The organism is Candidatus Nitrosotalea bavarica, assembly GCF_900167955.1.
In the GTDB taxonomy this organism is placed as follows: Archaea; Thermoproteota; Nitrososphaeria; order Nitrososphaerales; family Nitrosopumilaceae; genus Nitrosotalea; species Nitrosotalea bavarica.
Window position 1 is genome coordinate 1 of the sequence record NZ_FUYK01000012.1, and the last position, 50,078, is coordinate 50,078.

The window sequence follows — 50,078 nt, forward strand, 5'->3', positions numbered from 1 at the left end:
AATAATTTGAATAATTTGAATAATTTGAATAATTTGAATAATTTGAATAATTTGAATAATTTGCATTGTTGTTTCAGAAAATAGATTATCAGTATTACGACAATTTTCTTATTACATTTGTGGTAGGCATGATAGTCTGGGAATTTGAGATATTTTATAAGCCAACGAAGGGATTTGGACCCTCGACCTTCTGATTACAAGTCAGATGCTCTAGCCAGGCTGAGCTACGTTGGCATGTGGTTATGGGTTTTAGAAGGTGGTTTAAAATGTTGTCACACTTGACAACGATCAAAAAACGGGTTTCCTAAATTAAGACCACACGAAATTTATATCCTAATCCAAGAATCACCGCGTTGGCCGACACAGAAAAAAAATGTGATATCTGTGGTAAGGCGTTTGAAAATTCTGATAAATTAAATAAACACAATCTAGAGTCTCACAAGAACGAGCCGGCAAAGGTTAGGAGAGTAGCATCCCAGTCTTCTCGATACAAGGCAACTGGAATTGCAGCTGCAATTGCAATAGCGCTTGTAGTAGGCGTATATTTTTCTGAGAATCAGTCATCTCCTAGAAATCCAATACAAGGGGTGGAATGTGAACCAGTGGAGGCTTTGGTATTTCATATACATGCTCATCTCGATGTTATGGTAGATGGCAAATCTGTCACAGTTCCAGCAGGAATTGGGATAAAACCAAACGTATGTTTCTATTGGTTACATACTCATGACACATCGGGTGTTATACACATAGAGTCTCCACGTGAAATTATATTTACTCTGGCACAATTCATTGAGGTCTGGGACAATACTCCTGGTATATCTCCAAGTTTTGAAGAAGCTACAAATGGTGACACGAATCTCAAGGTCTTTGTAAATGGAACTGAGGTCAAAGACGGGTTTGATAAAATCCAGCTAGCTGCACATGATGAGATTGTCATAATATCTGGTAACATACCGCCATCAATTCCATCATATTATGAATTTGGCGGATTATAGATGGTAGACAGAAATGGCAAAACTAAATCTCTCAAAATTAAAATCTGACAAAGCCCTTGTCAAAAGCAAAAAAAGATATTTTGTAGGCAATGCGTGGTTAAATGACATTTCTGTTAAACTCCAAATCAAAGGAGAAAAAGTCTACCTTGCAAATTTTAACAACGGGGCAAGAACCAAAGTGCATTATCATCAAGGTGGACAGATTCTTGTGGTGACAAAAGGCAAAGGAATGCTTGTAATTTACAAAAAGACAAGTATCAAAAAAGAGACTGCAAAAATACAGAAACTATCCCAGACAAATCTACAAGAGGGCGATGTTGTTTTTATTCCAAAAAATATTCTTCATTGGCATGGCGCTCTAAAAGGCAAAAACTTTGCCCATGTGGCACTCAACATATTTACAGATAATGCAAAAGAGGCCCAGACAATCTGGTATGAATCTGACTTTGTATCTTATGCTAAAAAAATCAAATGATGTTTTAATCATTAAACCCTGATGCAATTAGTATAGTCCAAGGGAATATCAACTTGCCATTTTTCTCATATGTTGAGGCATTATTCTTTGCATCTTGTTTTATTTTATTCATGATTTTTGTACCATGGCTTTCTAACTTGGCTCTGATTGAATTTGCAGTAGAATGCATATAGTCTTTCCAATATTCTTCAAAGGTTCCTGGCTTGTAGACAAATTCATGTCTTGCAACTGTGACATTTACAAAGCCTGCCTTTGCCAACTCTGACTCTAAATCTTTGGGGTTGCCAAACCTGTGCACTGTAGGTGTTCCCCCAGGTCTGATATCTGGAATATGTTCTAGGATGGGCTTCATTATTGTACTAAAATATGGTACGTCTTCTGCTAGCCCGTGCACTGCAACTACTACCATGCCTTTGTGGTTTAGAATTTTTTTAATTGATTTTAAGACTTTATGCGAGTCTGGAAAAAACATTACTCCATACTGGCATGTGACTTTATCAAACTTGAAATTAAATCCAATATTTTCTGCATCCATTTCTAGAAAATTTGTGTTAGGAAAAGTAATTGTCCCCTTTGCTATTTTCAGTGCGGTTCTAGACAGATCAATTCCAACCAAGAGGCCTTTTGGACCTAGCAATTGTGAAATCTCTTTTGAAACAACACCTGTTCCACATGCAACATCTAGTACCTTGTCATCAGGTACGATATCTGCTATTTTTACAAGTTCTGTAGTAGACTTGAATGGTCCTACTTTTTGGTCTGCCCAGTTGTAATGATAGTCTGGAGCTACTGTATTCCAGTTTGCCTTGGTAGTAATTTTATATTGGATTGGATCAAAAATTGGTTTCATCTTCGCAGACTTCTCAAAGCTTAAATTGATTATAGATAAACGCATTTTATGCCTTCCTTTAAAGTCAATATAATAATTGAAAACAAGCCTGAAATTGTAGACCCGGAGGGTGATACTATCTTTAACGACTTGATTCTAAAGGACAAAAAAACAGCGATCAAAAAGGTCCGTTCTGCCAAGATGCTCCGATTTATCATTGATGCAAAAAGCAAGGAATCTGCAGAAAAATCTGTCTTGGATGCATGCAATGAATTTAGAATTTACAATCCCCTTGTAAGCAAGGTCTCAGTTGAGACTCTAAAAGTCTAACCGGTTTTTACTACTTTTCTGTTAAGAGCAGTGACATCATCTACTGCCCCATCTATTAGCAGCTTACTCCGCAAGTATTTTGCAAGGTCAGTCTCTGTTATGATTCCTACTAGCTTGTCGTTTTCTAATACTAGTAATCTGCGGACATTCTTGTTTAGCATCTTTTGAACGGCGTCCTCGATTGGAGTCATTGGTTCTACCCACCTATAGTTGGCTGACATGATCTCTGATAGTGGAACTTCGGCACTTTTTCTGTCTGTTGTTGAGACTTTGCGGGCAAGGTCTCTTTCAGTTACAAGTCCAATTGGCTTGTCGTCCTTTACTACGACAAGGGAGCTAATTCCCTTTTCTGCAAAAAGCAATGCAACGTCTTTTGCAGTCTTGTCATGTTCTATAGTTATTACAGAGCGAATCATTATATCGCGAACTAGACCCATAGCTAGTAGCTCCAAATATTGGCATAAAAACGATTCTACTTTTCTAAAATAAAACCTAGTCAAAGTATTTTTTCCAAGCTTTATATTTTTTTAATTTTATTCTACAATTTGACACAAAACTAGAAAATTAAATAAATCAAATTCTATACAAGTTTCTCTTGCGGCGTTCAAGGTCGATGAGTAGTTTTGTCAGTACAAGTCCTGTGATAAATCCTCCAACATGGGCTGCAAATGCTATGGTAATTGATGTGACAGAACCGATGAATACGTAGAGCACTTGGATTGCAAGCCAATAGTACCCTCTGATATCTCCCATCGCTGCCGAGATTCCAAGAACGCCAGAGATTGCCCCTGATGCCCCAATCAGTACAGAGTCTCCGTTTCCAAGTATGTATGACGCAATGATTCCATGAAATAGTGCTCCGCCAAGTCCTGCCATTATGTAAATTGCGATAAACTTTCGTTTGCCGATTGATCTCTCTCCATATCCTCCCATGTATGCCAGTGCAAACAGATTGAATGCAATATGGGCAATACTTGCGTGGATGAACATTGATGTAAACATTCTCAAAATACCATCCAGAAGATAGCCATCCTTGAACAGGCCATTTGGAACAAACCCGTAATTGGAAATTATTGCATTCTGGGTGTTACTTAGAATTCCATATGCAAAAATTACAGTGTTTATAACAACTAGGGTTGTGGTAACAGGAGGCGGAGTTCCTAACTTTAACATCTGTTCTTGGGAATTATTGCTGTAATAAAACGATAAGGACACAAATACGGCAAATATATGATCGCTATACCAAATATGCGATCAACATGTCTGTATAGTATGGTGTAATCATAAATTAGTTTTAAAAAATTATTGCCGATTCAATTTAATATCTCCAAAAAATAATGTAAGATGTGAAGGTTGCAGTAATCGTCTTCCCAGGTAGTAATTGCGATCGAGACATGCACCATGTTCTAACTGATGTTTTTCATCTTGACTCACAACTTGTGTGGCATACTGATGAATTGCCAAAGAATATTGATGCTATTGTGTTGCCAGGTGGATTCTCATATGGCGACAGACTCAGAGCAGGTGTAATTGCAGCTCATAGCCCTGTCATAAAAGATATTAAAAAGATGGCAGAGAAAGGCATGCCTGTTCTTGGGGTGTGTAACGGTTTTCAGATACTAGTAGAATCAGGTCTTTTGCCAGGTGCTCTGCTCAAAAACACGTCGCTGAATTTTATGTGCAAGTGGACTGAGATAATTGTAAAAAACAACACGACTCCATTTACAAACAAACTCAAACTAAATCAGAGAATCCCCATTGCTATAGCAAATGGGGAAGGGAGATACTATGCAGATGATGCTACGCTAAAATCTTTAAAGAAAAATAATCAAATTGTCTTTACTTATGTCGAAGAAGTTAACGGTGCATCTCTTGGCATAGCTGGAATATGCAACAAGGCAGGAAATGTTGTTGGAATGATGCCCCATCCTGAAAGGTCTGCTGAGCAAATTATAAATCCAAAAAATGCAAAACCGGCATCATTAATCTTTGAATCACTTCTAAACACCTTGGGCGTAATAGCATGAGTCTGACTCCGCAAGAGTCCAAATATCTTGAAAAAAAGATAGGCCGAAAGCCAAATCCTTTGGAGTTTCAGATTGTAGCAGCTGAATGGTCAGAACACTGTTCCTACAAGTCTTCAAAAAAATATCTCAAGATTTTACCAAAGGAAGGAAAACGTGTGATATCTGGTCCAGGATATGATTCGGGTGTTCTTGATGTAGGAGATGGATATGTTGTCACTGTACACATTGAAAGTCATAATCATCCATCTGCAGTGGAACCATATGGGGGAGCTGCAACGGGTGTTGGTGGAGTAATTCGCGATATATTGTCTGCAGGAACTAGACCTATTGCAATTTTAGATGGACTGCGATTTGGAAATATAGAAAAAGATCATCATGCAAGATGGCTATTCAAAAATGCCATAAGGGGGATTGCAGACTATGGTAACTGTCTTGGCATTCCAACAGTGGGTGGCGAAATTGAGTTTGACAAGTGTTTTACAAATTATGCGTTAGTAGATGTGGCCGCAATTGGGTTTGGCAAAAAAGAAAATCTCATACGAAATAGGGCTCAAAAGGGAGACTATGTTGTTCTAATTGGAGGCTCTACTGGAAGAGATGGGATTGGTGGCTCACAGTTTGCCTCTGACAATCTAGATGCAGATAATCGCTCAGCTGTACAGATACCAGATCCGTTTATTGAAAAACTAGTAATTGAAGTGATTCTGGAGGCAAGGAATCAAAAATGCATCAAGGCAATGAAAGACCTCGGAGGTGGAGGGTTGTCATGTGCAATATCGGAGACTGCAGATGCACTTGGTATAGGAATTGAACTTGACTTGTCACTTGTTCACAAGAGGGAGCAAAACATGTCGCCATCTGAACTGATGGTATCTGAATCCCAGGAAAGAATGCTTGTTATTACTGATCTTGCAAAACTTACAACGCTTAAAAAAATATGTGAAAAATTCAGAGTTCCATATTCTGTTATTGGTAGAGTTCATGAAGATAAAATGATGGAGGTAAAACTAGACAAAAATACGATTGCAAAACTTCCAAGTCAAATTGTTGCAAATGCCCCTCTTCTTGATAGGCCATCATCTAAACCCAAATATCTGAGTGCACTTGAACAAGTCAAAAAACCTACAATGCCTACTGATATCTCAAAAACGTTTTTGAAGATGCTTTCAAATCCTAACATTGCAAGCAAACACTGGGTCTATTCTCAATATGACCATGAGGTAGGTATCAGAACGGTTGTAAAACCTGGGGGCGATGGTGCCTCTCTCAGACTAGACAACGGTAAGTTCCTATCTGTAAAAATTGATGGAAATTCAAAGCATTGCTACATAAACCCACGGGAGGGCGTGATTGGATGCTTTGATGAGGCCTGTAGAAATGTAATTTGCACTGGAGCAAAACCAATTGGAATGGTTGATCATCTCCAGTTTGGAAATCCAGAAGATCCAGAAATATTTTGGACGTTCAAGGAATCGGTTCAAGCTATAACTGACTATGCAAAATATTTTGAAATTCCATGTGTTGGAGGCAAAGTTAGTCTTTACAATGAGACTGATGAGGGACCAATCAAGCCAACTCCGCTTATTGGAGTCCTTGGTCTAAATGAAGGAAAACCTCTGATTCCAAAGAAAATCGAAAATGGTGATCTGTTGATAATTGTAGGTATAACAAAAGATGAACTTGGTGGTTCTGAATACTATGAATACATCCATGGAGTGATTGGAGGAAAGTGTCCAATTGTTGATATGAAGTCGTCCAAAAAAATTCAGGACGCTGTCTTGGAACTCATACATCAAGATGTTATAAAAATTGCACATGATTGTTCCAAGGGAGGACTCGGTGTAGGAATATCAAAGCTATGCATCTCAAATGAAATCGGATGTATGATATTTGTTGAAAAAATTCCATCAGATAAATTGCGATTAGACGAACTATTATTTTCTGAAACACACTCTAGGTTTTTACTTGTAATATCTCAACAAGACGAAAAGAAAGTAATGTCACTTCTTGAAAAAAAAGGCATAACACATGCAAGTATTGGTGATTTTTCTGGTAAAAACATGACATTCAAAGAAAAATCAAAAATTGTTGCTTGTATAAGGATTGATAAAGCACAAGAAAAATGGTTAAACTCGTTGGAGGCGCTTGTAACACATGGTTAAAGAAAACTGCGGCGTAGTTGGAATTTTTAGCTTGGACGGTGCAAACGTAATTCCCATGATAATTGATTCCCTGAGGGCACTTCAGCATAGAGGTCAAGAAGCATGGGGGGTTGCAGTACCAAAGAAACAGCCATACAAACAACTGGGGCTGGTATCTTCCGCCATAACTGAATTTGATAAACTTACACGTGATTACATATCTCCTGCAGCAATAGGGCATGTCCGATATTCTACCATGGGTAAAAGTAATCTCGAAAACGCACAGCCTCTCAAAGTCAAGGATCTGTGTATAGCTCATAATGGTACAATATCAAATGTAGAGGAGCTGACTGGAATGGTTGGCGGTTGTACATTTACTCCTCAAAATGTAAGTGACACTCTGATTGCTGCCCAGAGGCTTGTTGCATTGATGGCAGATAATGGAAAACTTGGAAATGCATTATCTATTTTGAAAAATGAAATGGTTGGCTCGTTTTGCTTTACATTTGTATCTGACGATAATGCGATTTATGCAGCGCGTGATCCAAAAGGTTTTCGACCAATGGTACTTGGTTATAGAAAAGACAATAACACTTACATTGTTGCTTCCGAGTCTGCCGCACTCTCAGCTGTAGGTGCTCAGCTAGTACGCGATGTAAAACCTGGAGAACTAATCAAGATTAGTAATGCTGGAATAGAATCCGAAATGTTTTCAGAAGTAAAACAGCCAGCTCACTGCTCGTTTGAATTTACTTATTTTGCACACCCCTCAAGTGTGATGGAGGGCTCTAACATTTACTTGGCAAGAAAAAGAATTGGACAATTTCTTGCCCGCAAGTTTGCAATAAAGGATGCAGACATTGTAATTCCGGTTCCAGATTCTGCAAGACCTGCTGCTTTGGGATATGCTCAAGAACTGGGTGTACCATTTGAAGAAGGGCTACTCAAGGATAGATATAGTAGAAAAGGCCCACTGCGCAGCTTCATAGAACCACATCAAGCAGATAGAGTAGAGATAAATCGCTGGATAATTCCAATCACTCAAGTAATTTCTGGAAAACATGTCGTTGTAGTAGATGATAGTCTTGTTAGAGGTACTAGTTCCAAGGCAATCATCAAGGCACTAAGAAGATCTGGCGCAAAAAAGATAAGCATGGTAATAACATTTCCACAAATTCAATTCCCATGTTATGCCGGAATAGACTTTCCATCACAAGATGAACTTGTTACATACATGGGAGATGGTAAGAAATACACAGAAGATGAGATTACAGAAAAAGTAAGACAGATCATTGGGGCTGACTTTCTTGGATATAATGATGCAAAGAACTTGGCAGCTGCTGTTGGAATGGAGCATGACTCGATGTGCTTTACATGTTCAAGCGGTGATTATTCTTCACTGGGAATAAAGCCTATGTTTAAAACTCGGGCAGAAATCAAAGGGGAATGATATGGAACTGTCATTTGTCTTGGTAAAAAGCAAAATGGGACATGAGATGGATGTCATGAACGATATTCTCAAAATTGATGGTGTAAAGGAAGCGACTGGGACATTTGGTCAGTATGATATATTTGTAAAAGTTCAGGCTCCGACAAGAGCAGAACTTGATAAAATAGTTACAAAAAAAATCCGTCTAGTGTCAAACGTTCTCTCAACTACTACTCTACCTGCACTTGCTGGCAAGCCCACAAAATGAATAATTTTCCTATCCTGACTCTAAACGGTATATCAGTTTAAATCCAAGTCTGCTCAATGACCGCCTGTTTGAAGTTTTTACGCTCAGGCAAGGTAAAAGACATTTACGAGCTTCCGGATGGAAATATCTTATTTCATTTCTCCGATAGGGTATCTGCATTTGATGTTAAATTTTTAACTCCAATTCCTAAAAAAGGCGAGGTGCTATGCAGGTTTGCCGAATTCTGGTTCAAAAAACTACCAATCAAAAACCACTATGTCAGAACCGAGGGCAAGGACAAGATTGTCGTAAAAAAAATGCAAATGATTCCAATTGAATGCGTGGTACGGGGATACTTCTATGGAAGTCTTGTACAAAGATGGAAAGATGGCAAGGTCAAGTTGCCAGATGGTTCAGTTCCACAACTTGCAGCAAAACTCCAGATGCCAATCTTTGATCCTACAACAAAATCTGAAACCCATGATATACCAATATCAAAACAAGATGCAATTGACAAAAGTCTTGTAACCCAAACTGAATTTGAATGGCTTGAAAAGACATCTCTTGAGATTTATCAACAAATGTTCCAGACTGCAGATGCTGCAGGATTTGTACTTGCTGACTTGAAATTAGAGTTTGGAAAGATAGGAAATGATATAGTGCTTGGTGACTCTATTGGACCTGATGAGTATCGCCTCTGGCCAAAAGAGTCTTACCAGGTTGGAAAGATTCAGGAAAGCTTTGACAAGCAACTGTTGCGTGACTGGCTTGCGGCAAACGGATATCAAAAAAAGTTTGAAGATGATAGAAACGAAGGAAAAGAACCTGTTGCACCACAACTGTCAGATACTTTGTGCAACGAATTGTCGTCAAGATACATCATTGCATATGAAAAGATAACTGGAATCAAGTTTTAACTCGAATTTCAAATTCAAACCCTTCTGTATTTTTTCTCACTACTGACCATTTGACCCATCAGGTCGACAGGTTTTTCTAAATTTTTTATTTTTTTAAAATTTTTAGTATTTTTTGTACCGATACAATAACACTAGTAGTGGTATGATATTGATACAACCGTTGTTAATTTGATACTAGTATTATGATATACATCAGTATGTGTTATTGTATGTTACATTGTGACTAGAAGCATTCAGACGGATTGATCAAATATAGAGCATAAAAAAAAATTACGTATTGGACAAAAAAATATGATCTCTTGATCTTTTAGGATTACTACAAAAGATGAGTCAGAATATGTCAACACTACTACAAAAAGAACTGAAAATAAACAAGATACTTACAACTAATGCAGACCAAGCAAAAGCCCTTGATGATACTGCACGAATTAAAATTCTCCAAATTCTATATCATAAGCAACTTCCAACAGAACGGATTGTAGAAGAGTTAAACAAAATGGGATACAAAAAAGCAACCACTACAATAAGGCATCACATCGATGTTTTAAAAAATGCAGGATTAGTTGAAATTGTAAAAATGGAAGAAGTCCGAGGGGCTGTTTTGAAATATTATGGAACATCAGTTAGACTGATGGGCAACAAACTTCCAGCCAACTTTGAAACTGAATTCTCAAAGATGATTGCAGAAACATCTGTAAAATTAGAGAAAGTAATGAAGAACATCTCTGAAAATGTAGGTTCTAAAATAAAGAAAAAAAATCCAAAAAATGTTTCTCTAGAATCAAATTACGAAGAACATGTTGTGATGGAAATAGTAAACCGCGCAATGACTAAAGTGTTTGAAAGCAACTCTTCACCACATATTCCGAAATAAATTTTTTATTTTATTTCTATTCTGAAAATTCCTACAGTCTCCGGATTTTGTAAAGCATCTACTATTTGTCGTGGAATTGAATCTGATGCAGTATCACATCCAATTGACAAAGTTCTTGGACATGTGAAATTGCTTTTTCTAATTACAATGTCATGAGGGTTTGTCAAAGCAAGCTTCGCACTGCCTCTGCCTTTTACTTTGAATGAATGGTTTCCAACTAGTATTGTACATGTGATCTCTGATTGAGGTTTTTGCAACAATGTTTTCATTTCATCTGGAATTCCAAGACATCCACATGATGCATTTACACCTACTATGCAATCTCCATTTACTGTAAGATCTGATTCAGTTGTTATCTCAATTGATTTTGGATGAAGTGATCTTACATTTTTGTGACCGCGAAATGAGATCTCAAAACGCATGTTCTCAAGTTGTATAAACTTAAATTAAACCTTCAAAGGAAGAATTTTGAAATGCTTCCAGCAGCTGCAGGTTATGATAGAGCAATTACTGTCTTTTCGCCTGATGGCAGACTTTACCAAGTTGAATATGCAATAGAGACAGTACGAAGAGGTACTCTTGCAATAGGTGTCAAGAGCAAGGATGGAATCATACTTGCAGTAGAAGAAAAACCACGAAAATTACAAAATTCTGATATTACTCAAAAAATATTCCAAGTAGATGATCACATTGGAGTTGCAGCAGCAGGCTACATCCCAGATGCAAGATCACAAGTAGACAATGCTAGATTCTTTTCACAAAGTAACAGAATGATATACGATGAACCAATAGAGGTAGAAGCAGTTGCAAAACACTTGGCAGATCAAGCCCAGCAATATACTCAATATGCAGGTGTAAGACCATTTGGTGTCGCACTCATAATTGCAGGAATTGACAAGAGTGGAAGCACCATATATCTTACTGATCCAAGTGGTACATACATCTCATACGATGCAGTTGCAATTGGTGCCGGTGCAGATCAAGTTACTGAATTTCTAGAAAAAAATTACAAGCATGACATGTCAGTTGAGGAAGCAGCAGCCATGGCAATTGAATCAATCTATCTTGTAAGTGAAGAAAAAGAAGGTGTAAAACACATCAAGATGGCTCAAATTCCTACCGCTACTAAACTGCTGACAAGAACATCTGAGAAAGACATTGAACACTTTGCTTCCAAAGCAAAAGAAAATATCGCCAAGAGACCAAAGTAGCACCTAATATTTTATAACGCAACAATCTAGAGCATACATTGAAAATTTCAATAGCAATCCCTGATTCGTCATTATCTGAAGAGCCAACTCCTCTTGACAAGGCAATGAAGATATCTCAGATTGCAAGGGCTTGTTCGATATTTCATGTAAATGAAATTTACATCTACAAAGAATCTAGCGGCTCTGACAGGGATAGATCATTGCTTCGAACTATTCTTCGTTATCTTGAAACACCACAATATCTTCGCAGAATGCTTTATCCTATGAGTAGCGACTTGCAATTTGCTGGCAGTCTTAGTCCGCTCAAGATTCCATCACATGTGCAAACAACTGATCCAAAAAAAGTCAAAGCACGAGATATCAGAGATGGCGTTGTTGTATATTCTAGAGGAGGTAAATTTGTCAACGTTGGTTTTGAAGAATTAATTCCTTATTATGGCAAAGATGAAGAAGGAAAGAGAGTCATAGTTCAATTCAAGGAAGGATATCCAAAATTTTCAATAAAACAGATTGGAAAAGAAGAGATCTCACAGTATTGGGGATATGATGTTAAAGAGATATCTAATCTTACTAATTTTCTTAGCACTTGGGGCTCACCTGTGATACTTACATCAAGAAAAGGCAAAACTATACATAAAACTCAAAAATATTTTGATGAAATCTCACACGAAAATGTCTTGATTGTTTTTGGCTCTCCAAAAAAAGGGGTCCATGAAATCGTGGGAAAAAATATTGGTAATATTCCAAGATCGCAAGTATTGAATTTCTTTCCAGATCAAGCAACAGAGACTGTTAGACTAGAAGAGGCCATTCTTGGAACTCTTGCTGTGTTGAATACTCTGACTCGTAACTAGTTTTAATATGGATCTGGATTGGTAAGAAAATATTGGAGAAAAAAAAATTTTTACTTTTTGGAATTATTGCAGGTGTTGCAGGAATTATAATTGGAAGTATTGTCATGATTTCAAGTATAATGCACTTTTGGCACTAAGATCTCAATTTAAAAATCGAATTTTACTCTTTTTTACTTATAGACTTATAATGGGGTTTTCGACAATTGCAATTTATCTATGGGTCATAGGAAGCATAGTCAACCTAGGAGGGGAAGCCTTGCATATTTGCCAAGGGGTAGAGCGAAGAGCATGGAAGCCAGAATTAGAACCTGGCCAGATGTGAAAGCAGATCAGCCAAAACTTCTGGGCTATGCCGGTTTCAAAGCAGCATGTATGCGTATTGCAAGTATTGATGATCGTGAAAAGACTCCTAATTTTGGAAAACAACTTGTCGGACTTGGCACTGTAGTTGTTACACCGCCAATGTCCATAATTGGAATAAGAGGTTATTCAAGAGACAGATATGGTGTTGATTCAACTTTTGATGTTTACGCAAAAGATTTACCAAAAGAACTTTCAAGACTTTTCAAAACAAAACCAGATGAAAAAGGAATTGAGAGAGCAGAAAAATCACTTAGTCATATTGATGAACTCTTTGCAATTGCAGCTATTCTTCCACGTAAAGCAGGACTTGAACAAAAGAAGCCATACGTTTTTGAAGTTTCAGTTAAAGGCGGCGACATTCCAAAACAATTTGCATTCATAAAAGATCTTCTGGGAAAAGAAGTCAAAATTGATCAAGTGTTCCAAAAGGGAGTGGAAGTTGACGTTGCAGCTATTACAAAAGGAAAAGGTATCGAAGGTCCAATTACAAGATGGGGTGTCAAGAAGAAACAACACAAATCACGAAAGAGTGTAAGAGCTCTTGGTACGCTAGGTCCAATTAGTCCTTCAACTATCATGTACACAGTTCCAAGAGCTGGTCAACGAGGTTTCCATCAGAGAACTCAGTATAACAACAGAATCATGATAATCAGTAACACTGCAAATGAAGAATTAAAAATAAACCCAGCTGGCGGTTACAAACACTTTGGAGTAGTCCAAGGTGATTATGTTGTAATACGTGGCTCAATTCCAGGAACTTATCGAAGGCTTGTAAAACTTCGTGCTCCTGTTAGACCAAAGTTGACAAAGGTTACACCACCAAAAATATTAGAGGTCATGATTAACAAATGAAAGTTCCAGTATTTTCAACAACAGGTTCAAGCGATGGCGACATTGAATTGCCACTAGTATTTTCAACTCCAATTAGAAATGAACTAATCCACAAAGCATACCTACATTTGGAATCTCATGCATTTCAAAGACAAGGCAGATATCCAAACGCTGGAATGGACGTGGTTGCAGAATCAAACAGTCCTCCTACAGGTCATCACCAAGCAAGAGTTGCAAGAATGGCAGGTGGTGGAGGTGGAAGACAAGGCCAAGCCGGTGGTGTTGCAATGACACGTAAAGGAAGACAAGCTCATCCTCCAACTTCAGAAAAAATAGTACACAAAATGCTAAACAAGAAGGAAAATAGACTTGCACTATGTACTGCATTGGCCGCAACAACTTCATCTACTCTCGTAAAGCTTAGAGGTCACAAGGTGGATAAAATAAATTCATTTCCAATAGTTGTATCTGATCAAATTGAATCAGTATTCAAATCAAAAGAATTAGCAAAGATTTTTGATGCCTTACATCTGTCGCAAGATATTGATAGGCTAAAAGAGAGAAAAGCTCGCACAGGAAAACCTCGTCTTAGGGGTAGACAAGCAAAGATAGGAAAAAGTGTATTACTTGTAGTAAAAGATTCTAAGAACCTTACTAAAGCTGCAGGCTCTATTTTGGGAGTAGATGTAGTAAACGTAAAAAATATCAGCGTACTTGACTTGGCTCCTGGTGCAAGACCAATCCGATTAACCGTATTCACAAAGGGTGCTATTGAAGAAATTTCCAAAATAAAATCTCCTCATCTTGAAATCATGGTGACTACAAAATGAATATTGAAGAAGCAAATCACATCATTTTGAAACCATACATTACAGAAAAGACATTTGCACTAGTTGAAAATCAAAGCAGAATCTGTTTCTTGGTAAAAGAAGAAGCAACCAAACCAAAAATTGTAGAGGCGATAACTCTTCTTTACAAAGAGGATCCAGTTGGAGTAAATATCTGCAGAACCATATATGGTAAGAAAGCATTTGTAAAATTCCAGACAGTTGAAAAGGCAAGAGACTTGGCCACAAAGATAGGAATGCTATAATATGGTTAGTCTTGAATCAACTAAAGTAATGGTGAGAATAAATGGTTAAAGAGTACAAGTATAGAGGTCTACAGATCGAAGAATTAAAGGCCATGTCATTAGAGAATCTCTTTAAACTTTTGCCATCTAGAGCCAGAAGATCACTTACAAGAGGGATTACAGATGGTAAGCGCAAACTTCTCGAAGAAGTCAAAGCTGCAAATGCTGGAAAGACTAACACACAAATCAAAACCCATCTTAGAGATGTTATAGTTTTGCCATATTTTACAGGTATTACAATTCATGTTTATTCAGGAAAAGAATTCAAACCAGTAGTAATCAGACCAGAGATGGTTGGACATTACCTTGGAGAATTTGTATTAACCAACAAGAGAGTTGTTCATGGAGCACCTGGTGTGGGAGCATCAAGATCTAGCTTGTATGTACCATTAAAGTGATATCTATGCATTTTGACTACGCTTTCCAAAATTATGATAAGACAAGACACGTGCGTTCTGCATTAAGAGAAAAAACTATTTCTCACAAACATGCAAGAGAAATTGCACATCACATAAAAGGCATGTCTATAGAATCTGCAAGAGGTTTTCTCCAGTCTGTTACAAGATTGGAACGTGCGGTGCCGTTTAAGAGATACAATAACGAAGTTGGTCACAAATCAGATACTGGTGTGATGTCTGGAAGATACCCAGAAAAATCAGCAAATGAATTTCTCAAACTACTTGATAATTTAGAATCAAACGCAGAATACCGTGGTATGGATCTTGATAGATTGAAAATAGTTAATGCAACTGTCCACAAAGGCAGAAAACTTAAAAGATCTACTCCACGTGCAATGGGACGTTCATCACCTAAAGTAGACATTCTTACTCATGTTGAGCTGGTAGCTCAGGAATTGTAGAAATGTCCTCAGTCAAAAATGTAATCAATGATAGTTACAAATTAATGCTCTTGAAAGATTATCTAAGAGAGGCAATCAAAGAAGCAGGTTTTTCAGAAGTTGATATTCAAAAAACTCCAACTGGAACCAGAGTTGGATTACACGTTACAAGGCCTGGAATTGTAATTGGAAGAAAAGGAAGTGGAATAAGAGATCTTACTGCAGTTTTAGAAAAAGACTTTGGTCTTAAAAATCCGCAGATATCTGTAATTGAAATTGTAAAACCAGAACTTGAACCTAGTGTGATGTGTAATAGAATGTCCCAGCACCTTGCAAGAGGTACCGCATTTAGACGAGCTGTGATGTGGACAATGCAGACTATAATGGAAGCAGGTGCAATGGGTGTACAAATAACAACTTCGGGTAAATTAAGAGGTGATCGTTCTAGCTTTGAAAAACATAGCAAAGGCATACTTCCACGTGCTGGTCATGCAGCTGAGGTAATAGTTTCAGAAGATATTGCACATGTTCAGACAAAAATGGGTCTTATTGGAGTTAGAATCAGAATTGCAAGAAAAGAAAGATTCATTCCAGAATTTGAATTAAAGGCAATCAAGAAAGAAGCAAAACCAATAGTTGAGGAAGTGCCATTAGAGATTGAAATTGTAGAGGAGGCACAAATTGATCCAACAAAGCCACGTACAGAAAGTGAGGTAATCGAGTTGGAAGAAAAATTGATTGAAAAAGTGGAAACCTTTGAAGAGGTAGAAGAGGAGCTCAAGTAATGGCCAGAATAAAGATGAAGACTGTTCGAGAATTTAACGAGACTGATCTTAAGGATAGACTAGGTCAACTACGTTCCGAGTTGACTAAATTAAAAATTGAGGCATCCAAGGGAACATTACGAAAAGATAGTGGAAAAGTAAAACCACTTCGAAGAGATATCGCAAGAGTATTAACTAGATTAAATGAGATGAAAACCAAATGATTACAGCTGAAAATATTACACGTCATGAATTAATTGGACTTGAAACCTCTATTGTGGAATCTAGCAATTCGCAAGTGATAGGATTGCATGGAAAAATACTTGATGAAACTAAATCTATGTTTACTCTTGAAACTTCAACTGGCATAAAACACATGTCAAAAGTAGATTCAATGTGGAAATTTAATCTAAATGGCGTAACTTCTATTGTAGATGGAAAATCAATCGCAAAAAGATCATTTGAAAGAATGGGAGTAAAAGCATGACAAAAAATATAGGCATACAAGTCAAAGCACCCAAATCAGAATGCAATGATGATCTATGTCCATTTCATGGAGTCCTAAGTGTTAGGGGTAAACTGGTTCAAGGAAAAGTAGTTAGTGCTAAAGCTCCCAAGACTGTTGTAGTACAGCAAGAATTTCCAAGATTTGATATCAAGTTAAAGCGATATGCTAGAAGTCAAAGCAAGTTACACGCACACAGACCTCAATGTATTGATGTAAAAGAAGGTGACATTGTTCTTACAGCTGAATGCAGACCAATTTCAAAAAGTGTATCTTTTGTTGTAGTTGAGGTAGTATCATAATGGGCGCAACAAAAAGTCGTGCAGTATCCGCAAAAGGAGTTCAAGAATTCAGACCATATGTTACTAGAGCACTTCCATTAGGAGCTCAAGTAGTCTGTGCTGATAATACTGGTGCAAAGATTTTAGAAATTGTAATGGTTCAAAAAACAAAGACCAGAGTTGCTCGTTATCCTGCAGCAGCTGTTGGTGACTTTTGTAACGTTGTAGTTAAGAAAGGTCCTGGTGAACTTAGAGGACAAATATTTGGTGCGGTTATTGTCAGACAAAAATACGCAGTAAGAAGATTGAACGGAACACGAGTGACATTTGAAGATAATGCGGCAGTACTTGTAACCCCAGAGGGTGAAATCAAAGGTACTGAAATCAAGGGACCAGTAGCAGTCGAGGCAGCTGAAAAGTATCCGAGAATTGCAAACTTGGCATCTATGGTGGTATAATATGAAGCCGACAACAATCCGAAAAAGAATGCTTTACACTGCATCAAAACATTTACTTAGCAAACAACTTGGCTCACACCTTGCCAAAGATCTTAAAGAAAAATATCATTGTACAAGCATACGCGTTACCGAAGGCGATAGTGTTAAAGTATTACGTGGTGAATTCAAAGGAATTGAAGGTAAAGTTACTCGAGTTTCTACAGAGAAAAGAGGAATTGCTATAGAGGGAATAAAACGTGAAAAACTCAAAGGTGGAAATGTCGACATTTACATTCACCCATCAAATGTAGTTATTACTTCATTAAATCTTGAAGACAAATGGAGACAAAATAGACTTGCTGGACAAAAAACAAAGACTCCAAAGCCCGTAATTACACCTGAACCAAAAGTTGTAAAACCAAAAGAGGCAAAACCACAAGAGGTAAAACCAAAAGAACAAAAAGAGGCTACTAAAGAAAAGACAAAGGATACTAAAATGACTGATAAAAAGGATAAATCACAAACCGAAAAACCAAAGGGGAATAAGTAATGGTTAGCATCTCTGGAAGTAAAAAACTAAAAAGACAAATGGCTCCACTTTTCTGGGGCATTACAAGAAAAGACAAACGATTTGTCGTTACAGTCAAACCTGGTGGTCATAAAAAAGACGTATCAATTCCAACTGCGGTATTTCTCCGTGATACCCTAAAACTTGCTACCTCATTAAGAGAAGCAAAATCTGTCATATATAGTGGAAAAGTCAAGATAGATGGCGTTGTAAGAAAATCACTTCATCACGGAATTGGTTTGATGGATGTTGTTGAGTTGGATGGAGTCTCTGACATTTACAGACTTGTTCCAAAAGATTTGACTGTCTTGAAGCCAATCAAGATTAACTCATCTGATAAAACAAAGAAATTGCTCAAAGTCATTTCAAAGGTAACTATAAGGGGTAAAAAAACTCAATTAGGATTTCATGATGGCCGAACTCTAATTTCTGACGCAAAGGTAAACGTGGGAGATACATGTGTAGTTGAAACGCCAAAAACCAAGATTCTCGATATTATACCGCTCCAAAAAGGAGTCCAAGTAATGATTACAAGTGGAGTAAATGCAGGACGTACAGGCAAACTTACAGATGTAAAACTTGGAACATTTGTCTTACCAAAAAGAGCTGATGTTGATCTTGGTGACAGACAGATTGAAATTCAATCTGATTTGGTAATGGCGATAGGTACAGATAAACCTGTGATACAAATTCAGTGATAGATATGGCACAACAAACAGAACCTCCAATGAAGAAAATTTCAATTGCTAAAGTAGTTTTGAATATGGGTGTAGGAAAATCTGGTGACCCAATTGAAAAAGCAAAGGTTGCTCTACAGCATATTTCTGGACAAAAACCATCTACAAGATCTGCTAAAGCCACATATCGTGATTGGGGAGTACGAAAAGGTGAACCAATTGGAGTTGCAGTAACAATACGTGATGAACCCGCAATTGTACTTATCAAGAGATTATTTGCAGCAAAGGGTAATCAAATACAAGGCTCATCATTTGATAATTTTGGTAATCTTTCATTTGGTATTAAGGAACACATCGACATTCCAGGAGTAAAATATGATCCACAAGTCGGAATCTTGGGTATGGATATTTCAATTTCACTTACAAGACCAGGTTTTAATATTAGATTTAGAAGCAAACACAAAGCAAGTGTTGGACGTACACATATCATCACTGCAGAAGATGCAAAGGCATTTCTAACCCGTGAGTTTGGAATTCAGGTAGTATAACATGAAGAATCGTGATTACAAAGTAACCGGCAGAACAGTCCATACATTTGGAAAAGGTTCCAGATGGTGTAAGAGATGCGGTGATTACAATGCTGTAATTCAAAAATACGATCTAGATCTTTGCAGACGATGCTTTAGAGAAGTCGCAAACTCTTTAGGGTTTAGGAAATTTAAGTGATAGAAAATGCCAGCAACTAATATTCTAGCAAACATGTTTGTGACCTTGTATAATACAGAGGCAAGAAGAAAAGGAGAATGCCTAGTTTTACCTACATCCAAACTTGCAACTGATGTACTAAAGACACTTCAACATCATAACTATATTGGAGAATTTGAACACGTAGATGATAGAAAAGGTGGCAAGTTTAAGATACAATTGTTGGCAAAAATTACGAAATGCGGTGCAATTACACCAAGATTCAAAGTAAAGAAGGGTGACTATGCAAAGTGGGAACAACAATATCTACCATCGTACTCACGTGGTATGTTGATTGTAACTACTAATCAGGGAGTAATGTCTCATCATGATGCAGCAAAGAGTGGCTTGGGAGGGCTATTGATAGGATTTGTCTACTAAACAAGTTGAGGAGATACACGAAGTAACTATTCCAGTTCCAGATGCAGTAAAAGTATCTTTAAGTCACAAAATATTGCATGTACAGGGACCACTGGGAAAAACAAGAAAAACCTTCAAAAAAATACCAGTTGACTTGACGGTTGACGGGAAAAATATTGTCCTAAAATCACTAGGTGACAGAAAACGAGATTATGCTATATTCAAAACTGCAGAATCTATTGTAAATACGCTGATCAAAGGAGTTCAGACTGGATATACTTTTAAAATGAAAATTGTATATGCACACTTTCCAATTACAGTAAAAGTAAAAGATGGTCATATTCACGTAGAAAACTTTCAAGGTGAACGTGCGGCCCGAGTATCAAGAATATTTGGTGATAGTAAAGTAGTTCCAAAAGGTGATGATGTTATAATCACTGGTCCAGTCCTGACAGATGTCTCTCAGACTGCTGGAGCATTACAACAAAACACCAAAGTCAAAAATAAAGATCATCGCGTCTTTCTTGACGGACTTTATCTTTTCGAGAAACTCGACAAGATCGAAAAATAGATTTCAGCAAAGAATAAATCCGCTTATCCTACGAACAACTCTATTGCCGCCCTAGCTCAGCGTGGTAGAGCAGCTGGCTGTTAACCAGCGGGTCACCAGTTCAAGTCTGGTGGGCGGCGCTTAATATTTCTAAATTCGAGTTTTAAAATATTACTTTTTGATTACTATAGTTCTTGGACTGGAAATTTATGGTTTCATTATAGTATATTTCTAAATTCGAGTTGTGAAATATTGTATTGCGATCACATTTTGGTTTATTCTATTAGACTGTATAGATCTAATACAGATCATATCATGATGGTATATGCAGGAGGTCCACATTGGCCAGAACAAGACGCGCGAATAGATATTGCGTGGATTGTGGGGGTAGGTTAGTTTACTATCCTCGCCTTTCAAACCCAAAAGCTCCCAATGAATATAGGGTTCTGGTTTATGCATGTCCCGACTGCACTAAAGATTTTGATAAGCCAAAGATGTTCTCCATTAAACGAAATGTCGTAGATGAGCCAATTGAAACTGTGGAGATAGAAATTGTACAAGCAAGAGAAAAAATTCCAGAAATGGTAAAAACCACTACCGTCTGAAAAAATGTCAAAATCATCTGATATTTATCATATAAATCTCGAGCGTTTTTTGCCAACTTTTGGTCTAATACCCTCGGGTTTTAGGGTGTGAACTGCCTAGTTTTTGGAATTCTTCATGCCTATCTTCAATGTTGATATTTTGTAACATTTCAAAACTTGAAAATTTGCAACAAAAATCTAGGGTTTAGCTTTTCTTCCTACCAACAAAAGAAAATGAAACTCTTACTGGGTAATGGGGGTGTTTTGATCATTGGCTTGCATATGTACGCACAAGTGTTACACCCCCCCTAAAATTAGACGTTTTTGAAAAAATCACAATATGCCTAACTGGTGGAAAATAACAGGGGGTTGAACCCTTGAGCGTAAATTTCAAACTTTCAATATTTTTAGAAATTGTAGTTTTTTCCAATTTTTTGATTTGAAAAATTGGTATGATCTTGCAAGTTTAGTGTAAAATAGGGGGGTAGAAATAGACCATTTTAGTATAAAGAATTGAAGTCTATGGTTCTGTGTTACAAATGCTTTGAAGAAAAGCATCATGATTGTATGGGCAAACAAGGACTGTTTGTTTGCGACTGTGAACTTTGTAAGAAAGATTCCAAAGTCATCAATAATGTCATGCCAGACTCTATGAAATATGTAGAGAAGAATTAGGTACGCCTATAATTTTTCTAGTTTTAGAAAGTCTGAAAGTAATTTTATCGTGAGAGAATCACAAAAACCCTCACGATTACAGGCTTGGTCAGTTTGTGGGTAGCCTTCTCTAATTACTCACTACAATATCTTAAGTTTCAAGTGGATTTTTATGAATACTTTGGTAGATTCTTTTCAAACCTTCCGATCTTTTAGATCTCAACTAAACATTCACGGTATGATCATGTCTATAGCCACAGGCCTGACACAGAAATATTTGATGCAAATCTCCTTTGACGTCTTTTTTTATTTCGGAAACTAGTTTGTCCATGGCAAGTCCCTTTCTTGGACAGTCATCATTGGGGCATGGCATATCATAATCTAATATGTGCTCCAAACAAAAGTATCCTCGCTTTGAGGAATAATTTCCTTCTTTACCGCACTTTTCTTTGTCGCAATTTCTTTTCTTGTACACAGAATCTTTTGGAATTCTGTTTGCAGGTATGTCCAATTCATCCATGTCATGTGTTGGTAATTCTAGTATTTTTTAATTATTTACTTTCTTGATTGTCTGCTGATAAATTTTACGCTGAATGAAGCAATGTTTTTACTCTCGCTAATTAGGAATAATGTTTCAAAACTCGAATATGGAAATATGCGGAATAACCTATTGTCAGTCATTATTACATGCAAGTGGATATCAAGTTCAATTTTGTCTGATGTGTGATGAGATTTGTACTGGTAATTGCTGGTATGTTGCTTACAATCCTGTCAGTTCCGATGCATTACTATCTACCACCTGTCTTATCTACTGTAATTCACTCGTTTGTTGGTTCAATGTCTCTTGGAAATGTTAATTCTGTATCAATGCTACGGCAGATGGGGTATCCATCCATGCACCAAGTGCTCTCTGTTCTTCAATACTTGATTATAGGGACGGGGGTTGCAGGAGTGGGTCTTGTGATGTTTGGATTGATAGCAAAAAAAGCACCCAAAACAATATCCGTAAAACTGGTTACTGATGAATCTCTTAAAGAATTACACATTGGAGGTCAATCACTTGGTTCAAAAACAATGAAGAGTGTGCCCAATACTGAGCCTTCAAAAGTTATGTTCGAAACTGTAAATGATGTTCTTGGCAAATTGGAAACTGAACTAAAAGATATGAAAACGGGTTACGAAGATCATAGGCAGAAGATAGAAACTGAGAAAAAGAAATTGGAGCAAAGACAAAGAGAAAAATTGGCTAAAATTATCGCCACTGGGGAAGTTTTGATTAAGGAAATTGCACCAGATAACTTTGAAGAAAGAATAAAACATTATGTTGAATTAAAAAATGCAGAGACGGGGCAACCAGTAGATCTTTCGTTACTTGCTGAAAAATTTGCCAAGATGAAACAAAAAATGGATTCTGCGGATAAGAATTATACTCCAAGTGAGTTTGAGAGTATGAAGAGATTTTTAGACGAGTAAAATAACGACATTTAGAAACTTTATGTTTTATGTGTACATGATTAATTCTGATTTTGAGATTTACGAAGATTTTCTGCCAGCGCTAGTTTTGCATCCATTATGCCTTTTAGCGCACTATCTATTCTGGCCAAGTGTTCGTTTACTCCCTCTGCATCGTTTCTTATATTTCTCAATTTGATTGCCTCTACTTCAAGCGAAATATCTGAAAGATACTCTGTAAATATCTCTGAGAATGAGGGTAATTTTCCACCAAGTGTGAGACGGTGATCCATTAATTATATACCTAATCCGTAGTATAAAAAAACAGTCTGCCAAAAATGGAAATACAGATCACATATCAATCGAGTGGGAAAATTTAGTTTGAACCTGGAAGCGATGCTGGTTTACCTCTACACTAATTAGATAGTATGTTTCAAAATTCGAATATGGAAATATGTGAAATCACTGTACGCGTATCAAAAAAACCCACCGATGCTCAAATTCAAAAAATCCAGGAATGTTTTGCGGAAATTCCTGTGGAAGAGATCCTGATGGGACTAAATTTTGCCAAAAACAGATGGACTGCTAAAGATGCAGGAGTTCTCAAAGTGGGAAGAAAGAGTATAATCAATAAGGAAATTCATTCTGTAACATCAGAGCAAGCTCAGTGGAGGTTAAAAAACTGGAAGATGATGATTGCAAATTACAGAAAACTAGGATATAGCTATCCAACAATATCTAGAATAAAGAAGCATTTTATAGAATTGAGTAAAAAGCGCTCTAAATAGGCTCTGGCGCTTTAGTAGTTGTAGAACCAAGTGATGGGGGAAGTTCCGGAAGGGTCTGTCTCACATGTCCTTCTAAGATTGATTGAGCTTCTTCCAATATTTGGTTTGTCTCGGAATTTGTCGTATCCACAGTAAAGTTGTTCTCTCCGCTTACTGAGGCGCCTGACATTATCTCTCCTAGTATGTTTGACAAGTCCGCCATGGATGAATCGGCTGCTGGCATTAATCCATTTAGGCCTGTTCCAAGTCCCTTTATTATTGACATACAAGGACTTAGTGTCACTACAACATCTCCAAGTTCTGATATTGTGTTTAGTCTTAGTTGAATTTGTTCCATGGCTAATTTTGCATTTGTTACCATGTTGTTCATTTTTCTAATCTCGTGTAATTCTGTAGCATAGGCGTTAGAATATGCCTTATTATGTGATCTTACGGCATCTACAACTTTTTTGAAAATAAAATCATCTTTTTCCTTTAATTTTCTTGAAATGGAATCTAATTTTATGACTTGTAACTGTAATTTTTTCTGAGCCTCATCAATTTTTGGCTTTAATGGTGCATCTGGTTTTACCTTGTCTATTACCCTCTGTGACAGGCTTTCTTTCTGTACGTTCCATTTGTTTGTAAAGTTCATTTTAGACTGCTCCATGATTGAAAATGTTATTTTAAACAACCATGTTCTTAGTTGATGTGTAACCACGGTGACATGGATCTATGGTTACATGAAAGTCTTACAATAATGATTTGATATGTTTCTAAATTCGAATTTAGAAATATTATATCTTGATCATCCAAAGGTAAATGTGTATATTTGAAATCCTGGGTGAGCAATGATTGTAACTGTATGAGAGCCTTGCTGTTTTGACGATATTATGTTATATAGTCTATGATCAGAGATGCTAGCCGTTCCATTTTTGAGATCCTGACCTGCGTCATCACTTGTAACAACATTACCATCTAGTAGTACCTGTATGTTATCTCCAGTTCCAGATGCAACAATGTGGACATCTTTTGCAGAATATGGAAGGACTATCTTTCCATTATCTGATACTAGTTTCATACTATCATTGAGATTTTGCCATTGTCCATCCAAGTAGAAATGATCATTTTGTAAACCAGATGGGATAGTATAACTTACTATTTTTTCTGGTTGAAGTCCTTCTGAATTTCCAAGAAAGTTTCTATCTTGCATAAAGTCATAACCAAAATAAAGTTCTGGAGTCTGTATGGCAGAAAATTGATGTTCTTGCAAATTGACAAGAGTTTGATCTGCTGTCATGTTTAATCCTAGTCTGGTTGCTCTTTGGTCAAGTAATTGTTGAATGACTTTTTCTGTGGTATCATACTCTCCTTCACCAAAATGCGTGTGTCGTATATGCCCTAAATCGTCTGTTATGTATTCTGCAGGCCAGTATCTATTTGAAAATGCATCCCATGTCATATGATCACTGTCTAATACTATTGGATATGTCAAGCCATATTTTTGAGCGGCCATTTTTACATTGTTAGGATCTTTTTCAAACTCAAATTCTGGCGAATGTACTCCAATTATTAATAATCCTTTGTCAGCATATTTGTCATTCCATGCTTTAAGATATGGAAGTGTTCTGATACAATTTATGCAACTATAAGTCCAAAAATCATACAAGACCACCTTGTCTTTCATTTCTGATTTTAATTCTTGTGGTGTTGTGTTGATGTAGTCTGCAATTCCCACCAAGTCGGGTGCTACTGGAAAATTATTTTCGTCAGGATATGAAATTAACTTGCCAGTTGTATTGTTTGTCGGTCCTTGTTTTTCTAAAAGTATTTGATTACTTGCACTCTGAGCAGTTTTATCAAGTGATGTAAAGAAAGCACTAATTCCACCAATTGCGGCGATTATGATTATCGCACCAATTACTGCGGTTTTAATCTCTTTTCTCAAGATGTTCCTCCTAATAGTATGTTATTTAGCAGCGGAAAACTTGCAATGGCAGCTAGTTGATTTGTATATACTAAAACTCCCAAGATGATGATAAGCGAACCCATGATTATTGAATAATATTTCAAATGTTTGCTCATTGATTTGATAATTCCTGTAAATCTTGAAAAGAATACTCCCATCAAAATAAATGGAATTCCAAGACCAAGTGAATAGCTAAGTAGTAGAATAAATGCATGACTTGGAGTGGTAGCAGCAAGTGTCAGAATACTTCCAAGGATTGGTCCTATGCATGGAGTCCAACCTGTTGCAAATGCTAGACCAAATACAAATGAAAGTGGATAGCTTGACTTTGTCCTGTTTGGTAAAATCTTTTTCTCAAAATTAAGTTTTGAAATCTTGGATGATAATAACATGAATGCACCAAATGCAATTATTATTATTCCTCCAACATGATTAAATCCTGCAAGTAGTGATGTGGCAGATGCCGCAAGTACGCTATTTAGAATTACTCCGAGAACCGAAAAAACAATAGTAAATCCTGCAACAAAAAATAATGTATTTAGTATGATGTTTATTCTGCTTGTAACAACATTGATTGTTCCATTATTTCTCTGAATCTCTGTAAGTGTAGTGCCTGAAATATATGCCAGAAATGCAGGAATCATTGGTAGTATACACGGTGCAAGAAATGACCCAAGTCCTGCTATGGCTGCAATTCCTACAGTTAGTTCTACCATGCCTAATTTGTGCTGTTTTTTTATTAATACCTTGTTCCAAATCTATTCCAAATTGGAACTGCCTGGACCTTTCTCTCAAAATTGGACAGGTGACAAACATTTGAGTCTCTAGGGAAAAAAGTTAGATTTTACCGGTTAACACTGAACACAAAAAGTACTGAGAGTTGAAAGAAATTCAAATAGTGTCAATCTCAGTTGCAATTCTAGTCTTTGTTGTGGGTTTTTCCAGCATTCAGGAATCATATTCTACACTTACTTACAACATGCTTGTCAATGTACATCCAGAAACTAATCCTATAACTCAAGGAGACTTTCCAGTCCTTTTGGGAAATGTTACAGACCAGGCCTATAGACCAGTTACTAATGCTAACGTTTTCATTCTATTTGGCTCTGAGGCAGTAACTACAACTACTGATAATCTTGGTAACTTTAGATATCAATCTGCAATACCATCAACTCCTGGAACTTATGAGATTGATGTTACTGTCACAAAGCAAGGCTATATCAAACAACTTGCTAGTTCAACATACACTGTAAATCCTTATTCTACTACAACCACAATCGGAAATGTTACTACATCTGTATCAAAAACAGTAACCGGATTACCGGTAACTTCTGGAAACTATACTGTTTATCTTGGAAAAGTTGCTCAATGGAATCTTGAGACTACCTGTATGGTAGACTTTTCTAACAAGTACATGCGATTCTTAAAAACATGCGACTTGTATAATCTAGAACCTCAAGATTATCAACAAGATCAACCAGTCATACCAGTGGTCACAGTTATACAATACAATAATGAATACAGACTATTCCCTGATAACATTTACACAGAATCATTCTATATGGATAATGGGACGCTCAATAGCTTTGTTAAATCTACATGGCAGAGCTATGTTGCACCAAATTAACACTAGGTAATACCAAATTTTTTACCTGCTTTTTCAAAAACATTTAATGATTCTAATATTATTTTCTCCGAAAGCCAGTCTGTAACAGATATTCTTATTCTGGCAGAACCAAGATTTACTGTAGGATAGCGTATTGGCTGGGCAAATATCTTGTTACTCTTCAAATATTTTGCAAATTCAAGCGTCTTCTTCTCATCTCCTATCATGATTGGCATGATCTGACTTTGGGATTCGATTGTATATCCAATTGATTTTAATCCTTTACTGAATTGTTCTATTTTTTTCCATAAACTGAGTCTTTTTTTTTCCCTGTTTGTCAAGAATCTCTTTAATGCAAAATCTGCTAAAAATCCTGGCAATGCCGATGTGTAAATAAAAGGTCTTGAGGTGTTCACTGCGAGTTCAATAATTTCCTTGCTAGCAGTCATGTATCCACCAAATGCCCCCAGGGCCTTACTTAGACTACTGATGTAGATGTCTATGTTTTTTTCAACTCTGAAATGATCTGCAGAGCCTTTTCCGTCACGACCTGCTACAAAATCTCCATGAGCGTCATCAAGTATGAGAAACGCATTATTTTCTTGACATACTTTTGAAATTTCCTTTAATCTTGCAAAATCTCCATTCATTGAAAATATTCCTTCTGTTATGACAAACTTGCGGTGTGCCTTTTGCCGTATTTTCTTTTCCAAGTCTGAGATATCATTATGTTTGTAAACTAGTTTTTTTGCATAAGATAATCTGCATGCATCTATGATACTTGCGTGGTTTAATTCATCACTTAATATCAAATCATTTTTTTGTGTTAAAATAGAGATTGCCCCAAGATTTGCCATATATCCTGTAGGGAAAACAAGTGCTGCATTTTTTGATTTATGTCTTGCAAGGTTATTTTCAAGTTCTTTAAATGAAAAATCATTTCCAGCAATTAATCTAGAACTTGATTGTATCTGTGATACTTTGTATGTAGAAGAAATTCCAAGATAATCATTTGATGATAGATTGAACAGTTTTTTTCCATTAATTGTTATGTAGGGACCTGAGATTTTATTATACACAAGTGTTCGATACAGGTTTGCCTTCTTGATTTGATCTAATTTTTCTAAAATGAATTTATCTCTAGGCTTCAAGGCCTATTTTTGATATCATTTGAAAATCCTCTGAAGGGGAATTGCCACCTATTGTCAGGTATCCTCCTGTGATGATTCCGTTTGCCCCTCCTAGAAGCACCTTTTCTTGGTCGTTTGCAAGGTATACTTCTCTGCCTCCAGCAATCTTGAGTATGGTCCTTGGCATCAAAAATCTGAATACTGCTATTGTTCGTAGTATTTCTGATATTGAGAGCTTTGTCTGAATCTCAAGCGGTGTTCCTTTTTGTGGTACTAGAATATTGATTGGACACTCTTCTGGATTAAGCCCTGCAAGATCAAGACCTAGTTCTAATCGTTGCATTCTTGTTTCCCCCATTCCTATTATTCCGCCACAACACAATTCCAGTCCTGCATTTTTAACAATTAGATTTGTCTGCATCCTGTCATCATAACTATGAGTCGTACATATTTTTGAAAAGAAGCTTCTTGATGATTCAAGATTATGATTATAACGTTTTACTCCTAGTTTTTTTAATTCTATTGCCATGTCTTGATTGATAAAACCAAGAGAACAATTGACTTCAATTCCCACTTCATCGTTGATCTTTTTTATAATTGTGGAAATTTGCTCAAAGTCTTTTTCTGTAGGCCCACGCCATGCGCACACAAGACAAAAGCTCTTGACACCATCTTCTTTTGCAAGCAATGCATTTTGTACTATTGTCTCTGGTGGCAATAGTTTGTATGTGTCTATTTCAGTTTTGTAAAATGCGGATTGGGAACAAAACGAGCAGTCTTCTTGACATTTTCCTTTTTTAGCATTTATCAAAGATTCTACATCTACAACATCACCACATAATTTTCGTGTAATTTCATTTGCTGCATCAGATAAAATCTGAAGTGAATCATCTGACACACTAATTAATTTTTGAGCCTCTTCTTCTGAAATTCTATGTCCTGCTAGCACCTTGTCACGACAAGATATTATTAAATCAGTTTCGCTAGTCAATGTCTATCCTCTTGTAAATCCATTAATTAAGATTATTTTAATTGTAAACCTAGAATTTGACTATGGTTTACCATGGCTTTGTGGGTTAGATTCTAGTGGGGCAAATGTGCGGTCTGGTCTTTAGATGTCTTTCACCGCATTTTTCACATGTGATGTATTCTGAGAGGGGGTTTGAACACTTGTGCATCTCATCTGGCTGTAAAACCTTGTTACATGTAGGGCAAACTCGAATCTGTGGCATATTTTAGTCATAATCTGTACTTCAAAGATGATTATAGCACTTTATCTGGGAACTAGTCTACTCAGATCTGGGCTGAAACATTCTTGATTGTCTTTATGGTTCCATCTAGTAGAAAATCCAATTCTTTTTCAGAGATTGCAAGTGGGGGAATTACCATCACGATATTTCCAAGTGTTCTTTGATAAATTCCATGTTTTTTAGCCTCTATGAAAATTTTCTGGGGTAAGCGTTTCTGTAGTGATACAGAACTCTTTGTTTTCTTGTTAGATACAAGTTCTATTCCCATTAGCAATCCCTTATGTCTTACATCCCCCACTAGATCCAAATTGGAAATCTCTTCAATGCGTGACTGGATTTGTATTGCACGCTTCTTGATTTTTGATATTAAATTATATTTTTTGTATAACGCAATATTTGTAAGCGCAGTGGCACATGCTATTGGATTTCCAGTAAAAGTATGTCCATGGAAAAAATGTTTCATGTCTTTATAATCTCCGAGAAATGAATCGTAGATCTTTTTACTTGCTAACGTGGCAGCAAGAGGAAGATATCCGCCAGATAACATTTTTCCAAATGATGCTATATCTGGAATGCTTTCTTGAGTTTGATATTCTATCATTGATCCCAGTCTTCCAAAACCCGTTGCAATCTCATCTAGTATGAACAAAACATTATATTTTTTGCACATCTTGCTAATTTTTTTCTGAAAACCTTTTGGATAAATCGCCACTCCTCCTGCTATCTGGGCTCCGCTTTCCATGACAAATGCCGCAATGTTGTCATTTTTAGCAAGTGTTTTATCTATTTTATCAAGACAGAATTCTTGATAATCATCAAAAGAATATCCTTTGGGAATTCTATATCTGTTAGGTGATGGAGTTCTTAAAACTTGGAACAACATGGGTTTGAATTTTGAAAAGAACAGTGGTACATACCCTAATGACATGGCGCCTACAGTATCGCCATGATACCCATTCTCAAGTGAGACAAATTTTGTCTTTTTCTTCTCACCTGTGTTTTGCCAGTATTGTAATGCCATCTTGGCAGAGATTTCCATTGCCGTGGAGCCGTCATCTGAATAGAATACTCTGTGCATCCCCCGGGCAAGTTTTACCAATTTTTCTGCAAGTTCTTCTGCTCTGTTGTTTGTTAAATTAAATAATGAAGAATGTTGTAACTTTCTTGTCTGTTTTATCATCGAATCTGTTAATTCTTTGTTAGAGTGCCCCCATACATTGCACCACATGCTTGCCACTCCGTCCATCATGGCGTTTCCATGTGTATCGTAGAGCCACATTCCTTTACCTTTTGAAATTACATCAAATTTTGGCCAGTCTTTCATCTGTGTGTATGGATGCCAGACAAAACTACCCATGGAGTTTTTCAACTGTTCTGATTAATAACGATATAAGCAAAATCACCGTCTCTTGATTATCTATTTTTTTGATTTATTTTTTACATCAGGATGAACAATAGCAATTGCTAAACATTAGTTTGCCCTACTTATAATGGATGAAAAAGACTAAACGTAAACCTGAAAATCTGATGAAAAAAGAATACTTGGAATCATATGACGAATTAAAAAAATCAGTTATAGCGCATCAGGAACGAGAACAAAAGAAATTAAAATCTACATCTGAAAAATAGTCTCTTTTATAATTTAACGCCTTTTGATAAATCATCTTTCTTTTCAGGTGTATTATCAACTACTTTCATTGAAGTGTCATGTATTTTTTGGGAATCATTGTTATTCGTTCCGGCATCAAAAATAATTCTGATCTCTGTTATTCTTTTTACCATGTTTCCAAAATCTCCAATCTTGGCAAATGCGTGATAGCTGCCCTCTCCGAATCCAGTCTTTGATACTATGCCATGTTTAAAATCTGTATACAATGACAATTTTGCTATTTTTTCTTTTTCACGTAGTTCTTCAAATTCCCTATGTGTTAGTACATTTGCAGGATCCGCGATAATTATTTTGCCAGTATCCACCCCTATGACGCCTATGTCTTTCCATTCATAAGTTGGCACATCTTTGTTTTCTGACATTTCTTAACTTCCAGATTCTCCTGCTATGGAACCTTCTTCGGCTTTTTTGATTTCATCCGATGCCTTTAGGTCTTCATAAATTATACGAATGCCTTGAACACTTAATCCATCTACTCTGACATGTTTTTCTATCATTTTCTTCATTTCTTCCAATGTTGCCTCGTTATTGTTTTCTGTCATTTTGTCATCCTAACAAAAATAATTTTGTATCTCTTAACCACATTCTTCAATTCTAATTCATACTTCCATTTTTAATTTTGTGATTAGGGCATATTTTTAGATTCATTAACGATACTGATTGTTGTCTTACATACTTAAGTTATGTACATTTATCATTCTGTTGAAAATTTCATCTGTAATTCATTTTTACAATGGATGAGACTGTAAAACAGAATAGTATTTTCATATGTGAAAACTCCTAAAATCATCATTATCGATGAGTTTAGATGGTGCGCCGAGAATAAAATGTGATGAATAGACAAGATCTTACCGCACTATTACATGAATTAATTTCAGAACAAAACAAATGTGATAGTGAGTTGTACTTTGAAAAGAAAACCAATTTCGACAAAAGAGATGATGTGATGAAAAAGATATTAGATTTAAATGATGCCTGATTAGGGGAAAAATGAAATATGACCATGAAGCGAGCTATTGAAATGTTGGAAAGGTTGGCCAATCACCCAAAAAAGAAAATATCTAATGAACTTCTTTTAAAATATGAGCAGGATTTCAAGGAAGGAAAGCCAGATACCTTTAACAATCTTATAAAATTACTTAGGGAGAATATAGAATCAGATCATGGGTACATCCAAGACATACTTGAGGAATTACAACCAAAGAAATATTCTCCACAAAAGAAAAAGTAGAATGGTACGTTAAATCTTCTTACGTCTATACCTATTCTTGATGAATCTTTCATAATATTCACCATGTGACAATGCTTTCATCAAATTATCATAGATTTTTTTTGATACTCCAAAATATTGATAAGTTCCACCCTGTTGAAACTCGATTTCCAGTATTTGTGTGGGTTCGTCGTAACCAATAGATCTTAGATTGCTGGACTTGACTCGTATTCTTTCCATGTCTAGTCTTTATGTTGGTGTTTTCCAAGTCTACAAATTGAACAGATGTATTTTCCATCCTTGTCTGCTGTAAAAAGCTGAGAAGTACAATGACATTCGGTGCATTGGCATTTTTCAGTCATTACATATGTGATATATTGACTAGTACAAAATAGTTGTTCGAAAATGTCGGAATTTCCCTAAAAATAACATGTTATTAAATAAGCAGCGTAATGTTAAGGTGGATTATTAAATAACATTGATGACTATCTTTTGTGAAATCATATTTCATAACTGGCACTGATACGGGAGTTGGTAAAACATCAATTACTGCTGCGTTGGCTGCATGCATTAAGAAACTTGGAGTAGATGTAGGCGTTATGAAACCCATAGCAACAGGAATTCCACAAAAAAGTGGTTTCAAGTCATCTGATGCATCTGTTTTATCGCAAGCTTGTGGAGTGGATGACTCTGAAGATCTTGTAAATCCAGTCTTTATGCCACTGCCTGCTTCTCCATACGATGTTAGCAAAATACTTGATCTTAAATTTGACAAAGAAATAATTTTTGAAAAATTTGAGAAATTGAAAAACAAACATGAAATGTTGCTTGTAGAAGGAATTGGGGGAATTATGACTCCGATTTCACGAGATTATTTTGTAGCAGATTTGATAAAAGCCATGGGCCTTGAAACAATTATTGTTACTAGGTCTACATTGGGTACACTAAATCATACTATGATGACCGTCAAGACTTGTCATGATTATAAAATTCCAATCAAAGGAATAATTGTTAATAATTATGACGAAAAGGGAGGAACCGCAGAAAAAAATTCTCCGTCAACAATATACGAAATCACAAATGTTCCCATTTTAGGAATATTACCGTTTGTAAGAGATTATCAGAATCTTGAGATGATGATTTCTCACGTTGAAAAAAATATTGATTTGAAATCTCTTATATCTTGAAAATTTTTAATTTGGACTGTTTCTTGGTAGATAAAAAACTAATCAAGTCATTTACTATGTTTGCAAATGTTATGGTATCTTTCAGAGTATAGACTCTGGTCTCCACTGGTATGTCTTTTTCAAGAACTACCCAAATATTATTTGAATTTGGTTGTATTTTTTTGATTTTTTCAATTTGAGATTTTATGCTCTCAACATTATCTGTTTTTGGAAAAGACACTATGATAACATCTTGTGGTGAGGCAGTTAATGTCCTAGTGTCTGGAACTGCAATATCTATCTCAACAGACTGGAACAAAGTCTTTCGCTGACTTGGAATCATGGATACTGTTAGTAGATAATGTAACAATCCTTCTGCAACTGCACCACAAGTATCAGATTCCACCGTCTCATTTTTTTCAAGGTTTAATATGCAATGCTCAAAAATGACTTTGATGACATCTGGACTTTCACCTTGAACGATATCTGAAAGTATTCGTTGCTCTCCATAATCTGATATTGCAGAATATATGATTTCACTTAATTCCAAGACATTTTCCATATGGAATGTCATAAATTAATGTTAAGTTATTTTTTGAATTTCTTACTTGCAAATCTTGCCAGACCAAGTTTTTTCATTTCATCTGATTCTTTTAAAACTAATTTGTGTTGAACTTCTGTGTGTTTTTTTAGCTTGTTTTTCAATTCTAGAAATTCATTTGCCAAGATCTTTACTGCATATAATCCTGCATTTGCAGCCTTGTTAACACCCACTGCTACAACTGGGGAGCCTGTTGGCATCTCAGATATTGATAGTAGGGCATCTAGTCCACCAAATGCGGAAAACTTGAACTTGTCAGAATTTTCTTTGTCGTTGTAAACCATTATTGGGACTCCTATTACGGGAATTGTAGTGTGAGATGCAATCATACCTGGTAGATGGGCAGAACCTCCTGCTCCTGCAATTATTACCTTGAATCCTTCTCTTTCTGCATGTTTTGCATAATCTGATAATCTGGTTGGCGTCCTATGTGCAGAAACAATCTGGTCCTCATGTTTTATTCCAAACTCATCTAATACTGTAGCGGCAGAATGCATTATTTTACTGTCTGAACTAGATCCCATTATAATTCCAACAAGAGGTTTTTTTGACCAAGTCATAGAATAAGACAAGACTGAATTAAATAATTAAACTCAGCGTTTTGTATCTGTTATTTTTTTAACTAATCTAATTCATACTCTTAAATTATATCTGAGATAAATCTAAACTCTAGATATGCAAAAGTCTCCTTTGGAAACAAGGCGGGCATTTGGAGTCTTATTTATAGGCGTGGCAATAGCAGTTGGCTCTGCATCAATCCTAAGTGAAATTGCATTTGAGCACAAGACTCCTATTTTCTACTATGCTATAATCTGGTTTGGAAGTTTTGCGATAACATTTGGAATTGTTATTGTGAAATTCAGAACGATGCTTTCTTCTATCAAGGGAAGAATGAAAAATAGTGTAAAATGGCCTAGGATGGTAAAAGCTGTAAACGGCCTGTGCTGGGCTGCACCATTTGCGGCTATAGGAATAGCTCCTCATTTTTACCAATACTTGATTCTATTTGGTATTGGTCTTGGTAATACCTCGACATTTCTATTTATGAGAAAATATAGTGGCCTTGTAAATACAGAACAAATTATTGTGGGTACGATATCTCTAGCAGCAATACCTCTTGCTATCCTACTTGATACTTCACTAATCTCTAATCAGACAACTGCTGTAATAACATCAAGAATCATGATTGCAGTTGCATATGGTGCAGGCGGAATTTTTGCTCTGATTAAAAAATAAGTATCAATTTTGAGGCATGAATTTAATCATACTTCTTATTTCTTGAGCCCTTTTTATTAAAAGTTCAATATTTTTTGTATCTTTTTCATCTACGATATTAAAGTGACCTAGCTTTCTCTGAGGTTTGGATTCATCTTTGTGATACATCTTCAGATATACTCCATCTTTTTGTTCAAGTGTGATTGGTCTGTATCTTCCAACAAAATCTCTTGGCCCTAAAATATTACACATTACTGTGTTGTGTTTTAATCTGGTATTTCCAAGGGGTAATCCAAGTATTGCTCGTAAATGCTGTTCAAATTGTGATGTTTCAGTTGATTGTAGCGTATGGTGACCAGAATTGTGTACTCGTGGTGCAATTTCATTAACCAATACTTTGTCATCTTTAGTTACAAACATCTCAATTCCAAATACGCCAGCACCGTGTAACACTTGCATTGTTTTTTTTGCGATATTGTCTGCCTCTGATGCAATCTTGTCACTTACTCGTGCAGGCACAATTGTAAATTCAAGTATGTTGTCTTTGTGAATGTTTTCTACAAGGGGATAAGTGGCAATTTCGCCATGAATGTTTCTCGCTGCTATTACTGATACTTCCATCTTAAAATCTACAAATTTTTCTATCATGGTCTGTCGTCCAAGAAAACGTTTGTATCCAATTTCTATCTGTGATTGATCTTCGATTCTAAAGTTTCCCCTTCCATCATATGCATCACGTCTTGCCTTTAGTAGTACAGGATATTGAAATTGACTGATTTTTTTCTCAAGATCCTCCTGCGATTCTACTGCCTCAAACTCTGCAACAGGAATGTTGTTTTGACTCAAGAATTGTTTTTGAAGATACTTGTCTTGAATTGTTCTAAGAGTTGTAGGAGATGGATTGATTGAGACTTCACCATGTAGTGATTCTAACACTTTGCTGTCTCCTGATTCTATTTCATAAGTTATGATATCTGATTGGAGCGATAGTTCAACTATGGCATTCTTGTCTTTGAAATCTGCTACAATTTGTTTAGCTCCTACTCTTACTGCAGGACATTCTGGTGTTGGGTCAAGCACTATTACATCTGAGATGTATTCTGGCATCTTTTTTGCGGCTTCTGTAAGCATCATTCCAAGCTGTCCTCCGCCAATTATGCCAAGAATTTTGGTCACCATGCTATTGCACAATCTGTTTTAAAAATAGTTATCGAGTATAGCATGGCGTTCATATCTGGTTATTTTTCCATGTTACATTCTGTTATTTGTTAAATCTCCCTCCTCTTTAAATACAATTTTCCAGATTTTTACATGATGGATGAAGTAATTACGGTTAGGACTGGAATTCCTGGATTTGACACTATATTATCAGGAGGATTTAGACAAGGAAAGTCAATAACACTATCTGGACCTCCTGGCAGTGGAAAGACTACATTTGGAATGCAATTTCTATATTCTGGCGCAAAAGATTTTGACGAGCCTGGGATATTTGTAACACTCTCACAAAGTCCAACCGAAATAAAAAATGATTTCAAGTCACTTGGGTGGGATATTCAAAAATTGATAGATGAAGGGCAAATGATAATTATTGACGCAAGACCCTTCAAGAAAAAAGAGGGCTTTATTGCATTAGATGAATCTCTTTACCAAGGAGAACCACTTCCATTCATGCACTTGACCCAGCTTATACTTAGTAGCATCAAAAGAATAGGTGCAAAACGTATTGTTATCGACTCACTCACAGTTCTTGCTATGCAATATGTGAATAATTTCTATATCAGACAGGGTCTTCAAGGACTAGTTTATGCATTAGAAGATCAACATTGTATGTCCATACTTATTTCAGAAATAGACTCGTCTGAAAAATCTCCTGTTGAATGGTATGTATCATCAGGCGTTATATTGTTGTGCCATGTACGCAAAGAATACTCTATGGAAAGAACAATCCAGGTTCTCAAGATGAGGGGCGCAAAACATAGTGAACAGATTTTCCCAATAAAATTAAACGAAATGGGTATTCAGATTATGTATCCCCAAATGATAAAGTAGATTTACAGATGTATGTTTTTAGATATGGACCAAAATGAATCAAAAAGCATCTTCATTGAATAAACCAGTGTTTCTGAATCTGTCCACATGGCATTCATTTGTTGCGATGTCTGATTTGAGTTTTTAATAAAATGTATTATTTCCTTACTATCTTTTATGAGAAAACAAAGATTATCATGTACGCCTGATGGAATCTTCTTGACTTTTGTTCTATCCATGTCATCAAAAATGTATAATGCATTATCAGATATAGACGATAATAATTTAAAATTAATCTTTGAATTTTGAACATTTTCAAGATGATTTGCATGGTAGAACTTTAAAAAGTCTTTTTCTGCCCCTAATATGAGAAATTCACTGTTTGCACTTTTGATCATTTCTTTTATTTTGCTGTTTATTTGGTTGACTCCTTCGAGCATTTGAAATTTATCCTCTCTAGTTTCTTGAATCGATTTACCATCTGGAATGGAATCCCATAATTTCTTAATCTCACCTTCTTGACTTTCTAAAGTGTTTACTCGCTCTTTTTCTGCATTAACAAGAACCCAAATTGCTTTATTCAATGGCTCTGCTGAGAATCTAGTAGGATGCTGAAATGTTGCTGATACAAGCCCTTTATTTTGTAAAGTAGTTAAAAGGTGATATGTTTCAGTTCTTGGCATCTTTAATGCCTTGCATACTTCAGGTGCAGTCTTTGAGCCATATTTACCTAGATAGATGTAGACCTTACTTTGATTGGAAGTGAGTCCAAATTTTGCAAGTTCGATTTTTAGTTTATCACATGTTATCTTTTGTTCGTATATGACAGAACTAGAATCTGCGTCAAAGATGGATGATGAAGATTCATCATTTTTCATTTCTAAATGAGGATCCATTGTATTCCCTCCTTTGGTATGAAAATTTTTGATTTCAATAACTATGTCTCATTTTTTATTCCTTTAAGTGATGTGAGGCATATTACGTCACACTGCGTCACATTTTGTGTTTCATATCTTTCAAGATTTTGAGAATACATGCTACTGGTACATTGGTCTAATGGTTAGAACTATTTTGGCTCAAATCGCATTTTGTGAAACTTTCACTATTTAGACCATTATTAAATATTTTTCAATGATGTTGGAAATAATATTAAATTTTGACTTCGTGAATAATTTCACTGGGTATGGTAAAAATTGATTTGTATGAAAATTTGGTCTTTGGCTGTCCGGTCTTTATAAAACAGACCTGAAGTGTCAAGTCCTGATTTAGGAATGCAGTACAACCAAGTTCTCTTTTAACTCCCTTGGAAATCAGGTTATCTATTGCATCTTTGATCTTCTCTATTTTTTCTATTTTTGATTTCGCCTTCTCCAGTGCCTTGAAATAAATTTCAAGCTCGCCCTTTGTCCCTATCCCGTCATAGACTGAAATTGGACCCAACTCATGCCAGTTTGTCTTTTGATCTCTTTTCTTTACTGTTTTTTTCTTTTTTGGATCTAGGGGACCTTCAAGTTTTTCTTTTAGTTCTGCAATTTCTGTAGAATCATTTGTGGTATTTTCAAACCTAATCTTCTCTCCTATTGCCTCAGAATATTCCTCAGATTTTTTCTTTAGTATCTTTAAATGATTTCCAAGGTATGATTGAAGCTCTTCAATTGAATGAAAATGCATTATTTCATCTTTCAACTATTATACTCCTTCCACATGTAATGACGGGTCATTAACAATCATGTCTTCGGTACTAGAACCTGGCAGTCGTTTTAGTCTCTTTGTAGCTTCGCGCACAAATACAATTTTCTGATTCTTTAAAATCCTATCTGATCTTGCCATGTTTATCATATTTGGAATGACCAATTTCAAAATATTTAATATTTCATCTAAACTAAGCTGGTCCAATCTTTTCTGCTCTGATTTAAAATTAGATTTTATGATAAGTAAATCGAGAGATGGCATTAGAATTATTCTTGTATCTTGCGGTAAGTTCATTAATCTAGGATCAACATCCATAGAAAATCCTAGATAGTTAGTTATTGTTCTTAAAGAATTGTATAATTCATCTGTTAAATTTGTTTTCTCATTATCTAGTTCATAAATCTGGATGGCTTCATCAACAAGATCATCCATTGATTTTATGGCTGATGCTAACTCGTCTAGATTTGTATTGTCTGGTACAGACATATGAAAAAAATTCGGTCTTTTGTATGAAAAAGACATGTGTGTATTTGTAGATTACACTACCAACATAGTTTGAAACATACGTGTATTGAATTTTAAAAATGTTTTATTGTGTGATGGTTTCTCGAGTAGAAGAAGATAGTCAGTTTTAGACCTGACACATCCATCAATATTAGTAACCAAATGACCAAAAATTCAAGAATGAGGCATTTTTCTAATCATAGGGCACTAAGTTCGATAGTTACTGGAATGATACTTCTTGTAACAACTGTTATTCTTGGCTCAGCAGTAGTCATGTGGTCTAGCGGTATCTTTTCAATATCAAAGTCAATTACAACTACACTTTATGCAACTAATGTAAATGAGTTTTCTGAAAAACTGGTGATAGAAAATGCGTGGTTTGGCAACACTCCATCGAAATTCATTAATGTTACGCTGTATAACGTTGGCTCAACAGGCATAACTATTACAGATATTAAAATTGAGAATTCTACACATGTGTCAGATATTTCTATTACAAATGGAAACATCCCTGCCCAGAAAACAAATTCGACAAAAATACCTTACGGCTGGACAAGTAAAATTCCTCTGAGCATAATAGTAACTACCGCACGAGGTTCAGTCATTACTGATGATGTGTCTCCATGATGAGAAATTTGCAAAATGAAAAAACGTTTGTAATGTCTGAGGATAAAATAAAAATATGTCACATTTCAATACGGACACTTGTTAATTATCATCCTTTGAGATAATTACGTATGGCGCCATATGAGAAAGAGGGATAGAAATGAACCATTTAGATATTTCAATCGCTACAAAAAAGGAGTATCTACAGTAATTAGTGGAGTGATTTTACTTGTGGGCATTTCATTAATCGGCATTATTGGTGTTTCATGGGCCAAAGACAATCTCAATAACAATGAACAGATCATAGATGATACTTATTCTACAAACATCAATAAAATTAAAGAATCCATCACTCCGCAACATGAATGGTACAATTCTGCACAAAAGCAACTTAATGTCACTTTTATTAACACGGGAATTGATGGTCTCAATGTTACAGAAATAGAAATTAAAGGAATAAATCCATTGGATTTGCGAATGCCATCAACAGCGGTTCCACCTGGTGCAACCTTTTCTAAATTAGTAAATTATAACTGGGCAGGAGATCCACTTGATATTTCCCTAATTACTAACCGTGGCTCAATTTTTACACATCACCTTGGCACACCTGCCGATGGTCAGTTGATAATCAATAAGATAGCAAGGCAGGCTGATGGCAACTTTACTTATTATGGTGATCTAGGTAATTTTGATATCTCGACTTCTGGTAGCCATAATACTGTAACTCTTGATCAAAATGGCAATATGATCCTAACCGGTACGATTCACGATTTTAATGGTTCGGCATGGCCAGAAGGCGGCGATCCTGATTTTGAAAAAGTGTGTGGCTACTGCCCGTTTGGAGTAATTCCTGGCATTGTTATGCCAAATCTTGGTTCTGACGGAACCCCGGTATACAACAATCAAACCACATCTGCATTTAACAATGGATTTGTGAGATATAACCAGTGGTATCATGATACCCCCGGTGTTAATGTGGAAAAACAATTGAATATTACATTGATTGAACAAGGAACCAATCCTCAAACATGGAAGTATAGCAACATGTCATTCTTTCCCATAGATAATCAATTGTTTGGCAATAGTGGACAGGATGCAAATGGTAACTGGCATAATTTTGGATTTACATATGAGATCCACAGTTCGTTTACCTATCAAGGCGGTGAGACTTTTAATTTCTGGGGAGATGACGACTTGTGGGTTTTTGTCAACAAAAAACTTGCTCTAGATTTAGGAGGAGTACATGCAGGAGCTGCAGGTACAATAAATTTGGATGCTCAAGCTAGTCAACTTGGGATCACACGAGGAAATGTGTATCCTTTTGACTTTTTTTATGCAGAACGTCATACAACAAGTTCTGAAATTCAGGTTTCAACATCCATAAAACTTGGAACCCCGGGAACAGGAAACTCGGGAGTACTCTTTGTAGATCCTGGAAAATACACCATAGGTGAAGCTCCTACGCCTGGATGGACACTCCAGAGTGTTACATGTGATAACACCTATGCTCAGCCTAATGCAACCGAAGTCACGGTAACGGTTCCTAAAGGAGTAACTACGTGCACATTTACAAATTTCCACAATTAATCCATTTTTCATCTTTTTGGGTAAGTGGTTAACATGAACAATACTGAAAATATAACACAAAATTATCGTATATTTAATAATTTAAAATCATAAAGTTATCAACCGTGTAATTATTTTATATGACATCCAGAATCCTTTATCGAAGATTAAAACTATTTTTGCCATATGAAGTTGGATGAAATGTCTTTAGATGACCATGTTAATTTCTATGAATTAGATTGCATCACATGTACGGATGAATGGCATGAACAATAGAAGGGGTATAAGCACTGTAGTTGGAGCTGTTTTTTTCGTCATTATTTTCACAACTGCAGTAACTTTTGTTACTTATGATATGAATTTACTAAATAATTTTACTAGTGCATTTGTAACAAAAAGTCAATCCGATGCCGATGCAAACCATGAAGAATTTTCAATAACCAAAGTAACACTTGCTAACAACAAATTCAATATTACGGTTCAAAATTCTGGAAATATTCCAATAACTATTAACAGACTGTGGATTCAGAACAAAACTGATATCACTTGGGGTACTTCAAAATATGATATTAACCAAATTGTATACCCTGGAAATTCCCTTTCTGAGATAGGACAAAGCCTTCCACTTTATGCCAAACCAACTCAAGGATATGACATTAAACTAGTTACAATGCGTGGAAATGTCAAGGAGTTTTTTGTAAACTCTGCAAGTCAAGCACCGGTATATTTGCAATTATTTGCATTGCCATCTACTATCTCAAATAATTTTATCACCACTCTACTTCTTGGAGTAACAAATAACATGACAAATGGTGGCGCCCTCACCAATATTGTGCCAAATATGGCAGTTAGTAATGTGACAGGTTTTGGTAAAGCTACCCTGATTTCAGGTCCAACTCCATCTTCCTATCCACTTTTGAATGGCGGGGCTGAAACATTTTTTGAGTGGAATTATAACATTAATGGTACTAATGGCTACACAGTTAATTTCAAAGCATCACTTCAAAATGGATATCTCTATAACAATGCTTCACAAAATGTCGTACTAAATACAGCTACCATGGGAAATGTAGAAGCATATAGCACATATTCTACTAGCCATACTTTGTTATATACGGAAGATACTGTTAATTTCAATACTACCTCTGCAACTACGGCTGCAACTTTGCCAACCTCGGTTGGACATACTGGTAAAACTTTCACTATAAGAGATGGTTCTGTTTCTGCTGGGAACCTTGTGAAAATCCTTACTACATCTTCACAAACAATTGATGGATATTATTCTCCTTCTGGCTCTATGAATCTTACACATCAAGATCAAATCGTCAAGGTCATCAGTGACGGTTCCAACTGGAAAACAGTCGGATTCAATCCATCAGAACCAGTAGATTATTTCATGAGAGGGTCAACAACAGCATGGTATGGTAATGCAATACTCCCTACTAATTCAAGTATAATAATTTCAACACCGTCCACATTGAGAGCAACTCCTTGGGTCGTTCCGCATACAATAACAATTAATGAGATCCAGACAGAAATTTCTAGCCAAGCAAATCCTACAACTACAACATGTCATATAGGAATTTATCGAGATAATGGTAATGTATATCCTCAAACATTAGTTTCAGGAAGCGATGTTAACACATTTACAACTACCACATCAGTTAAAACTTTGACATTTGGAACTCCAATCACACTTACTAAAGGACTCTATTGGCAAGCTTGGACTTGTGGTACGGCAGCAACAACTCAGCCGACTTTTAGAGCAAATACTGTAGACGTAATCCCGCCAGTGCTAGGTTATGTCAGCACAATGGGTGCAAAAGGATTTGGAACTGCATATACAGTGAACTTTACTTATGGTTCATTACCGACTACGTATCCATCTGGTGCTACTATACTAACAGCTACACCCACACCTATGATTTTAGTAGAGATACAAAAAGGATAAAACTCATTTTAATAATTTTCATCAATTTACAAAAGAGGGTTTTCAAATTACATGATATTTGGTATTACACATACTGTTTTTATCTAAAAATTCTATTATCGAGGCATATGTGTATTTCGTATACTTACATTTGCTGTTCTATGATCTGACCCTGATCTATGGGTGACATTATCTCGATTTGTTCATGCAACAATTCGTTTTGACTAGAAAAACCAACTGCGTTCATGTCATTTGATTCATGTACTGATTCAGAAACAATCTTTTCTGTCTGTGACGCATATGACATTTGTGAGAGTCTATATGCTGGACATGGTATCTGCATGCTCTTTGACATGATAAAAAATAGTGGAAAGATTTCTTGATATATTAAATTTAAAATTACTGGAATATTTTTTTCGTCTGGACTTAGTTGCTTTGATATTTCAACCTGGTCTCCATAAAGTGTGGCCAACCCATCTACTGTAATTTTGGCATTTGTAGGATTGGACAAGAGAACAAGCTTGTATTTTAGTACAACTTCTGAATCTCTGTTTTCTACTTCATCAAGTGACGCCTCTATGTTATATTTTACAAAACCATGTTCATTTTTTAATTTTGAAAATGATACTGAATTAATCTCTATTTTTAGATTCATGAATATATGAAAATATTATAAAACTTAACCACCTGTGTGTAGTTTGATGATACACGTCATGCGTTTTAGTGTGCTTTATCTAATGCATACATGTGAATATCAAAAACCTGCCTGACCAAAGGATGAAAGAAGTCACAAATTCAAAAATCCATGATGAGAATTTCACTCTGAATATTCATGTCTCTACGTTAAAAAAAAGCACACATGCCCTGTCTAAAAATTATGACATAAAAAAATACCTCGATCCAGAAAAATTCTCATTCTCGCCTGAAATATCTGAACTTATACCACGGGATACTCCTCCGTACCTTGATAATGGTGAAAAATACGTCGAACGAATTGCAAGAGCTTTATCATTTTTTAAACAATGTGCGCTTATTGGACCCAGCGGTACTGGGAAAACCCATATTGTATATCTAGTAGCAGAGCTTGCTGGTCTTCCAATATGGGAGATCAACTGTGGTTTACAAACATCAGTTTTTGATCTTTTTGGAAGATATGTTGGGCTGGGAAAAGAAAATTGGATTGATGGATTGATAACATCTTGGAGCCGATATGGGGGAATATTGTATCTTGATGAAGCAAATATGATGAAGCAAGATATTGCTACAAGACTTAATCCTATTTTGGATCAACGAGGTCACATGGTTTTAACAGAAAAAGATAATGAAATAATTCAACGTCATAAAGATGCTTTTTTAATAATCAGTATGAATCCAGTATCTTCTGAATTTGCAGGCACTAAACCAATAAACGCTGCAATGAGAAGGAGAATGAGTGTCTGGCTAAACTTTGACTATATGAGCGTGGGTTCAAAGATTGACGAAAAAGAGATAGATCTTTTAATTAGAAAAACCAATGGCTTGAGCAGACAAGATGCCGAAATAATAGTCAGAGTTGGTGCCGATCTACGAAAGCAATACAAATCAGGTGATCTTCCATATGGTCCCTCTGTAGGCGATCTATTGAACTGGGCATTACTAATTTCTGATGGTGCTTCACTAAAAGACGCTGCAGAAGAAACAATAATTTCACTCACTAGTGATGATATCGAAGTCCAAGGGATGGTAAGAAAGATAATTTGTAAAATAGCTGGAATCTGATGAAAGACAAAAGACCCAGTTTTTTAGAATTATCTGAAGATATTTTTTACAATTTTTCTCAGATAAAACCCGGTAGTCTAAATCTTGTTTTCTCAAAAAGGGCATTGTTTCCAGTTATGAAATATGGCTCTGAACCAGAAATTATTATTCCATTGCCAAGAAAGCGGGACAACAAATATCTGTTTGAAGGCATGTTATTTGATAGCGATTCAAATGGGAGAAGAAATCTTTGGTGCTTGTTTTTGGCAACAATCTATCACCTTGCAGCTCATGCCTGCGTTTCAAGATATTCGATATACGAGTCTTGGAAGAAATCCAAGACAGAAGATGTCTGTTTACGTGTAATAGACCATATCGAGGACATTTCTGTTGAAAGATACATTTCTCATACTGATTCTGAGATTTGGGAAAATATGAAAAATATTGATCTTAAATTTATGTCTGAGACTCGAAAAAATTATTGTAATTCTTGGGATGAAGATTTGAAATTTTTTGGATTATCTAATAAAGAAAAAATTACCAAGATACGAACGAGTATGATAAATAAACAAGATGATGTCATATTATTTGCAAATTTGCTTTATAAAAATAGGGGACTGTTACTCACAGAAATTCCTCCCTACTATGAAAGACACGATGTGAAACAAATACTGAAAACTGAACAACAAAGTCCAGATTTTGAGCCACGTGGGTCATTCCAAGAAAATACGGTACAACTTGATGAACTGTGGTTAGCAGATGAACAATTCAAATCAAAATTGCTTAGAAGATACAAAAAGAATTTGAAAGATCTTAATTTTGGCACAATTACTATTCCACAAGGAAATTTCCATAATTTTTTGCAAATCAAAGAAAAAGTAGCCCCATTATTGAGGAGAGTTCGTCAACAGATACTAATGGTAGCAAACCATTTTGATGAACCAAAAATTGATGCGATGGGTTATCTGAACATGCAAATGGCAATACAATCTATTGCATCAGAAGGACAATGTGTTGATGTTTTTGAACGAGATGAAATAAGACGAGTTGAACAAGCATGGGTGATTTTGATAGATAATAGTGCAAGTATGAATTTGCGGTTTGAACAAATAAAAGAATTTACCGTTTGTATCGCTGAAGCAGCAAATGATCTTACAGAAAAATCTGATGCATGGGCATTATTTAGTTTTAGTAATGATTTACAAATCTTAAAAGATTTTGAAGAAAAATATGATCATGAAGTGCAAGCACGAATTGGTTCGTTAGAAAATAATGGATTGTCGTTATTACCGGATGCGATAGAATTGGCTCGTAGGATGTTATTAGATGACTTACGAGAACGAAAGTATATTTTTATTATTACTGATGGGCATCCGTCAGGTTATGAGAGAATAAATCAACATCTTGCTAAAATTGCCAAAAAACTTGATGCGTCGGGAGTGTCTTTAATTGCCATAGGTGTATCCAAACATACCTCAAAGCGTTTTAGAAATAGTATGCGTGGCTCCTCCAATCTTGGACAACTTGTAGCCAAGTTCATTACTGCCTACAAGACTGTCTCATCAGACTAGGTGTAAGTCAAAATTACATGCTAGGTGAGATATTCTCCATTGACACACTTGCTAATAATGAATATGTTCCTTAGAACAAAGAACAGAAAAGCAATCAGTGCTGTGCTTACTACACTGATCATCTTAGTTGCGTCAGTCGTTCTTGGAACAGGTGTAGTACTATATGGTACAAGCCTATTCCAGACAGGTGCTCAATCATCCGGCGTCACAGCTCAAGGTGCTCATGTGTGGGTAAATGCCACTTCAGGTATCTCACCAACCTATGTGTGGGGCGCTGCAGAGGTTCGAAATAGTGGAGAAAAGATATTGTCTGTAGACCAGATTAGTGTACGTGGTAGTCAAATACCATTTGCAAACTGGTATTATGACAGTAATCCTACTAGAGTCACTACTGCAAACTTCCAGTCTCAGCTGAACTTTACTGGAACTGCAACAACTGCATACATTGCTGCCCATCCTGGTGTTACAAGTGGTATGATGCAAAGTTATGCTGCTGCTGCACCAAATGGATGTGCTATTAGTTCAACTCAATTTTACATCAATGAGTTTGGTCTATTAAGTACAAATCCAGCTATGTGCTTCACACAAGCATCCGGTCCAATTTCGTTGAAGCCAGGTGATAGAGTAGTGGTATACTTCCAAGTTCCAACCGGAATTTTTACTACGGTTGATGCTGGCTCACAAAGCAGTGTAGCAATCTACGCTGGCAGTGTAGGCGCACCACAATCAATCACTGTGGAAAGCAAATCCTAGAGGCTAAAAAATGCCCACCCCTTTTTCCTTTTTTATTTTTGGTGATTAGCAAATGAAAGACAAATCAAAAAAATCCCAAGAAATTGAAACTTTTTTGGCAAGTCAAATCATGGATGAAGGACAAAGTCAAATTCCCTCGGGTTATGAAATTGTAAAAAAGTATCCGTTACTGCCACCCTTTAGCTATGCAAATATCTTGTATAATACAGAAAAGTCTACCTATCTCTATTTTGTGGATGAACTACGCCTAAACAGAGAAGATACAATGATCTTTCAAACGCTTTACAAACTCATTGAAGAAAGTCTAGAATCTCCATCCGAATCTGGGGGCAATCAAAATTTTGAAGGCCATCTCAATGCTATTCTTAAGGAAAATGAGAAGATGTTTCTGAATCACTCTAGTATGAGTAGTATGGAGAAGGTAAAATATTATTTGAAACGTGACATCGTAGGGTTTGGTCTAATTGATCCACTGATGCATGACGTAAACATCGAGGACGTAAGCTGTAGTGGAACTGATAAACCAATTTTCATATGGCATAGAAATTATGATAGCATCCCAACAAATATTCAATATGCATCAAATGAACAATTGAATTCATTTGTTTCTCGAATTGTATTTCGAGCTGGAAAACACATCAGTACTGCATTCCCAATATCTGATTTGGCGTTACAGGGAAATCATAGAATCTCAGTTTTATATCAGAAGGAAGTTACACCAAAAGGAACAAGCTTTACAATAAGAAAATTCAGGGAAGATCCTTATACTGTAATTGACTTGATAAAATTTGGAACCATAAGCATATCAATTGCAGCGTATCTATGGATGCTAGTAGAAGCAAAACAGTCTTTTATAATAATAGGCTCAACTGGTAGCGGAAAGACTACAATACTTAATGCAATTACAGGTCTTGTTCACCCTGATTACAAAATTTTCTCAGTAGAAGATGTTGCTGAAATTAATATCAATCATGAAAACTGGTTCACACTAGTTTCAAGAAGTGGGTTTGGCTTGAGTGGTGAAGGTGAAATTGGAATGTATGATTTGATTAAGGCAGGAGTACGACATAGGCCTGATTATATTGTAGTGGGTGAAATTAGAGGCTCTGAAGCATATGTGATGTTTCAGGCCATGGCTACAGGCCACGGTGGTTTGTGTACAATGCATGCAGACGGGCTCGAATCTGCAATAAAAAGACTACAACAAAAGCCAATGGATATACCTCCTGCATATATCTCGCTAATGAACTGTGCAGTAGTCATAAAAAGGGTAAAGGAAAATTCTACAGGGCAGAGCAGTAGAAGAGCTATTGCTGTATCGGAAATAATATCTTCCAACTCTTCATATCCAGCTTTTTCGTGGAACCCAAAAACAGATAATTTTGATGACAATCTAAAAGATAGTAATCTATTTAAAAAAATGGCAGATGCATCAGGTCGTGATCTCAATGAACTACTTGAAGAACATGAAAAAAGAATCATGATTCTCAAATGGATGCTTGAAAATGATATTCGAAATTATAAAAAAGTGGCCGAAGTAGTTGGGAAATATTATAGAGACCCAGAATCATTATTACAAAAAATAGAATTAGGGAATGTCTAAATGATTTCGCTAAAAAAACTTGATCAGGCAGATTACGAAAAAAAACAAAACAAAAAAATCGATAGAGAATTGCCATATTTTATTACTATAATGTCATTACTTGCGTCCAGCGGACTTGGTCCTTATACTATGCTGCAGAAGATAAAAGAGATCAATCTTTTACCTATTATTCAAGGGGAAATAATTAAGATTATCAAAAGAATTGATTTACTTGGAATAGACCCACTTACTGCATTAGATCAAGCAAAAGACAGACCATCTTCAAAAGCATTAGGTGAATTTTTGAGTGGATATGTTTCTGCCATTCAAAGTGGTGGCAATGTGGTTAATTATCTGAAAAGCAAAATGACTGGTTCATACGATAGGCTTGAAAATGCCGAAAAACAATCAGTTGAGAAACTCAGTGGTGTAGTTCACGGGTGGCTTACGATGCAAA

Annotated in this window: 68 protein-coding genes and 2 tRNA genes; 47 read left to right on the plus strand and 23 right to left on the minus strand. The window is 36.1% G+C overall.

What is annotated here, in order from left to right:
• Window positions 1-159: 159 nt before the first annotated feature.
• Window positions 160-234, minus strand: a tRNA-Thr gene (locus C0Q33_RS07945).
• Window positions 235-353: 119 nt separating this feature from the next.
• Here C0Q33_RS07945 and C0Q33_RS07950 point away from each other — a divergent pair.
• Window positions 354-995 carry a C2H2-type zinc finger protein gene (locus tag C0Q33_RS07950; protein WP_101478071.1) on the plus strand — a complete coding sequence of 214 codons (642 nt, stop codon included), beginning with the start codon at window positions 354-356 and terminating at the stop codon, window positions 993-995.
• A gap of 13 nt (window positions 996-1,008) precedes the next feature.
• Complete coding sequence (locus tag C0Q33_RS07955; protein ID WP_101478072.1) at window positions 1,009-1,470, plus strand: cupin domain-containing protein; 462 nt, start codon at window positions 1,009-1,011, stop codon at window positions 1,468-1,470.
• A gap of 4 nt (window positions 1,471-1,474) precedes the next feature.
• Here the strand turns inward: C0Q33_RS07955 and C0Q33_RS07960 are convergent, their stop codons facing one another.
• Window positions 1,475-2,320 (minus strand): class I SAM-dependent methyltransferase, encoded by an 846-nt coding sequence (locus tag C0Q33_RS07960; RefSeq protein WP_165776480.1) that lies wholly within the window; start codon window positions 2,318-2,320, stop codon window positions 1,475-1,477.
• Window positions 2,321-2,368: 48 nt separating this feature from the next.
• Here C0Q33_RS07960 and C0Q33_RS07965 point away from each other — a divergent pair, with 48 nt between their 5' ends.
• Entirely contained in the window at window positions 2,369-2,629 is a 261-nt protein-coding gene (locus tag C0Q33_RS07965; RefSeq protein ID WP_101478074.1) for a phosphoribosylformylglycinamidine synthase subunit PurS, read from the plus strand.
• Here C0Q33_RS07965 and C0Q33_RS07970 read toward each other — a convergent pair.
• Both C0Q33_RS07970 and C0Q33_RS07975 read right to left on the minus strand, forming a co-directional pair.
• Window positions 2,626-3,066, minus strand: coding sequence for a CBS domain-containing protein (locus C0Q33_RS07970; protein ID WP_101478075.1), 441 nt, complete (start codon window positions 3,064-3,066; stop codon window positions 2,626-2,628). The two genes, C0Q33_RS07965 and C0Q33_RS07970, sit on opposite strands and share 4 nt — an antisense overlap.
• A 136-nt stretch (window positions 3,067-3,202) precedes the next feature.
• Window positions 3,203-3,802 (minus strand): rhomboid family intramembrane serine protease, encoded by a 600-nt coding sequence (locus C0Q33_RS07975; protein ID WP_101478076.1) that lies wholly within the window; start codon window positions 3,800-3,802, stop codon window positions 3,203-3,205.
• Window positions 3,803-3,975: 173 nt separating this feature from the next.
• Here C0Q33_RS07975 and purQ point away from each other — a divergent pair, with 173 nt between their 5' ends.
• The 6 genes from purQ to C0Q33_RS08005 all read left to right on the plus strand — a co-directional run bounded on the left by purQ (window position 3,976) and on the right by C0Q33_RS08005 (window position 10,264).
• Window positions 3,976-4,656, plus strand: a complete 681-nt coding sequence (purQ, locus tag C0Q33_RS07980; protein WP_101478077.1) for a phosphoribosylformylglycinamidine synthase subunit PurQ — start codon at window positions 3,976-3,978, stop codon at window positions 4,654-4,656.
• Window positions 4,653-6,818 (plus strand): phosphoribosylformylglycinamidine synthase subunit PurL, encoded by a 2,166-nt coding sequence (purL, locus tag C0Q33_RS07985; protein WP_101478078.1) that lies wholly within the window; start codon window positions 4,653-4,655, stop codon window positions 6,816-6,818. Before purQ ends, purL begins: the two co-directional genes overlap by 4 nt.
• A complete protein-coding gene (locus C0Q33_RS07990) occupies window positions 6,811-8,247 on the plus strand; it encodes an amidophosphoribosyltransferase (RefSeq protein WP_101478079.1) in 1,437 nt (478 codons plus the stop codon). The genes purL and C0Q33_RS07990 overlap by 8 nt, the downstream gene beginning before the upstream one ends.
• A 1-nt stretch (window position 8,248) precedes the next feature.
• A complete protein-coding gene (locus C0Q33_RS07995) occupies window positions 8,249-8,494 on the plus strand; it encodes an Lrp/AsnC family transcriptional regulator (RefSeq protein WP_101478080.1) in 246 nt (81 codons plus the stop codon).
• Between the two features lie 68 nt (window positions 8,495-8,562).
• Complete coding sequence (gene purC / locus C0Q33_RS08000) at window positions 8,563-9,390, plus strand: phosphoribosylaminoimidazolesuccinocarboxamide synthase (RefSeq protein ID WP_101478081.1); 828 nt, start codon at window positions 8,563-8,565, stop codon at window positions 9,388-9,390.
• A gap of 337 nt (window positions 9,391-9,727) precedes the next feature.
• Window positions 9,728-10,264 (plus strand): winged helix-turn-helix domain-containing protein, encoded by a 537-nt coding sequence (locus C0Q33_RS08005; RefSeq protein ID WP_101478082.1) that lies wholly within the window; start codon window positions 9,728-9,730, stop codon window positions 10,262-10,264.
• 5 nt (window positions 10,265-10,269) lie between these two features.
• Here C0Q33_RS08005 and C0Q33_RS08010 read toward each other — a convergent pair whose 3' ends face one another.
• Entirely contained in the window at window positions 10,270-10,686 is a 417-nt protein-coding gene (locus C0Q33_RS08010) for a DUF371 domain-containing protein (RefSeq protein WP_101478083.1), read from the minus strand.
• Window positions 10,687-10,737: 51 nt separating this feature from the next.
• Between C0Q33_RS08010 and psmA the strand changes: the two genes are divergently transcribed.
• The 21 genes from psmA (at window position 10,738) to C0Q33_RS09370 (ending at window position 21,638) form a co-directional block, all read left to right on the plus strand.
• On the plus strand, window positions 10,738-11,475 hold the full coding sequence (psmA, locus tag C0Q33_RS08015) for an archaeal proteasome endopeptidase complex subunit alpha (RefSeq protein WP_101478084.1): 738 nt from the start codon (window positions 10,738-10,740) through the stop codon (window positions 11,473-11,475).
• 38 nt (window positions 11,476-11,513) lie between these two features.
• Window positions 11,514-12,329, plus strand: a complete 816-nt coding sequence (locus C0Q33_RS08020) for a putative RNA uridine N3 methyltransferase (RefSeq protein ID WP_101478085.1) — start codon at window positions 11,514-11,516, stop codon at window positions 12,327-12,329.
• A gap of 216 nt (window positions 12,330-12,545) precedes the next feature.
• Entirely contained in the window at window positions 12,546-13,544 is a 999-nt protein-coding gene (locus C0Q33_RS08025; RefSeq protein ID WP_101478086.1) for a 50S ribosomal protein L3, read from the plus strand.
• Window positions 13,541-14,353, plus strand: coding sequence for a 50S ribosomal protein L4 (rplD, locus tag C0Q33_RS08030; RefSeq protein WP_101478087.1), 813 nt, complete (start codon window positions 13,541-13,543; stop codon window positions 14,351-14,353). The genes C0Q33_RS08025 and rplD overlap by 4 nt, the downstream gene beginning before the upstream one ends.
• Window positions 14,350-14,616: a 50S ribosomal protein L23 gene (rplW, locus tag C0Q33_RS08035; RefSeq protein ID WP_101478088.1), complete on the plus strand. Its 267-nt coding sequence runs from the start codon at window positions 14,350-14,352 to the stop codon at window positions 14,614-14,616. The genes rplD and rplW overlap by 4 nt, the downstream gene beginning before the upstream one ends.
• Window positions 14,617-14,657: 41 nt before the next feature.
• Window positions 14,658-15,053, plus strand: coding sequence for a 30S ribosomal protein S19 (locus C0Q33_RS08040; protein WP_101478089.1), 396 nt, complete (start codon window positions 14,658-14,660; stop codon window positions 15,051-15,053).
• A 5-nt stretch (window positions 15,054-15,058) separates the two neighbouring features.
• Window positions 15,059-15,514: a 50S ribosomal protein L22 gene (locus C0Q33_RS08045; protein WP_101478090.1), complete on the plus strand. Its 456-nt coding sequence runs from the start codon at window positions 15,059-15,061 to the stop codon at window positions 15,512-15,514.
• Between the two features lie 2 nt (window positions 15,515-15,516).
• A complete protein-coding gene (locus C0Q33_RS08050; RefSeq protein WP_101478091.1) occupies window positions 15,517-16,278 on the plus strand; it encodes a 30S ribosomal protein S3 in 762 nt (253 codons plus the stop codon).
• Window positions 16,278-16,481: a 50S ribosomal protein L29 gene (gene rpmC / locus C0Q33_RS08055; RefSeq protein ID WP_101478092.1), complete on the plus strand. Its 204-nt coding sequence runs from the start codon at window positions 16,278-16,280 to the stop codon at window positions 16,479-16,481. The genes C0Q33_RS08050 and rpmC overlap by 1 nt, the downstream gene beginning before the upstream one ends.
• Window positions 16,478-16,744 carry a ribonuclease P protein component 1 gene (locus C0Q33_RS08060; RefSeq protein WP_101478093.1) on the plus strand — a complete coding sequence of 89 codons (267 nt, stop codon included), beginning with the start codon at window positions 16,478-16,480 and terminating at the stop codon, window positions 16,742-16,744. The genes rpmC and C0Q33_RS08060 overlap by 4 nt, the downstream gene beginning before the upstream one ends.
• Window positions 16,741-17,064, plus strand: coding sequence for a 30S ribosomal protein S17 (locus tag C0Q33_RS08065; RefSeq protein WP_101478094.1), 324 nt, complete (start codon window positions 16,741-16,743; stop codon window positions 17,062-17,064). Before C0Q33_RS08060 ends, C0Q33_RS08065 begins: the two co-directional genes overlap by 4 nt.
• The gene (locus tag C0Q33_RS08070; protein ID WP_101478095.1) at window positions 17,064-17,501 is read left to right on the plus strand and encodes a 50S ribosomal protein L14; all 438 of its coding nucleotides are present in this window, start codon (window positions 17,064-17,066) and stop codon (window positions 17,499-17,501) included. The genes C0Q33_RS08065 and C0Q33_RS08070 overlap by 1 nt, the downstream gene beginning before the upstream one ends.
• Window position 17,502: 1 nt before the next feature.
• Entirely contained in the window at window positions 17,503-18,030 is a 528-nt protein-coding gene (gene rplX / locus C0Q33_RS08075; protein WP_101478096.1) for a 50S ribosomal protein L24, read from the plus strand.
• Window positions 18,030-18,746 (plus strand): 30S ribosomal protein S4e, encoded by a 717-nt coding sequence (locus C0Q33_RS08080; RefSeq protein WP_101478097.1) that lies wholly within the window; start codon window positions 18,030-18,032, stop codon window positions 18,744-18,746. The genes rplX and C0Q33_RS08080 overlap by 1 nt, the downstream gene beginning before the upstream one ends.
• Window positions 18,747-18,751: 5 nt before the next feature.
• The gene (locus C0Q33_RS08085) at window positions 18,752-19,273 is read left to right on the plus strand and encodes a 50S ribosomal protein L5 (RefSeq protein WP_101478132.1); all 522 of its coding nucleotides are present in this window, start codon (window positions 18,752-18,754) and stop codon (window positions 19,271-19,273) included.
• A 1-nt stretch (window position 19,274) separates the two neighbouring features.
• A complete protein-coding gene (locus C0Q33_RS08090) occupies window positions 19,275-19,451 on the plus strand; it encodes a 30S ribosomal protein S14 (protein WP_101478098.1) in 177 nt (58 codons plus the stop codon).
• Window positions 19,452-19,457: 6 nt separating this feature from the next.
• A complete protein-coding gene (locus tag C0Q33_RS08095; protein ID WP_101478099.1) occupies window positions 19,458-19,850 on the plus strand; it encodes a 30S ribosomal protein S8 in 393 nt (130 codons plus the stop codon).
• Window positions 19,840-20,400, plus strand: coding sequence for a 50S ribosomal protein L6 (locus C0Q33_RS08100; RefSeq protein ID WP_101478100.1), 561 nt, complete (start codon window positions 19,840-19,842; stop codon window positions 20,398-20,400). Before C0Q33_RS08095 ends, C0Q33_RS08100 begins: the two co-directional genes overlap by 11 nt.
• Window positions 20,401-20,445: 45 nt before the next feature.
• Window positions 20,446-20,519, plus strand: a tRNA-Asn gene (locus C0Q33_RS08105).
• A gap of 201 nt (window positions 20,520-20,720) precedes the next feature.
• Window positions 20,721-20,984 (plus strand): hypothetical protein, encoded by a 264-nt coding sequence (locus C0Q33_RS08110; protein WP_101478101.1) that lies wholly within the window; start codon window positions 20,721-20,723, stop codon window positions 20,982-20,984.
• 501 nt (window positions 20,985-21,485) lie between these two features.
• Window positions 21,486-21,638 carry a hypothetical protein gene (locus C0Q33_RS09370; protein ID WP_165776481.1) on the plus strand — a complete coding sequence of 51 codons (153 nt, stop codon included), beginning with the start codon at window positions 21,486-21,488 and terminating at the stop codon, window positions 21,636-21,638.
• Between the two features lie 202 nt (window positions 21,639-21,840).
• Here the strand turns inward: C0Q33_RS09370 and C0Q33_RS08120 are convergent, their stop codons facing one another.
• Window positions 21,841-22,137 carry a hypothetical protein gene (locus tag C0Q33_RS08120; protein WP_101478103.1) on the minus strand — a complete coding sequence of 99 codons (297 nt, stop codon included), beginning with the start codon at window positions 22,135-22,137 and terminating at the stop codon, window positions 21,841-21,843.
• 206 nt (window positions 22,138-22,343) lie between these two features.
• Between C0Q33_RS08120 and C0Q33_RS08125 the strand changes: the two genes are divergently transcribed.
• Window positions 22,344-23,090: a hypothetical protein gene (locus tag C0Q33_RS08125; RefSeq protein ID WP_101478104.1), complete on the plus strand. Its 747-nt coding sequence runs from the start codon at window positions 22,344-22,346 to the stop codon at window positions 23,088-23,090.
• A 41-nt stretch (window positions 23,091-23,131) separates the two neighbouring features.
• Here C0Q33_RS08125 and C0Q33_RS08130 read toward each other — a convergent pair whose 3' ends face one another.
• Complete coding sequence (locus tag C0Q33_RS08130; protein ID WP_101478105.1) at window positions 23,132-23,362, minus strand: hypothetical protein; 231 nt, start codon at window positions 23,360-23,362, stop codon at window positions 23,132-23,134.
• 153 nt (window positions 23,363-23,515) lie between these two features.
• Here C0Q33_RS08130 and C0Q33_RS08135 point away from each other — a divergent pair, with 153 nt between their 5' ends.
• On the plus strand, window positions 23,516-23,857 hold the full coding sequence (locus tag C0Q33_RS08135; RefSeq protein ID WP_101478106.1) for a hypothetical protein: 342 nt from the start codon (window positions 23,516-23,518) through the stop codon (window positions 23,855-23,857).
• Here C0Q33_RS08135 and C0Q33_RS08140 read toward each other — a convergent pair.
• The 3 genes from C0Q33_RS08140 to C0Q33_RS08150 form a co-directional block, all read right to left on the minus strand.
• Window positions 23,850-24,557: a Snf7 family protein gene (locus tag C0Q33_RS08140; protein ID WP_320416819.1), complete on the minus strand. Its 708-nt coding sequence runs from the start codon at window positions 24,555-24,557 to the stop codon at window positions 23,850-23,852. The genes C0Q33_RS08135 and C0Q33_RS08140 overlap by 8 nt on opposite strands.
• 87 nt (window positions 24,558-24,644) lie before the next feature.
• The gene (locus tag C0Q33_RS08145; protein ID WP_101478108.1) at window positions 24,645-25,784 is read right to left on the minus strand and encodes a redoxin family protein; all 1,140 of its coding nucleotides are present in this window, start codon (window positions 25,782-25,784) and stop codon (window positions 24,645-24,647) included.
• Entirely contained in the window at window positions 25,781-26,521 is a 741-nt protein-coding gene (locus C0Q33_RS08150) for a cytochrome c biogenesis CcdA family protein (protein ID WP_101478109.1), read from the minus strand. Before C0Q33_RS08150 ends, C0Q33_RS08145 begins: the two co-directional genes overlap by 4 nt.
• A gap of 164 nt (window positions 26,522-26,685) precedes the next feature.
• On the opposite strand from C0Q33_RS08150, the gene C0Q33_RS08155 reads away from it, so the two are divergent.
• Window positions 26,686-27,432 (plus strand): carboxypeptidase-like regulatory domain-containing protein, encoded by a 747-nt coding sequence (locus C0Q33_RS08155; protein WP_101478110.1) that lies wholly within the window; start codon window positions 26,686-26,688, stop codon window positions 27,430-27,432.
• 2 nt (window positions 27,433-27,434) lie between these two features.
• Here the strand turns inward: C0Q33_RS08155 and C0Q33_RS08160 are convergent, their stop codons facing one another.
• The 3 genes from C0Q33_RS08160 to bioA all read right to left on the minus strand — a co-directional run bounded on the left by C0Q33_RS08160 (window position 27,435) and on the right by bioA (window position 31,148).
• Complete coding sequence (locus C0Q33_RS08160) at window positions 27,435-28,562, minus strand: aminotransferase class I/II-fold pyridoxal phosphate-dependent enzyme (RefSeq protein ID WP_101478111.1); 1,128 nt, start codon at window positions 28,560-28,562, stop codon at window positions 27,435-27,437.
• Window positions 28,552-29,532 carry a biotin synthase BioB gene (gene bioB / locus C0Q33_RS08165; protein ID WP_101478112.1) on the minus strand — a complete coding sequence of 327 codons (981 nt, stop codon included), beginning with the start codon at window positions 29,530-29,532 and terminating at the stop codon, window positions 28,552-28,554. Before bioB ends, C0Q33_RS08160 begins: the two co-directional genes overlap by 11 nt.
• A 302-nt stretch (window positions 29,533-29,834) precedes the next feature.
• Entirely contained in the window at window positions 29,835-31,148 is a 1,314-nt protein-coding gene (gene bioA / locus C0Q33_RS08170; RefSeq protein WP_101478113.1) for an adenosylmethionine--8-amino-7-oxononanoate transaminase, read from the minus strand.
• Window positions 31,149-31,285: 137 nt separating this feature from the next.
• Between bioA and C0Q33_RS09610 the strand changes: the two genes are divergently transcribed.
• Window positions 31,286-31,420 carry a hypothetical protein gene (locus C0Q33_RS09610; protein ID WP_281258848.1) on the plus strand — a complete coding sequence of 45 codons (135 nt, stop codon included), beginning with the start codon at window positions 31,286-31,288 and terminating at the stop codon, window positions 31,418-31,420.
• Window positions 31,421-31,426: 6 nt separating this feature from the next.
• Here the strand turns inward: C0Q33_RS09610 and C0Q33_RS08175 are convergent, their stop codons facing one another.
• A complete protein-coding gene (locus tag C0Q33_RS08175) occupies window positions 31,427-31,822 on the minus strand; it encodes a hypothetical protein (RefSeq protein WP_101478114.1) in 396 nt (131 codons plus the stop codon).
• Window positions 31,823-31,825: 3 nt separating this feature from the next.
• The gene (locus C0Q33_RS09375) at window positions 31,826-32,002 is read right to left on the minus strand and encodes a hypothetical protein (RefSeq protein ID WP_165776482.1); all 177 of its coding nucleotides are present in this window, start codon (window positions 32,000-32,002) and stop codon (window positions 31,826-31,828) included.
• Window positions 32,003-32,292: 290 nt separating this feature from the next.
• Here C0Q33_RS09375 and C0Q33_RS09380 point away from each other — a divergent pair, with 290 nt between their 5' ends.
• A complete protein-coding gene (locus C0Q33_RS09380; protein ID WP_165776483.1) occupies window positions 32,293-32,439 on the plus strand; it encodes a hypothetical protein in 147 nt (48 codons plus the stop codon).
• A gap of 24 nt (window positions 32,440-32,463) precedes the next feature.
• Window positions 32,464-32,691, plus strand: coding sequence for a hypothetical protein (locus C0Q33_RS08180; RefSeq protein ID WP_101478115.1), 228 nt, complete (start codon window positions 32,464-32,466; stop codon window positions 32,689-32,691).
• Between the two features lie 9 nt (window positions 32,692-32,700).
• Here C0Q33_RS08180 and C0Q33_RS08185 read toward each other — a convergent pair whose 3' ends face one another.
• The gene (locus C0Q33_RS08185; RefSeq protein WP_101478116.1) at window positions 32,701-32,910 is read right to left on the minus strand and encodes a KTSC domain-containing protein; all 210 of its coding nucleotides are present in this window, start codon (window positions 32,908-32,910) and stop codon (window positions 32,701-32,703) included.
• Window positions 32,911-33,164: 254 nt separating this feature from the next.
• Here C0Q33_RS08185 and bioD point away from each other — a divergent pair, with 254 nt between their 5' ends.
• Complete coding sequence (gene bioD, locus C0Q33_RS08190) at window positions 33,165-33,857, plus strand: dethiobiotin synthase (protein WP_101478117.1); 693 nt, start codon at window positions 33,165-33,167, stop codon at window positions 33,855-33,857.
• Here the strand turns inward: bioD and C0Q33_RS08195 are convergent.
• Together C0Q33_RS08195 and purE are read right to left on the minus strand one after the other, a co-directional pair.
• The gene (locus C0Q33_RS08195; RefSeq protein WP_133121049.1) at window positions 33,847-34,386 is read right to left on the minus strand and encodes a hypothetical protein; all 540 of its coding nucleotides are present in this window, start codon (window positions 34,384-34,386) and stop codon (window positions 33,847-33,849) included. The genes bioD and C0Q33_RS08195 overlap by 11 nt on opposite strands.
• Window positions 34,387-34,424: 38 nt before the next feature.
• Entirely contained in the window at window positions 34,425-34,997 is a 573-nt protein-coding gene (gene purE, locus C0Q33_RS08200) for a 5-(carboxyamino)imidazole ribonucleotide mutase (protein ID WP_101478119.1), read from the minus strand.
• A 115-nt stretch (window positions 34,998-35,112) separates the two neighbouring features.
• Between purE and C0Q33_RS08205 the strand changes: the two genes are divergently transcribed.
• Entirely contained in the window at window positions 35,113-35,673 is a 561-nt protein-coding gene (locus tag C0Q33_RS08205; protein ID WP_101478120.1) for a hypothetical protein, read from the plus strand.
• Between the two features lie 3 nt (window positions 35,674-35,676).
• Here C0Q33_RS08205 and purK read toward each other — a convergent pair whose 3' ends face one another.
• Complete coding sequence (gene purK / locus C0Q33_RS08210) at window positions 35,677-36,828, minus strand: 5-(carboxyamino)imidazole ribonucleotide synthase (RefSeq protein WP_177996836.1); 1,152 nt, start codon at window positions 36,826-36,828, stop codon at window positions 35,677-35,679.
• Between the two features lie 138 nt (window positions 36,829-36,966).
• Between purK and C0Q33_RS08215 the strand changes: the two genes are divergently transcribed.
• Complete coding sequence (locus C0Q33_RS08215) at window positions 36,967-37,701, plus strand: ATPase domain-containing protein (RefSeq protein WP_245867396.1); 735 nt, start codon at window positions 36,967-36,969, stop codon at window positions 37,699-37,701.
• A 2-nt stretch (window positions 37,702-37,703) separates the two neighbouring features.
• Here the strand turns inward: C0Q33_RS08215 and C0Q33_RS08220 are convergent, their stop codons facing one another.
• The 3 genes from C0Q33_RS08220 to C0Q33_RS08230 all read right to left on the minus strand — a co-directional run bounded on the left by C0Q33_RS08220 (window position 37,704) and on the right by C0Q33_RS08230 (window position 39,858).
• Window positions 37,704-38,576: a TrmB family transcriptional regulator gene (locus C0Q33_RS08220; RefSeq protein WP_245867399.1), complete on the minus strand. Its 873-nt coding sequence runs from the start codon at window positions 38,574-38,576 to the stop codon at window positions 37,704-37,706.
• A 253-nt stretch (window positions 38,577-38,829) separates the two neighbouring features.
• The gene (locus C0Q33_RS08225) at window positions 38,830-39,366 is read right to left on the minus strand and encodes a hypothetical protein (protein ID WP_101478123.1); all 537 of its coding nucleotides are present in this window, start codon (window positions 39,364-39,366) and stop codon (window positions 38,830-38,832) included.
• Window positions 39,367-39,369: 3 nt separating this feature from the next.
• Window positions 39,370-39,858, minus strand: a complete 489-nt coding sequence (locus C0Q33_RS08230) for a hypothetical protein (protein WP_101478124.1) — start codon at window positions 39,856-39,858, stop codon at window positions 39,370-39,372.
• A gap of 180 nt (window positions 39,859-40,038) precedes the next feature.
• Here C0Q33_RS08230 and C0Q33_RS08235 point away from each other — a divergent pair, with 180 nt between their 5' ends.
• The 3 genes from C0Q33_RS08235 to C0Q33_RS08245 all read left to right on the plus strand — a co-directional run bounded on the left by C0Q33_RS08235 (window position 40,039) and on the right by C0Q33_RS08245 (window position 43,999).
• Window positions 40,039-40,503: a hypothetical protein gene (locus C0Q33_RS08235; protein WP_101478125.1), complete on the plus strand. Its 465-nt coding sequence runs from the start codon at window positions 40,039-40,041 to the stop codon at window positions 40,501-40,503.
• Window positions 40,504-40,623: 120 nt separating this feature from the next.
• A complete protein-coding gene (locus C0Q33_RS08240) occupies window positions 40,624-42,069 on the plus strand; it encodes a fibro-slime domain-containing protein (protein ID WP_101478126.1) in 1,446 nt (481 codons plus the stop codon).
• Between the two features lie 244 nt (window positions 42,070-42,313).
• Window positions 42,314-43,999 carry a hypothetical protein gene (locus C0Q33_RS08245; protein WP_133121050.1) on the plus strand — a complete coding sequence of 562 codons (1,686 nt, stop codon included), beginning with the start codon at window positions 42,314-42,316 and terminating at the stop codon, window positions 43,997-43,999.
• A gap of 124 nt (window positions 44,000-44,123) precedes the next feature.
• On the opposite strand, the gene C0Q33_RS08250 is transcribed toward C0Q33_RS08245, so the two are convergent.
• Window positions 44,124-44,633 (minus strand): hypothetical protein, encoded by a 510-nt coding sequence (locus C0Q33_RS08250; protein WP_101478128.1) that lies wholly within the window; start codon window positions 44,631-44,633, stop codon window positions 44,124-44,126.
• A gap of 92 nt (window positions 44,634-44,725) precedes the next feature.
• Here C0Q33_RS08250 and C0Q33_RS08255 point away from each other — a divergent pair, with 92 nt between their 5' ends.
• The 5 genes from C0Q33_RS08255 to C0Q33_RS08275 form a co-directional block, all read left to right on the plus strand.
• Window positions 44,726-45,736 (plus strand): AAA family ATPase, encoded by a 1,011-nt coding sequence (locus tag C0Q33_RS08255; protein ID WP_245867401.1) that lies wholly within the window; start codon window positions 44,726-44,728, stop codon window positions 45,734-45,736.
• Window positions 45,736-47,286 carry a vWA domain-containing protein gene (locus C0Q33_RS08260; RefSeq protein WP_101478130.1) on the plus strand — a complete coding sequence of 517 codons (1,551 nt, stop codon included), beginning with the start codon at window positions 45,736-45,738 and terminating at the stop codon, window positions 47,284-47,286. The genes C0Q33_RS08255 and C0Q33_RS08260 overlap by 1 nt, the downstream gene beginning before the upstream one ends.
• Window positions 47,287-47,325: 39 nt before the next feature.
• Complete coding sequence (locus C0Q33_RS08265; RefSeq protein WP_245867403.1) at window positions 47,326-48,039, plus strand: hypothetical protein; 714 nt, start codon at window positions 47,326-47,328, stop codon at window positions 48,037-48,039.
• A gap of 52 nt (window positions 48,040-48,091) precedes the next feature.
• Complete coding sequence (locus C0Q33_RS08270; protein ID WP_101478131.1) at window positions 48,092-49,642, plus strand: type II/IV secretion system ATPase subunit; 1,551 nt, start codon at window positions 48,092-48,094, stop codon at window positions 49,640-49,642.
• Window positions 49,643-50,078, plus strand: a 436-nt coding sequence (locus C0Q33_RS08275; RefSeq protein ID WP_177996834.1) for a type II secretion system F family protein, incomplete at its 3' end; no start/stop codon positions are given. It lies immediately after the preceding gene.

Excerpts from the sequence above, each read along its gene's own strand:
- rplX (WP_101478096.1), top strand. The coding sequence starts at position 17,503 with ATGAAGCCGACAACAATCCGAAAAAGAATGCTTTACACTGCATCAAAA.
- C0Q33_RS08005 (WP_101478082.1), top strand. The coding sequence starts at position 9,728 with ATGTCAACACTACTACAAAAAGAACTGAAAATAAACAAGATACTTACA.
- C0Q33_RS08095 (WP_101478099.1), top strand. The coding sequence starts at position 19,458 with ATGCCAGCAACTAATATTCTAGCAAACATGTTTGTGACCTTGTATAAT.
- C0Q33_RS08245 (WP_133121050.1), top strand. The coding sequence starts at position 42,314 with ATGAACAATAGAAGGGGTATAAGCACTGTAGTTGGAGCTGTTTTTTTC.
- C0Q33_RS08040 (WP_101478089.1), top strand. The coding sequence starts at position 14,658 with ATGGTTAAAGAGTACAAGTATAGAGGTCTACAGATCGAAGAATTAAAG.
- C0Q33_RS08270 (WP_101478131.1), top strand. The coding sequence starts at position 48,092 with ATGAAAGACAAATCAAAAAAATCCCAAGAAATTGAAACTTTTTTGGCA.
- C0Q33_RS08135 (WP_101478106.1), top strand. The coding sequence starts at position 23,516 with ATGGAAATATGTGAAATCACTGTACGCGTATCAAAAAAACCCACCGAT.
- C0Q33_RS08025 (WP_101478086.1), top strand. The coding sequence starts at position 12,546 with ATGGGTCATAGGAAGCATAGTCAACCTAGGAGGGGAAGCCTTGCATAT.
- C0Q33_RS08180 (WP_101478115.1), top strand. The coding sequence starts at position 32,464 with ATGAAGCGAGCTATTGAAATGTTGGAAAGGTTGGCCAATCACCCAAAA.
- C0Q33_RS08175 (WP_101478114.1), bottom strand. The coding sequence starts at position 31,822 with ATGTCAGAAAACAAAGATGTGCCAACTTATGAATGGAAAGACATAGGC.
- C0Q33_RS08060 (WP_101478093.1), top strand. The coding sequence starts at position 16,478 with ATGATTACAGCTGAAAATATTACACGTCATGAATTAATTGGACTTGAA.
- C0Q33_RS09610 (WP_281258848.1), top strand. The coding sequence starts at position 31,286 with ATGAAAAAGACTAAACGTAAACCTGAAAATCTGATGAAAAAAGAATAC.
- C0Q33_RS08010 (WP_101478083.1), bottom strand. The coding sequence starts at position 10,686 with ATGCGTTTTGAGATCTCATTTCGCGGTCACAAAAATGTAAGATCACTT.
- C0Q33_RS07960 (WP_165776480.1), bottom strand. The coding sequence starts at position 2,320 with ATGAAACCAATTTTTGATCCAATCCAATATAAAATTACTACCAAGGCA.
- C0Q33_RS08080 (WP_101478097.1), top strand. The coding sequence starts at position 18,030 with ATGGTTAGCATCTCTGGAAGTAAAAAACTAAAAAGACAAATGGCTCCA.
- C0Q33_RS07990 (WP_101478079.1), top strand. The coding sequence starts at position 6,811 with ATGGTTAAAGAAAACTGCGGCGTAGTTGGAATTTTTAGCTTGGACGGT.
- C0Q33_RS09375 (WP_165776482.1), bottom strand. The coding sequence starts at position 32,002 with ATGACAGAAAACAATAACGAGGCAACATTGGAAGAAATGAAGAAAATG.
- C0Q33_RS09380 (WP_165776483.1), top strand. The coding sequence starts at position 32,293 with ATGAATAGACAAGATCTTACCGCACTATTACATGAATTAATTTCAGAA.
- C0Q33_RS08205 (WP_101478120.1), top strand. The coding sequence starts at position 35,113 with ATGCAAAAGTCTCCTTTGGAAACAAGGCGGGCATTTGGAGTCTTATTT.
- rpmC (WP_101478092.1), top strand. The coding sequence starts at position 16,278 with ATGGCCAGAATAAAGATGAAGACTGTTCGAGAATTTAACGAGACTGAT.
- rplW (WP_101478088.1), top strand. The coding sequence starts at position 14,350 with ATGAATATTGAAGAAGCAAATCACATCATTTTGAAACCATACATTACA.
- psmA (WP_101478084.1), top strand. The coding sequence starts at position 10,738 with ATGCTTCCAGCAGCTGCAGGTTATGATAGAGCAATTACTGTCTTTTCG.
- C0Q33_RS08050 (WP_101478091.1), top strand. The coding sequence starts at position 15,517 with ATGTCCTCAGTCAAAAATGTAATCAATGATAGTTACAAATTAATGCTC.
- C0Q33_RS08130 (WP_101478105.1), bottom strand. The coding sequence starts at position 23,362 with ATGGATCACCGTCTCACACTTGGTGGAAAATTACCCTCATTCTCAGAG.
- C0Q33_RS08250 (WP_101478128.1), bottom strand. The coding sequence starts at position 44,633 with ATGAATCTAAAAATAGAGATTAATTCAGTATCATTTTCAAAATTAAAA.
- C0Q33_RS07965 (WP_101478074.1), top strand. The coding sequence starts at position 2,369 with ATGCCTTCCTTTAAAGTCAATATAATAATTGAAAACAAGCCTGAAATT.
- C0Q33_RS07975 (WP_101478076.1), bottom strand. The coding sequence starts at position 3,802 with ATGTTAAAGTTAGGAACTCCGCCTCCTGTTACCACAACCCTAGTTGTT.
- C0Q33_RS07995 (WP_101478080.1), top strand. The coding sequence starts at position 8,249 with ATGGAACTGTCATTTGTCTTGGTAAAAAGCAAAATGGGACATGAGATG.
- purE (WP_101478119.1), bottom strand. The coding sequence starts at position 34,997 with ATGACTTGGTCAAAAAAACCTCTTGTTGGAATTATAATGGGATCTAGT.
- bioA (WP_101478113.1), bottom strand. The coding sequence starts at position 31,148 with ATGGGTAGTTTTGTCTGGCATCCATACACACAGATGAAAGACTGGCCA.
- C0Q33_RS08230 (WP_101478124.1), bottom strand. The coding sequence starts at position 39,858 with ATGTCTGTACCAGACAATACAAATCTAGACGAGTTAGCATCAGCCATA.
- rplD (WP_101478087.1), top strand. The coding sequence starts at position 13,541 with ATGAAAGTTCCAGTATTTTCAACAACAGGTTCAAGCGATGGCGACATT.
- C0Q33_RS08065 (WP_101478094.1), top strand. The coding sequence starts at position 16,741 with ATGACAAAAAATATAGGCATACAAGTCAAAGCACCCAAATCAGAATGC.
- C0Q33_RS08085 (WP_101478132.1), top strand. The coding sequence starts at position 18,752 with ATGGCACAACAAACAGAACCTCCAATGAAGAAAATTTCAATTGCTAAA.
- C0Q33_RS08185 (WP_101478116.1), bottom strand. The coding sequence starts at position 32,910 with ATGGAAAGAATACGAGTCAAGTCCAGCAATCTAAGATCTATTGGTTAC.
- C0Q33_RS08120 (WP_101478103.1), bottom strand. The coding sequence starts at position 22,137 with ATGGATGAATTGGACATACCTGCAAACAGAATTCCAAAAGATTCTGTG.
- C0Q33_RS08260 (WP_101478130.1), top strand. The coding sequence starts at position 45,736 with ATGAAAGACAAAAGACCCAGTTTTTTAGAATTATCTGAAGATATTTTT.
- C0Q33_RS08235 (WP_101478125.1), top strand. The coding sequence starts at position 40,039 with ATGACCAAAAATTCAAGAATGAGGCATTTTTCTAATCATAGGGCACTA.
- C0Q33_RS08045 (WP_101478090.1), top strand. The coding sequence starts at position 15,059 with ATGCATTTTGACTACGCTTTCCAAAATTATGATAAGACAAGACACGTG.
- C0Q33_RS08070 (WP_101478095.1), top strand. The coding sequence starts at position 17,064 with ATGGGCGCAACAAAAAGTCGTGCAGTATCCGCAAAAGGAGTTCAAGAA.
- C0Q33_RS08220 (WP_245867399.1), bottom strand. The coding sequence starts at position 38,576 with ATGGATCCTCATTTAGAAATGAAAAATGATGAATCTTCATCATCCATC.
- C0Q33_RS08215 (WP_245867396.1), top strand. The coding sequence starts at position 36,967 with ATGGATGAAGTAATTACGGTTAGGACTGGAATTCCTGGATTTGACACT.
- C0Q33_RS08125 (WP_101478104.1), top strand. The coding sequence starts at position 22,344 with ATGAGATTTGTACTGGTAATTGCTGGTATGTTGCTTACAATCCTGTCA.
- C0Q33_RS07955 (WP_101478072.1), top strand. The coding sequence starts at position 1,009 with ATGGCAAAACTAAATCTCTCAAAATTAAAATCTGACAAAGCCCTTGTC.
- C0Q33_RS08090 (WP_101478098.1), top strand. The coding sequence starts at position 19,275 with ATGAAGAATCGTGATTACAAAGTAACCGGCAGAACAGTCCATACATTT.
- purL (WP_101478078.1), top strand. The coding sequence starts at position 4,653 with ATGAGTCTGACTCCGCAAGAGTCCAAATATCTTGAAAAAAAGATAGGC.
- C0Q33_RS08240 (WP_101478126.1), top strand. The coding sequence starts at position 40,624 with ATGAGAAAGAGGGATAGAAATGAACCATTTAGATATTTCAATCGCTAC.
- C0Q33_RS09370 (WP_165776481.1), top strand. The coding sequence starts at position 21,486 with ATGGTTCTGTGTTACAAATGCTTTGAAGAAAAGCATCATGATTGTATG.
- C0Q33_RS08150 (WP_101478109.1), bottom strand. The coding sequence starts at position 26,521 with ATGGTAGAACTAACTGTAGGAATTGCAGCCATAGCAGGACTTGGGTCA.
- C0Q33_RS07970 (WP_101478075.1), bottom strand. The coding sequence starts at position 3,066 with ATGGGTCTAGTTCGCGATATAATGATTCGCTCTGTAATAACTATAGAA.